We start from the raw sequence: 51,319 nt of genomic DNA, 5'->3' as shown, positions 1-51,319 counted from the left end.
TTCAAGGCCCCTCGGCCACTCCCAACGGGAGCGGACGGCGGACTGGCAATCATTGACTTGCATAAAGTAGTACAGACACGCTCTTGAGTTCTCAAACCACCACCGCACCGGACCCGGAGGAACCAGATCCAAGGGGCGAACCCCCGTGCCGAGCAGCAAGAGAAAAACTTACACCAACCACGCCCCCAACGCAACCCCGCACACCCGAGACAACCCCGGAACCCTTGCGAACACACGCATCCACCGGCGTGTCGAAAACAAGACGAAACACCCGGAACGACACCCCGACGGACACAGAACAAACCGAAAACAGACGAAAACACGACCGAAACAACACCAGACACAACAGCCACGGGCGTGTCGCGAGCGAAGAAAAGCACAACCCTCGCCTGCGCGACCCCGCCGCATCAGCGTCGACCACATCGCACCGCATATGGAAAGAAGAAAAAACGCCCTATCTGACATCCACATATGAAGGAGCCATACGCGGCATCGCCGCATCAGGCTTGCACCCATTGCGCAATATTCCCCACTGCCGGCATCCACGTATGAGGGAGCCATACGTCAACGGCAGGGCAAAGCCTAGAATGGCCTCTAATGGATGTCGCCCCGCCAGCGGCAGGTGGCGTCTCCGTCCGCCGACGCCGGGCAGACATCATCCACACTCGCCACGCAAGGCGCGTGGCCGAGAAGAACGCACATACCGTAGCTTCCATGCCAACCATGGCAGCCATACCAAGCAGATTGCAATGACCAAGTCGACAACACACGAAGTTTCCCTTACTACCGGTTCCCAAACAACCGAACCCACAGCGCAAGGCACACGGCACAACGCCCTTGCCCGCATCGGAGCGACGGCACGATGGGCATTGGCCGTGGCGGCATGCCTGTGGCTCGCCTGGTGCACCGCAGTGGGCCCGCTGTACTGGAACGATTCCTCCATCGCGAACTTCGGCATCGTCAATGCACTGTTCGGCATACTCGCGTTCGCCATCTACTTCTTCATAGTGATGGCGCTGGTGCGCAAGGCACGACGCCAACCGGTATTCGGCTGGACCACCAATCGCACTACCGGCGTACGCACGCCAAGGAACCCGATTCCGCGATCTTGGCGAACCGCATGGGGCAAACGCCTTGCGGAGTTCCGTACATCGAAGACGGGTGCTGCGCTTCGACGATTCGGCACCTGCTGCGGCCGTTGGATCGTACGCTGCACCAATACCCGATGGAAGCTCGCGCTGGTGGTCGCGATCGGTCTGCTATGGGTGCCGACGACACTGTTGGCGGCCTTCGGCGCCGATCTGCGCAGCCAGGCCCGCGAATTCAGTTGGGCGTGGAACCAGTGGACGGGACTGAAGCAGCCATATATAGGATTCTTCTCCTTCGCGCCGATGGATATCTACCCGACCGCGCACTACCTGTGGCCGGACTCCCCCACCTATCTGACCGATCAGCACAATATTCTGCTCACGCTCTGGTATGGCTCCACACTGGCCATTTCCCGCTATCTGACCGGTTCCAACGACTGGGGCATCGTACTGCTTGCGGCGATCCAATGGCTGATCGCAATCGGCTGCATCGCCGCGACGCTGCATCGTTTTCTGAATCTGCCCTGGCTCAAGCGCAACGAATGCATCGACTTTGCCCACCCCGAGCGCGGCGGACGATTCGCCGCGACCCGCTTCAGCCATCCTGAACGCGGCATGCGCGCAATGCTGCCTCCGCAGGCGGCGCATGCAACGGCACGAGTCGTGGTGCTTCTCTTCTTCCTACTCTGCCCGCTGGCCGTGTTCTCCACGATCTCGCTGACCAAATCCCCCCTGTTCGCCTTCGCGTTCACCTGGGCATTCGGCATCTGGTACGAGATGTACGCCACGTCCGGCGATCGACATGCACCGGCACATGGCATGACGCTCCAGTCGAGATTCCGTCGACTGCCGCCACGGACGTTCCTCGCGTTCCTCGCCGCCAACATCATCATGCTTGCCAGCGCGAAATACGCGTGGTACATCCTGCTGTTCGAATTCGTGCTTGCGATGTTCGCCGACCGCAGACATTGGAGGGCGTATGTGTTCGCGCTGCTCGTGCCGACATTGCTCATCCACGGAGGCATTTCGATGGCGATCAACTCGGGACTGATCATCAGTGGCGATCCGATCGAAAGCCATGGCGTGCAGTTGCAGCAAATCGCGCGCATCGCGAAGAAAGCCCCCGAAACCATCCCGCAATCCGCGCGGAAGAAGCTTGCCCCAGTCTTCAATCTCGACCAGATGGCCGAAGCGTATTTCCAGCAGGACGCCGATCCGGTGAAATCGTCCGGAATCCAATCCAAGAAAGTCAGCTATCGTTGGCGTTCCGTCACACCGGAAAGCATGAAGCATTTCAACGAGGCATGGCTGGAAACCATACGCGCGAACCCGGTAGTGGCGATAGACGCGCTGATGGCGAAATGCTTCGGCTACTTCGACATCGCGGATCTGCCGTATGTTGCGATGGACTACTACGTGTACAACGACCATGTGGCGGTCAATACCACATGGATCAAGTACTACAACGCAAATTGGCGCGCGTGGGTGGCGAATACGACCAGACAAATCAACAGGACACCGGTTCTTGGCTGGCCGATGCACGGCAACTTCTACGTGATCCTGACACTGCTCATCGGCGCGGCCGAGGTGATCCTGCGACGCTGGCGCGCATTGGCCTGGCATCTGCCGTTGCTGCTGCTCATGGGCGTCATGATCACCGCACCGGCGAACAACTTCGAACGGCATATGCTGCCCATCGCCTTCTGCTTCATGTTCCTGTGCCTGACGTTCTGGCGTGACAGCCATGCGACCCGGCATACCGGTGGCCTTGCGACGAACACAAGCGCCCATTCCGACAGACCGACGGATTAGACTGACCTGATATGACCCAAGATTTCCTGGACATGCTCTTGGACAAGAGCGCTGCCGATGCCGACGGCAAGGATCCGCAACAGGCGGATGCCTCGACGGCCACCCGTCTGATTCGCGCGGTCGCCTTCGAATGCCTGCTTGACAATGTGGTTGACGAACGCGCGGCATCCGTGCTGCGAATCCTTGGTTTTGATGGGGACTTCACCTGTTGCGCCGTTGCAGGGCGACCTGCGGAATCCGAATATGGTGCCGCCGAGACCATTCGCCGGGCCGTAGCCGATATAGGCGGCATGGAGCCATTGATCGGCATGCAAGGGGAAACGTTGGTGGCATTGTTCCGTTTGCAGGATGCTGCGAGCCCCGATCTGACCTGCACCGCGGTCGCGGGCGCTTTCGTTCAAGGCGAGCCCTTGTGCCTCGGACCGGTGAGACGCGGCATCGCCGGTGCCGCCAGAACCATTCATGCGGCGCTGACCACGCTGCGCGCGGTGCCCGCGTTGCATGCGATCATCGAATCGACCCCCGCATCCCATGTCATCAGTCAGCCGCTGCTGCGAGCCGAGGACGCATTGCCCGAACGAGCGCTGCTTGGGGACGAGGATGCTCGGCGCGAGCTGATCGATGGCGTATATGCCAGCTTGCTGGGTCAAGGTGAGGACGATCCGACCATGCTTACGGTCTCCTCGTTCCTGGAGTCCGGCAGGTCCCTTGAAATCACCGCCCGCATGCTGAATGTGCATCCGAATACCGTGCGCTATCGATTGAAGCGTATGGCGGACACCACCGGATGGGACGCCACCGACCCGCGTGATGCGATGGTGCTGACCACAGCCATCGCCCTGGGCCGGATCGCACATGCCGAACGGCACTGAACGACGCTGAACAGCGCCAAGCTGCGACTGCGATTGAGACGGATTGCTACGACGAAGGCCTCCCGCACCGAAATGCGGGAGGCCTTCGTATTGGCTATTGAATCGTCAGCCATTACATGGCAATGCCATGCATGGGGTTAGATTCACAGAGCAGCCGGATCGACCGGGATGCCGGGGCCCATCGTGGAGGTGATGGTGGCCTTGGTCACGTAACGGCCCTTCACGGTGGACGGCTTGAGACGCTTGATCTCGTCGGCCACAGCGTGGAAGTTCTCGTCCAGTGCCTTCTCGTCGAAGGAGACCTTGCCCACGAGGAAGCTCAGGTTGCCGTTCTTGTCGACACGGAACTCGATCTTGCCGCCCTTGATGTCCTTGACGGCCTTGGCCACGTCCATGGTCACGGTACCGGTCTTCGGGTTCGGCATGAGGCCACGCGGACCGAGCACACGGCCCAGGCGGCCGACCTTGCCCATCATGTCCGGGGTGGCGACGACGGAATCGAAGTCGAGGAAGCCACCCTGCACCTTAGCGATGAGGTCATCGTCACCGACGATGTCGGCGCCGGCTTCCTGAGCGGCGGTGGCCTGCGGGCCACGGGCGAACACCAGAACCTTGACGGTCTTACCGGTGCCGTTCGGCAGGCTCACGGTGCCACGAACGAGCTGATCGGCCTTACGGGGATCAACGTTCAGACGCACCACGGCTTCAACGGCTTCGTCAAAGTTGCGGGTCGGCATGCTCTTGAGCAGCGCGATGGCCTGATCAGGGGTGTACAGGTTGTTGCGATCGACCTTTTCGGCCGCTTCACGATACTTCTTGGAATGCTTAGCCATCTGTCCTTCTCCTTATCAGTCGGTCACCGTGATGCCCATGGAACGGGCGGTGCCTTCGATGATCTTCATGCCGGCTTCGATGTCACGAGCGGACAGGTCAGCCATCTTGGTTTCAGCAATTTCGCGGACCTGGGCCTTGGTGACGGAACCGACCTTGTGGGTCAACGGGTTCTCGGTGCCCTTCTCGATGCCAGCGGCCTTCTTCAGCAGAGCTGCTGCCGGCGGGGTCTTCAGGATGAAGGTGAAGGAACGATCTTCGTAAACGGTGATCTCGACAGGGATGACCTGGCCCATCTTGTCCTGCGTCTGGGCATTGTATGCCTTGCAGAAGTCCATGATGTTCACGCCATGGGAACCCAGAGCCGGACCCAGCGGCGGGGCAGGATTGGCCTTGCCAGCCTGGATCTGCAGCTTGATCAGCGCGGATACTTTCTTTTCTTTAGCCATAGTTATGGTCTACTTTCTATAACGCGGTACATTCGGTCGCCGTTGCGCCGCCTCACCTTGCGGTTCGGCACTGCCACGGTCTCCTCCCGCAACTTATATCGCTGTGCTGTGCTAGCGGGTCTCCCCTCCAGACACAAGCTTTCCTATTATGCGTGTTGCCGAAGACAACGAATCCCGCTGCCTGTTGTGGCAACGGGATCATGGGATAACGGCCAGACAACGCTGAAAACACGAAACGCACGTGATGACAAGGCGCACCGAGGGAAGGCGTACGAAAGTACGTCGACCGAGGAGCAACGCAGCCAGCGCGTGCGTTTCGTGTTTTCAGGAGAGCTTTTCGACTTGGTTGAAGTCAAGCTCCACCGGCGTATCACGCCCGAAGATGGACACGAGCACGGTGAGCTTCTGGGTGGTGGGCTCGACGTCGGAGACGACGGCGGGCATGGTGGTGAAGGGGCCGTCGGTGACGGTGACCTGATCGCCGACAGCGTAGGAAACCTCAAGCTTGCGCTTCTTGGCGGCGGCGGGCTTATCGCCGGCCTTCTTGAGGGCTTCGGAGGCGATCATGGGGGCCATCATGGAGACGACTTCCTTGCGGCTGAGCGGTGCCGGATCCTTGGTGGGGCCGACGAAGCCGGTGACGCCTTCGGTCTCGCGGACGATGCGACGGGCTTCCTCATCGGGCCACATACGAATCAGGACATAGCCGGGGACGCGCACGCGAGTGAGGATCTTCTTGCCCTTTTCGGTGTGCTTTTCGACTTCTTCCATGGGGACTTCGACCTGGAAGATCTTGTCTTCGAGACCGAAGCTCTGGACGCGGGATTCGACGTTGGTCTTGACGCGCTTTTCGTACCCGGAATAGGTGTGGAGAACGTACCACTTGCCTTCAAGGGTGCGCAGGGACTTGGAGAATTCCTCGACTGCGGTCTGGCCGGCGTCAAGGGGTTCTTCCTCGGATTCGTTGGAGTCTTCGGTGCCGTCGGCGGAATCCTGAGATTCGGCCGATTCGGCATTCTCGGTGGCTTCGGTATCGACGGTCTCGTCGGCCTGCTCTGCCGGAGCGTCGGTTTCCTCTGTGGCTTCGACTGGCGCTTCCTGCGGTTCCTCCGCAGCAGCCGCCTCGACGTTGTCGTCAACGTCAGGCAACGCATCAACGTTTTCGAAATCTACTTCATCACTCATGCGTCAGTCACCTTTATGTTCGCGTTCGTAGTAATAACGATCAGCCAAACACAAGCAGAACAAGCTTGCCTAGGCCGTAATCCATGCCTGTAACCAAGGCCATCAGCAGTAGCACGAAAATAGCCACGGCCAGCGACCAGAAGAACAGCTCCTTGGCGGTTGGTGTCACCACCTTGCGAAGTTCGTCGATGATCTGCTTGATGAACAAACCGATGCGCATGAAAATGTTGGGCTTCATGACTTTCTCAGCCTTGTTTGCCTTAGCCATAATCATCCTCTTCGTTCAGGTGCCGTCAGGAAAACTTGGCAGGGAAGGCGGGACTCGAACCCACAACCTACGGTTTTGGAGACCGTTGCGCTACCAATTGCGCCACTTCCCTAGGTGAACCTCCGCCATGAAAACGCTCCCATTCAGAGAACGCTTCGCCTGACGAAAACCGCCAAGTCGATACCTTAGCAGGAGGTTGCGATTTAGACAAATCGAGCGCACATTATGTGGCGCCCGCGCGTGTCACGCCTCGACGTAGGCCTTCATGCGACGCATGCCCTCGGCCAGCTGATCGTCGGCGAGAGCATACGAGAAACGCAGATAGCCAGGGGCTCCGAAGGCCTCACCGGGCACTGCGGCGACATGGGCCTCGTCCAGCAGGGCCGCCGCGAATTCGCTGGAGGTGTTCGACACGGTACCGTTGGGGCCGAGCGGCTTGCCCAGCAGCGCGGTGATGTCGGCGAATGCGTAGAACGCGCCGGTCGGCGTCGGGCAGTTGACGCCCTTGATATCGTTCAGCGCGGAGACGATGGCCTTGCGGCGTGCGTCGAAGGCCTCACGCATCTCGTATACGGCGTCGAGTGAACCGGACACGGCCTGGATCGCGGCACGCTGGGCGATGTTGTTCACGTTGGAGGTCATATGGCCCTGCAGCTTGGAGGCGGCCTTGGCGACCTCCGGCGGGGCGATCATCCAGCCGACGCGCCAGCCGGGCATGGCATAGGTCTTGGCGACGCCGTTGAGCACGAGCAGCTGATCGCGCACTTCGGGAACGGCGGCACCGATATAGGTGGTCTTGGCGCCGTCGTAGTTGAGATGCTCGTAGATCTCGTCGGAAATGACCCAGACGTGATGCTCGATGGCCCATTCGGCAATGGCCTTGACGGTTTCCGGCTTCCACACGGCACCGGTCGGATTGTTCGGCGTGTTCACGATGATGGCCTTCGTGCGCTCGGTGCGAGCGGCCTCGATGGCTTCGATGGACGGCTCGAAACCACGGTCGGCACCGGCGAACACCTCGATGGGCACGCCACCGGCCAGCTTGACGGCTTCGGGGTAGCTGGTCCAGAACGGGCTCGGAATGATGACCTCGTCACCCTCGTCGAGCAGGATCTGGAAAGATTCGTAGACAGCCTGCTTGCCGCCGTTGGTCACGATGACCTGGCTCGGATCCACTTCGTATCCGGAGTCGCGCAGCGTCTTCTTGGCGATGGCCTCGCGCAATTCAGGCAGACCGGGGGTCGGAGTGTAACGGTAGTTCTTCGGGTCGCGCACCGCGGCGGCGGCGGCGTCCACGATCGGGGCGGGGGTTGCGAAATTCGGCTCGCCCGCACCGAAGCCAATCACATCGATTCCGGCGGCTTTCATAGCCTTTGCCTTGGAATCGACGGCGAGGGTGGCGCTTGGCGCCACATGGTTAATACGGTCGGAGAGTCTTTGCCAATCAGCCATAGTCATGATTGTCATGCTAGACCCTGCGGAAGAAAAAGGAAACGCCCGCAAACAACGGAATTCACTATATGAATGCGAACAGCGCGCGGGCGGTACGGCGATCAGACGAGAACGAGATTGTCGCGGTGCACCAGCGGATGGGCATATTCCTCGCCCAGGAACCGCTTGAGCTGCGTGGTGTTACGCCCCAGCATCTGCGGAATCTCCTCGGAATCGAATCCCGCGAGCCCCTTGGCCAGGTGGTTGCCGGCCTCATCATCGATCCATACGGCATCGCCCGCGGAGAACTCGCCACGCACCTCCACGACACCGGCCGCCAACAGACTCGCCTGCCCGCCACGCACCGCCTTCGCGGCACCGGCATCGGCCACCAGCGTGCCGAACGGATGCGCCGCGAAACCGATCCACAGACGGCGCGACGACCCGCGACCGTTGATCGGAGCGAACACCGTGCCGACGGGATCACCCATCATGGCCGGGCCGGCGTTCCGCGCACAGGTCAGCACGGACGGGATGCCGGACACGGCGGCCACACGCGCGGCCTCCATCTTGGTGACCATGCCTCCGGTACCGACGTTCGAGCCGCTGCCGCCAACCTCGACCTTGTTCAACGCGTCCTCGACGTTCGGCACATAGGCGATGCGCTTGGAATCCGGCTGCGACGGGGGCGCGGTATACAGCGCGTCCACGTCGGTGAGCAATACCAGCGCATCGGCGACCACGATGTTCGCGATCAGCGCGGACAGGCGGTCGTTGTCGCCGAAACGAATCTCGTTGGAGGCCAGGGAATCGTTCTCGTTGATGATCGGCACCGCGCCAAGGTCGAGCAGACGGTCCAACGTGCGGCGCACATTGCGGTACTGCTGCGGCTGCATGGTATCGGCCGCGGTAAGCAGGATCTGCCCTACCTTGAGACCGTAACGGGCGAACGCGGTCTCGTACTGGGCCATCAGCAGACCCTGGCCCACGGCCGCGCAGGCCTGCTGGTCGGCCACGTCGGCCGGACGGGCCGTGAACCCCAAGGGCCCGAAGCCGGCGGCGATGGCACCGGAAGACACCAGCACCACGCGACCGCCCATCAGACGCACATGCGCCAATGCGGCGACCAGCGCGTTCAACCGCTCGGGATCAAGATGCCCGGACGATTCGGTCAGCGAACTCGAACCGACCTTGACGACAATGGTCTGCGCCTCGGCGATAGCCCTACGTACTTCAGCCTGCGATGGAGTGGTCATGCGCCTATTCTTCCACGCCTTCGCCGCGCCCGAACAGGCTCGTCTCATCATGACGATCGTCATCCACGCTCGGATCGGCCCAGTGGCCAGCCTTGCGTTCCGCCATCATGGCCTCGCGCACGGCGGCCTTGGCATCCATCATCTCGTGGTATTCGCGACGACGTTCGGCATTGGTGCGACGACGGGCACGACCCTCGTCCTCATCAAGACGCAGATCCTTGCCACGGGCGCCCAGCTGCGTGCCGTCCAGCATCTCCGCGCCCGCGGCGATGGTCGGATCCCAATCGAAGGCGACGGCACGGTCGCCACGCCCGATACGGATCTCGTCACCGGCATGCGCGCCCTTGCGGCGCAGTTCGTCCTCCACGCCAAGCTTGGCGAGACGATCGGCCAGGTAGCCCACGGCCTCGTCATTGTCGAAATTGGTCTGCTGCACCCAGCGTTCCGGCTTACGGCCGGTGACCTCGAACCAGACATCGCCATTGCCGAGCTCCTTGCGCTCGATGGAGAAATCAAGCGCAGTGCCGCGCTCGTCGCTGCTACGACGGCGACGGTTCGCGCTCTCAAGCGGCTTGATCACCACGCGGGCGGCTTCCTCCTCGCTTTCGCGCTTGGCGACCTCGCCACGCATCTCGTCGACCATCTTGGCCAGGGCGAAGTTCAGCTCCTTCAAGCCCTCGTGCGATGCCGTGGAGATAATGAAGGTCTTCATGCCGCGCTTCTCGAACTCGGGACGCACGAATTCCGCGAGCTCCTTCGCCTCCGGCACATCGGCCTTGTTCAGGATGACGATGTGCGGACGCTCCGGAATCGGGATGGCACCCAACGGCAACTCCAGGGAATCCGCATATTCGGCGAGTTCCTTCTCAAGCGCCTCATAGTCGCTGATCGGATCACGGTTCGGTTCCAAGGTCGCGCAATCGATCACATGCGCGATGATCTCGGTGCGCTCGATGTGGCGCAGGAACTCCAGACCGAGTCCCTTGCCCTGCGAGGCGCCGGGAATCAGACCCGGCACATCGGCGATCGTATAGCGCGTATCGCCCGCGACCACCACACCCAGGTTCGGCACCAGCGTGGTGAAGGGATAGTCCGCGATCTTCGGCTTGGCGGAGCTCATCGCCGCGATAAGCGAGGACTTGCCTGCGGAGGGGAAACCCACCAGAGCCACGTCCGCGATGGACTTGAGCTCCAAAATCACGTCGCGTTCCTCGCCAAGCTCACCGAGCAGTGCGAAGCCCGGGGCGCGACGGGTACGGTTGGCCAATGCGATATTGCCCAGACCGCCTGCACCGCCTGCAGCGGCGACGAAACGGTCGCCTTCATGACGCAGGTCGGCAAGCTGTTCGCCCGGATGCTTGGGCTGGCCCTGCGGGCCTCGGGCGGTGAAGATCACCGTGCCGCACGGCACCGGAAGAATCAGGTCGTCGCCCTTGGACCCGTCTTTGTTATCACCCAGGCCCATGGTGCCGCCCGGTGCCACGCGATGCGGCATAAAACGGTAGTCCAGCAGGCTGGTCGCATTACGACTGGCCACGAAGATCACGGAGCCGCCGTCACCGCCATTGCCGCCATTCGGCCCGGCGAGGGGCTTGTACTTCTCGCGACGGATACCGGCGGAACCGTTGCCGCCGTCGCCGCCCTTGACATGGACGGTTACTCGATCCACAAAATCACTCATACGCACCACTGTAGCGGTAGCCGCAGAATCGTTGCCGTGTTTCAGCCGCGCGCACGTTGCCTTCTATACAGCAGTGCGGCCGCCATAGCGATACCAGCCGTCACAAGGACAACGCAGCCCACCGTTCTGCACCACAGGCCGGGGCCGCCGGTGGACGGCAAGGGTGCTCCGTAATTGGCCAGGACCAACCCGGAGGCGGGGCCCTTCGTGGAATCGGACCAATAAGGATCCGAGGCGTCGGCAGACTGCCCGCCCGCACCTTGCTGCATGCCGCCGCCTGCCGTCACCGTCATGAGGTCATGCCGCATGATCTTCGTTCCAGCGGTATCGGCCGTGGGTCTCGGCGCAACGATCTGCCACTGCACGTCCGGCAAGGCGAATCCTTCCGGCGCTTCGACTTCCGCCAAGCGATAGGTGCCCTCGGGCAGTCCGCCGAAGTTCACTTTGCCGTCCTTGCCACTGGTCAGCGTTCCGCCACGCTGCACCCAATCCGCGCCGGGGCGAACAGTATCGATCAGCCCCGATGCCGAAGCAGAACCGACACCTTTCCATTGGAACAACTTGAATTTCGCGCCGGGAAGCGGCTTGCGTTCCGTCGAGGATCCATCCACCTTGGCGAAAGTGAATTGCGCCTCATCGCCGAGAAGGCCGACCTTGGTGTAACCGATGTCCAGGTAGTGCCCACTCACGTCGGATGTATTGATGTTCTCGAAGGTCGCATGTACACCGTTGTAGGCGTGCGCGTCCTTGTCCACGTAGTTTTTGACCGCAGCGGTATCCGAGGGGGCTTTCATGTTCAGCACCACACTGAACGCGCTATCGGCAGGAAGCACGTAATCGCCGCCATCCGTCCTCTTGCCAAGATCGATGGCCACGGCGTGCGCCTTCGCATATTGCGATGAACAGTCGTTCGTCGCGCTTGGCGTGCACTCCGTCCATATGGAGGTATCCGTCAGATCGTGATTGCCGGTCGTGGCACCAGACAATTTCAGATCATCCACCGTGGAGTAATAGACCTTTGCCTGAACGTCCGAGGGGATGCGTGTAAGATCCACGCTTTGCAATGTGCCACGCCAACGCGGCGTACTGCCGTCGACCTGGATGTCCGTGGTGCTTGTGTCCGTCGACAGATAGTTCTCCAGCGAATCGTACAGCACGACATTCTTGGCTCTGGTATCGCTGTCGGTACCGTACCGAAGACGATACTGGTATTCGCCATCCGCTCGGACGGTCACCTGATTGTTCTTGCCGTTCGTCCAGAAGCTATACTGCCCGCCACGCACGGTTTTGGTCAGGCCCGACGAAGAGACCGAATCGACACTGACGTTGACGAAAGCGGCATCGTACAGAAAACGCTCTTGGCTGGAAATGCCGCCGCTGCCGTTCAGTCCCGTCATCCAGGCTTTTTCTTGATCCGAGAAGTCCGAGAACGGCATACCCGCGCTCGTCGAGTTCTGGGCACCATCGGCTATGGACGGGTTGCCGGTCTCATAAGAGACGACGTTATGCAGATCGAGGGTTCCACGGCCCATGTCCCAAATGTCGTCATAGTCGATGGCCGAATCGAATGCCAGGGTCATACCGGAACCGTCGGAATCGTAGTTCTTCGATCCCTCAGCCGTCACCTTGAGCATGTCTCTGCCGGAACCCTTCCAATTGGAAAAGAATTCGGCCGAGGCGACCTTCAGGGGTTTCCCGTTGGTTCCCGTCACCGTGATGCTGTCCATATCCGGATGGAGTCCGGCCGGCAGCAAATCCCAGAACGTGCCGTCGTTCTGAGGTCGGCCGTTGAGGTCGTCGACATACATCGTGAAGAAACGGTTCCTACCCGACGTGCATTGACCGTCCTTGACGGATGTCGCGCATTCGCCGATCTTCACGTTCCAGGAAACCTTCACCTGTCGGTTCGCGATGTCGTTGCTTGTGGTTCCGACGGTCTTCCGAATACCTGAAACAGGCTGGAATGGGGTCAGTTTCTGCTGGGCGGTGGCATGCAGCAACCAGGGAGAGGGAGGACCGTACTGATCCTCTGTGTCCGATTCCTTTTTCTGCGGGCCGAAGGGCAGGACGTTGAAGTGATCCTGCCATCCCGTAAACGACACGGTATCGTTGTCGCTATCCGGACCGAAATCCTGCGAAGACGCGCCAAGATCGCATGAGCCGTCACCTGTCGGAATGCAGAACCCGCGCAGATCATCCGAATAATCCGAACCATCCGCGGTCTCCCGCGCATTGCCGTCATCATCGAGCAGTTCATCCCCACGGTATACCTTCATCGTGTTGAAGTCGGTGAGATAGGCGGCGTCGCGCAGCTCATCCGTATCCTCCCCGGTGTCGTCGTCCACCGTATACAGCAGCTGTTTCACGTGCTCGGTCGGCTTCAATGTGACCTGCACGTGAAGATTCAGCTCGACGGCGCCGATATCCGTGCCGGTGCACACCACTTTCACGGCCGTTCCGCCGACCGTGGTCTCGTAACCGTTCTGCGCGATGTCCGAGGCTTTCCTGGTGTCGATTTTGTGCCAGTCGTTCCCCTTCTTCATCCAGATTTCGATCTGCTCGTCGGAACCTGGATCGCTGATCATATCCCAATCACCACTGGACGCCTTATAGCCGTACTTGTACAGCGTCAACCCGCTGCTGTATTCGTCACCTGCCTCGCTGCACCCTTTGATGAAGCAGCTTCCACGAGGAATGGATACCTTGCTGATGGAGTAGTCGCCCGGCTGCAGTTGGGCGAATCCACGCTTGGGGGCATCGCTTCCGTCGGAAGGATCGTCGCCGTCCTGCTCCATCTCGTTTGCCTTGGCATCGCCGAAGGCGAACATGTCGTCGATGAATTCATGCCGAACTGCGGTCTGGCCGTAATCATCCTGACTATCCGACGAATCGCCATCACTGGTGGTCAGATTGTAGGTGTTGGCGTAGTAATGATTGACGAAATCATCGCTGATGACGGGCTTCCCATTGGCAAGGGCAGTCAGTCCACCATTGATCTGGACATCATTCTCGTCGCTGTCATTGCCGTAGTCGTATCGACTCGACCAGTTGACGCCATCATCCTCATTCTGTGGATCCTCGACGCCTTTCTGCAGCCGATACATGGTCTGTGGAGGCGTGAACGGAGTCTTCGGCGCTTCAGAGTACGTTGCGGAATCGGTTTTGGTCTGAGGCTTATTGGTATCGGCCGGCGTCAATGTGACGGTAGCCTCGTCGGACAGCTTCGCTTCGTCACGATCGATGGTTTTCGGATATTCGGTGACGATGTAGTAGGTTCCCGGTTCAGCGGAATGCTTATCCGCATCCGACGGCAACGGCTGGCCTAGGTGCCCGCCCGAAGGAATCAGCATGCCAGGAGCGCTCGGATTACTGATGAAAACGGTCTGGAGAGGTTTGCCGCCCAACTGATCGGTGATCTTGTCGCTGATCGTCAGCGTCCCCGGCTGGTTGCCGCTTTTCTCCACCGTCACTTTCCATAAGGCATACACATATTGGTCGGCATCCGCGGGCTTGCCGCTGCTGGCGCCTTCCTCATACCAGCAGTCATTTGGGCATGTGCTGGGCCAAGTGTCGTAAATACCGCCCACATTGGCCTTCGTCACATTGTCCAAGGTGACCGACGTGTCCACCTGAGCGGTGATGTCATTGCTCTTCTTGGGGGGTGCCATCCGATGTGGTGACCGTCGAATGCGCCGTTGATGTGCCATTGGACGCATACGACTTGTCCTTCGAGACGTCCTTGTCCACAATATCGTTCGGCGAGGCGATGTACGAGACCGTCACATCCACGCTGCGGGCCTCAGTGATCGGCAGATGGTTGGTGACCACATATTCCGACGTCTTCGCATCAACCGTATAGCACCATGATGCCGTGTCCTTCGCCGTTGTACACTGCGGAAGGTCTATGGCCGACGAGCCTACGTTCTCGTTGCTCCGGCCTTTGAAGAGATACTGAGGAATACGCCATTCCAGCGTACCTGCAGGCATATCGACGCCTGCCGTCTCGGTACCGGTCTGCGCCGATATCTGCAGCGAATACTTCGCCTTTGCGGTGATCTTACTGCTGCTACCACCGGTATCGAAGGAAAGGGCGCGACCGGAATCGTCGACGCCACACTCGGTTGACGGCTCACAACTCACCCAAGAGGCGGATATCAACGGGACGCTGAAACTTCCCGTACCTCCCGTACCCTCGGCGAATACGGTAAGCGGCATCATCAACGACACCGCCGTCACCAACGCCGTCACCACAGCAGACAACCCCCTGCCGCAGTGCCGTTCAGTTCTATAAATACAACTTCCGCTATGCTTTGGCTTCCTCATCGTGTTTCCCCGACCTTACAGCACATCCCAACGTCCGCAACGACGCCGGACACAGTTGCATGTCAAGACAACACAATACTCCACCTCAACATGGCATCAATCGTTTGAACCACATTTTCCAATCACACGCAGCCAATCCCACGATATGAAAAATCCCGTCTCCGCATACAGCGGAAACGGGATTCTACTAAGCGTTATTCGCGTGCTCAGGCGGCGATGACGTCGACGACCTTGCGGTCACGACGGACGCCGAACTTCACGGAGCCGTCGGTGAGAGCGAACAGGGTGTGATCCTTGCCCATGCCGACGTTCTGGCCCGGGTGGAAGTTGGTGCCACGCTGACGGACGATGATGTTGCCGGCGACAACGGCTTCGCCACCGAACTTCTTCACGCCGAGGTACTGAGGCGATGAATCGCGACCGTTACGCGAGCTGGACGCGCCCTTCTTATGTGCCATGATTGGTTCCTTTCGACTCTGATTAAGCTACTGCCAAATCTCAGGCGATCGCCGTGATCTTGACGGCGGTCAGCGGCTGGCGGTGACCCTTGCGACGAGCAACGCCAGTCTTGTTCTTGTACTTCTGGATGTTGATCTTCGGACCCTTGGCCTCATCATCAACAACCTCAGCCTTGACGGAAACCTTGGCCAGATCGGCGGCAGCCAGAGTCACCTTGGCGCCATCGACTACGAGCGCGACCGGGAACTCCACGGTATCGCCCTTCTTGGCGTCGAGACGGTTAACAAGGATAACGTCACCGACCTCGACCTTTTCCTGATGGCCACCGGCCTTCACAATCGCGTACATAATCGTTCCTTTATTTTCTTGGGAAAGCTTCCTTGCCTGGCATCTCGGTAGCACCGAGCTCACGGCCAGACACCAGCAAACTAATCTACACTCCAACGTGGACTAACGCAAGTCGTGTCAAGTGCGACACGCGCAGACGCGCCAATCCCGCCGAACTATCGCTCCTCGTCCTGCTCCGCATTGTTCGCGGCCACCGCAGCTGCGGCGATCTGAGCCAGCTTGGCCTTCACTGCGGGCGAAGAACCCTGCGGCTCGGGCGCCGGGGTGGTGCCGTGACCGTGCTTGTTCGTCTTGACGAACGGATCGCCGCCACGCATGGCGTATGGATCGTCGTATTCGGCGCTGACGGTGGGCTTGTCGTGCAGGATGAAGCCACGGCCCTTGCAGGTCGGGCATTCCTCGGAGAACGCCTCGACCAGACCCTGGCCGATGCGCTTGCGGGTCATCTGCACCAGGCCCAGCGACGTGACCTCGGCGACCTGATGCTTGGTGCGGTCGCGGGCCAGGCACTCCACCAGACGGCGCAGCACCAGATCGCGATTCGCCGGCATCACCATGTCGACGTAATCGATCATCACCATGCCGCCGATATCGCGCAGACGCAGCTGGCGGGCGATCTCCTCGGACGCCTCCAGGTTGCAGCGCGTCACGGTCTCTTCCAGCGACTTGCCACGGCCGATGAAGCGACCGGTGTTCACGTCGATGGTGGTCATGGCCTCGGTACGGTCGATGACGATCGAGCCGCCGGACGGCAGATACACCTGACGTTCCATGCCCTTGCGCAGCTGGGAGTCGATCTGCCACTTGTCGAACACGTCCTTGCCCTCATGCTCGGCGGGATCCCACTTCTCCAGCTTGGACTTCAGGTCGGGGGCCATGGTGTCGAGATATTCCTCGATGCGGTCGTAGACCTTGTCGCCCTCCACGATGAGCTTGGTGAAGTCGTCGTTGAAGATGTCGCGCACCACGCGGATGGCCACATCGGGCTCGCCCTGCAGCAGCTTCGGACGCTTGCCATGCCAGAATTCCTCGCGCTTGGCATTGATGCGCTCCCACTGGCGCACGAGGCTTTCCAGATCCTTGACGATGGCGTCCTCGGAGGCACCCTCGGCGGCGGTGCGGATGATCACGCCCATATCCTTCGGCGCGACCTTCGACACGATGTTCTTCAGACGGCTGCGCTCACGTTCGCTCAGCTTGCGGCTCACACCGGTCATGCCGCCGGACGGCACCAGCACCAAGAAACGGCCGGCAAGCGTGACCTGCGAGGTCAGACGCGCGCCCTTGTGACCGATCGGATCCTTGGTGACCTGCACCAGCACCGGGTCTCCGCTCTTGAACGCCAGCTCGATGCGGCGCGGCTGGCCTTCGAGACGCGCGGCGTCCCAGTTCACCTCGCCGGCATACAGCACGCCGTTGCGCGCCTGACCGATGTCGACGAACGCGGCCTCCATGCTCGGAAGCACGTTCTGCACGCGGCCGAGGTAGATGTTACCGACCGTCTGCACCTCCTGGATGTCGGAGACGTAATGCTCGACGAGCACGTTGTCCTCCACCACGGAGATCTGGGTGTGCTTCTCCTTTTCACGCACCACCATGAAGCGTTCGACCTGCTCGCGGCGTGCGAGGAAGTCCTGTTCCATGATCTGCGACTGGCGGCTGCGTTCGCGGCGGTTGTCACGGCGGCGCTGCTTCTTCGCCTCAAGGCGCGTGGAGCCTTCCACGTCGGTGATCTCGTCGATGTACTGCTGCTTGCGGGAGCGGCGGGTCAGCGGCTGCTCGTCCTCGCCGTTCTGCTCGGACTTGTTGCGGCGACGGCGACGGCGACGGGTGACGGTCTCGCCTTCCTCGGCGTCATGGTCGCGTTCGGAACGGGATTCGTGCTCGTCGCGATCGTCGCGGGATTCGCTGCCCTCGCGTTCGGAACGGGACTCGTCGGAGTTCTGCTCGGACTTGTTGCGACGACGACGGCGACGGCGAGTGGAACGCGGCTCCTCGTCGGAGCCTTCCTCCTCGTCGATCGGACGATAGGTGATGTCGTCGAGCTCAAGGTCCTCCTCAATCTGCTCGACCTCGGCCGCGGCACGGCGCTCCTGCGCGTTCAGCCTGCGGCTGCGGCCGCGGCGGGACGACGATTCATGGTCATCGTCGGCGCTGCCACGGCTGCTACGTGCGCGATCGCTGCGATCATCCTCACGGCTGTCGTCACGATCGTCACGACCGCCACGGGTTTCGCGACGCTCATCGGCATCATGGTCGTTACGGGATTCACCGCGATTACGGCGGCGACGGCGAGTGGAACGCTCCTCGCGCTCGTCACGATCGTCACGATCGTCACGTGCATCGCGATCGCCACGCTCGTCGCCAGACGCGTTGCCGGCGGGAATCACGGGCTCCTGGAACAGGAGCGACGTCATCGGACGGGACGAACGGGTATGAACCGCATGCGGCGTGGACGAGAACAGCTCCTCGGCCACCTTGTTGGCACGTGCGTCCACATCGGCGTCGGATGCGGAGGACGAACGGCGGCGGGACCGCGGGGATTCCTCGTTCGAAGATGCTGCCTTGGAAGCGGCGGACGCTGCGGATTCGGTGTCGAGACGACGGCGACGGCGACGAACCGGCTGTTCCTCGGACGCCTCGGCATGCTCGGGCGCGGCGATCTTGGGCTCCTCGAACAGCGGGGCGGAATGATCCTCCACCTGAAGCTTGAGCGAAGCGCCGGCGGCACCGGTGTCGCGTACCACGCGACGGCCTCCACGGCGGCGACGGGCAGGGGTTACGGGCGATTCCTGGGTGTTCTGAGCATCGGTTTCTCCGAGCTCACCCTTGTTCACAATGGGCACAATGCTCCTTGCAGACGCGCTGCATCGCGTCGGCTCTCAGGCTCCGCAGTCTCTCACACCACGCTCTCACCGTGGCCGCGCATCAATTGCTACTAACGGGGCAATTCCAGTCAAAGTCTGTCTGCCCAGAGGCGGACACCGGCGCTTGCACGGGAATACGATCCAAGTGCAAGGGGATCAACGCCATCTGGCACGTAGGCGGTTTGCAGAACCACCACCCTCCAGTATGCCACAACTGGGGACTGGCCGTGTCGAAAATGGGCATATCAAATTGCATATGCATCGGCTTTACCGATGCATATGCAGATAAACGGGCGGATTGACACCGACTACGCCATACAGCGGCGAGCGCCAGCACCGCGTTCCGACTCAGTCCGACTCAGTCCTGCTTCAGCCAGTCCTCCAGCAGGTCGGCCATCAGCACCAGATCGGATTCCGGCAGCTGCTCGTCATGCTTATGCGCCAGCAGCGGGCTTCCCGCACCGAGATTGACCGCAGGAATCCCCAGAATCGAGAAACGGGCCACGTCGGTCCACCCCAGCTTGGCCAGCGGGTCGCGGCCGGTGCGCTCCTTGACCAGCTTGACCAGCGAGGCGGCCAGCGGCGAATCCAGACCGGGGCGTGCGGACGGCGACTCGTCCTTCATCTCGATGCCGAAGCCCTCGAACACGCCGCCCGTGGCCTTGTGCTCGCCGTTGCCCAGTTCGGCACCAGCATCCGCGCCCATCATCAACGCCTTCGCCTCGGGCAGCGTCTTATCCGGCGCGAAACGATAGTTCACGTGGATGCGGCACCAATCGGGGATCACGTTCGTGCCGTTGCCGCCGGAAATGAGCGTGGCGTTGAGCCCTTCCTGATAGTCCAGGCCGTCCACCGTGATGCACTTGTTCTCATACGCGTTCAGACGGTTCAGCACCTCGGCCGCATCATGGATGGCGTTATGGCCCATCCAGGCGCGGGCGGAATGCGCCGCCACGCCGTGCAGTACCACGTCGAATCGCATGGTGCCGTTGCAGCCGCCCTCGATGCCGCAATCGGTCGGCTCGCCGATGATCGCGAAATCGCCGGTGATCCAATCCGGATGCGCCTCGACCACCTTGCGCAGGCCGTTCTTCTCGGCGGCGACCTCCTCATGGTCGTAGAACACGTATGTCAGATCGACCTTGGGATCGGTGAGGGTTGCGGCCAGGTACAGCATCACCGCGTCGGAGCCCTTCATGTCGGTGGCACCGCGCCCCCAGATCACCCGCTCGCCCGGATGAGCCTTGGCGACATCCTCGCGGATCAGCGGGTCGCCGGGTTCCAGCCACTTCGGCGGGAAATTGTCGATGACCGGCACGGTATCGAGATGACCGGCGAGAATCACGCGATGCTCCCTGCCGAATGCGGTGCTGGCGACCAAGGTGTCGCCGTGGCGACGGACCGTCAGATGCGGCTGGTTGTTCAGGAACGCCTCGACGGCGTCGGCGAGCGCCCCTTCCTCATCGCTGACGGAGTAGATGTTCATGATCTGGTCCATCAGGGCGTTCAGTGCTTCCTGCTTGCCTGCGGCGGCATCGAATCCAATCTCGTATTCACTCATGCGTCCCATTATCCGACAACCGCACCGCACGCACCAAGCATGGACTTCGTTTTGAGATAAAACGACTGGCGGCACCCTCACCGTGCCACACTTGAGGGTTGATCGTCGAAAGATGTCGAAAGATCAAGAGAGGAACGTGATATGCCGGGTCTATTGAGTGCGATGGAAGGTTTCTGCGTCATCGGCATTGTGATCGCCACCGGTTATATCGCCGCGCGTATGCGCATCGGCGGCCCGACCGCGCAGATGGTGCTCAACAGGTTCAGCTTCTTCGTATCCAGCCCGTGCCTGATGTTCGCGATCCTCTCCAAGGAGAAGATCTTCGAGATCTTCCACTCCTCCATCATCGTCGCGTTCTTCTCGGCGGTGCTCGTGGGCGTGGTCTTCCTGATTCTCAACAAGCTGTTCTTCCATCTGAAGGCGGCCGACGCCACCATCGGCGCGCTGAACTCGCTGTACCTGAACTCCAACAACATCGGCCTGCCGATCGCCACGTACATTCTGGGCAATCCCGCACTCGTCGCGCCGATCCTGGTCATGCAGCAGGCGGTGTTCACGCCGATCGGCCTGACCGTGCTCGACGTGACCACCAAGGGCAAGGTGTCCGCCAAGGAGATCCTCAAGCAGCCGCTGCACCAGCCGCTGCTCATCGGCTCGCTGCTGGGCATCGCCGTCTCCGCCATCTCCGCGAAGGCCGGGCATTTCGTCGTGCCGAGCTGCATCTACGATCCGATCGACATGATCGGCGACTCCGCCGTGCCGATGATCCTGATGGCGTTCGGCATGTCGCTGCACGGCACCAAGCCGCTGCAGGACAAGTCGAACATCCCCGCGGTGTTCACCGTGGCCGCGCTGAAGAACATCGTGATGCCGATCATCGCATTCCTGCTGAGCTACTTCGTGATGGGCTTCCGCGGCGCCACGCTATACGCATGCGTGGTGCTCGCCGCGCTGCCGACCGGGCAGAACGTATACAACTACGCCGCCCGGTACAACGTGGGACTCTCGTTCGCGCGTGACGGCATCCTGTTCTCTACGCTATCCTCGCCGATTTTCATCGCGATCATCGCAGCGTTGCTCAGCTGAAAACAGCATCGCACGACGGAAAACGACATGGCCGGGATGGCGTGAACCATCTCGGCCATGTGCTTGGGAACCGTGTTGATGCCGGGTAGGCGTTACCGACGTCACCGATGTCACCGACGTCAGTCGTCGGCGCGGTACCCCACCATGTTCAGCGTGCGGGCCGCACGATTGGCGGTCCACGCGCCCACGGCGATCAGCACGTAGCACAACGCGATACCGGAGAACAGGCTGAACAACGTCACCGGATCGAACAGCGTCATCGCAACGATCGGAAACAACAGCAGCACCGAACCGCCTCCAGAAACCAGCACCACCGTATTGAGCGGCGTGAACACTTCTTTGAATCGCGCCTTGGACAGCGTCCGTTCATCGGTGCCCTCCAGACGCAGCATGCGGTATTCGGCGGCCTGATCATACACACTGCTGGCCTGCATCACACCGGAACTGACCGCGGCGAGCACGGCGGCGAACGTGAGCGTCAACAGGCCACCGGTGCCGATATCGCGCATGTACAGCATCGAAGGGTCAAGCGGATCGCCGCCACGGTCCTGCCCCACCAGTGTCCCGATCGACGTGATGACGGCGATGAACACAGCCAATCCCACACCGGACACGTTGCGCCACGCACGCTTCGGATTGTCAAGGATGCGGCGCATGGCGATCATAGTGGCTGCGTCCTTCGGCCTACGGGCACGCGCTTTGGCCCGTTTGGCAATCACCCACGTACCGACCACGTTCACCATCGTGAATCCGACGAAGAACGCGCCGAACACCAGCACGAACACCGCGTTTTCACCCAAACCGGCGAACATCGAGACGTTGTTCAGCAGCAGGTAAAGGCCCGCCATCACCACTAGGAAGATCAGTACACGCCATGTGGCTGGCAGAGGCTGCGCGGCGCGGCTCATCACACCCAATGGGGTGATGGCAACGCGGCGCAGGGTGATCAGCGACGATACCAGCGCGAGCACGGTGACTCCGGCGAGCACGCCCACGAGCACCGGCAGGCCAACCCACAATTCCTGGAACATGAAATGACGGTTCTGGAATTTCAGCAGCATGATCAACGGCATGACCGCACAATAACCGACAATGCCGATACCAGCGCCGAACAATGCCTGGATCGCAGCGTCGAGCGCGGTCAGTTTGACCACTTGAGCGGTGGTCGCGCCGGCCAGCCTGAGCGCGGACAATCGCGCATCCCTACGGGATGCGGCCAAACGGGCCGCGGAGCCCGCAAGCGAAACGAACGGAACGACGAGCATCAGGCAAGCGAACGCGGCCAATATTACATAGCCGTCCGAATAGGTGTCCATAACCGCCGCGGAACGTTCGGCGGTCCAACGCGTTCCCGGCGCGGCGACGAACATGCCTGCCTCGTTCCTGGCACGTTCCCACGCTTCATGGGTGCCGGGCGCACAGGAAGCGGAATTGATCAGACAACCGAGCGTATGATCGGCGGAGGCACGCCAGATGAAACCGTGCACGCCTCCCAGCACAGTCAGGAAAATCGTGGTGGCCGCCGCAAAGGCAATGACCGCGAGCGCCGATGTGCGTTCGCCTATGCCGCGAGCGCCTCGGCGGTGGAACAGTTTCCATAGGGTGAAGGTGTTCATTGTTCGCCTCCGAGCAGTCGCCCATCGCACATGGTGACCGTCCGGCTACAGAAGGCGGCCACGTTCGGATCGTGGGTGACGACAACCACGGCCGACCCGTTGGCCTGTGCGGCGTCCATGAGTATGCCCATGACTTCGCGCCCGGTGGCTTGGTCGAGTGCTCCGGTGGGTTCGTCGGCGAATACGACCGAAGGGTTCGTGGCGAGCGCACGGGCGATGGCCACACGCTGCATCTGGCCGCCGCTCATCTCGCCGGGGCGGTGCGAGGCGAGATGTTTGAGGCCGAGACGTTCCAGCCAAAGCATGGCGGTATCGGTGGCCTGCGAGTAGTCCGTTCCGCCGAGCATCAACGGCAGCGCGATGTTTTCGACTGCAGGCAGTTCGGGGAGCAGCTGCCCGGATTGGAAGACGAAGCCGAAGGCGTTGCGGCGCAGCATGGTGCGGTCCTGATCACAGATGCCGGTGAGCTCGTAGGCGCAATTGTTGCGCACATGGTAGGTAACCTGGCCGGACGTGGGCAGGTCGATGCCGGCAAGGATGTGCAGCAGCGTGGATTTGCCGGAGCCGGAAGGGCCCATGATGGCGACCGTTTCGCCGACGTTGAGACGAAAACTCACGTTGTTGAGCGCCGGTGCGGTGTTGGCGAGCGCACTCATCGGAGTCGCGCCGACACGGTTCGCGGTTCTGCGTCGCGCCGCATAGTCCATGATGAGGTTGGTTGCGGTGATGACCGGCCTGCCTACGGGAATGAGGGCATGCGCTGCCGTGCGGTCGCTCGCCGCGTAGGCGTTCGTTGTATAGGCATTCGGTGCGGCGACCGATGCGTTGACGTTCTGATTCCGTTTCATATGTCACACGCTATGCCCCCGAAGCCCTCCCCTCCATCGGACGTTGGGAGGATTCGACGCGCCTGACCTCATCCGAAGGAATGACCACAGGCCGTGCCCGCATACGGCGCCGGCGTGGGAACGGTAAGCGACGAGATGCCGCACGCTCAACGGTGATGTCAGCGACGCACGTCAGCGATAGGCTGCGGCGAGCGCGTTGAGACGTGCCGCAAAACGCGGCCAATCGGTACGCATGGCGGTGAGCAGCTTCAATCCGCCGACCTGTTCGATCGGCACCCATGCGATCTCCATGCTTTCATCGTCGTTCGCCTTCGGCTCGACCGTGTGCCCGGGCTTTTCGAACGCGAACACGGTGGTGTACGCCCACGGACCGTGATCCTCGCAATAGGAGCCGACCACGTCGATGTCTTCCGGCGTGATGTTCGCCTCCTCATAGCTTTCACGCAACGCGCCTTCGATCGGGGTCTCCCCCTGGGCGGTCGCGCCTCCTGGAATGCCCCATGTGCCGCCTTCAGCCGACCAGACGGCACGATGCTGCATCACCACATGCGTGACATTGCCGGTCCGCTCGTCGCGGCGGGCCAGCAGCACACCGGAAGCGCCGTTCACACCCCAATGCTTGCGCCCGCAATCACAATCAATCCAGCCATCGCCTGGCTGGTGCACGTTCTCCTTGGGCGGTTCGATGCCCGCATGCCCGGCGCCTTCGGCCTTGCTTTCCGTAGGCGCAAGCTCGGAGCGCACATTCCACAAATCAGGCCATGCGATGCCCAGCCGTTCCGTAAGACGGCGCACCAACGGCAGACTCAAGCCGATAATGCCGCTCGGATCGCCTTCGATACCGTCGATGAAGGCCCCACCGAAGCCTTCCAGCGTGAACGACCCCGCAACTTCCAGCGGCTCGCCGGTGGCGATGTAACGTTCGATGTCATCACCGCTGAATTCCGAGAAATGCACGACAGCATGGCTGGCGTCGCGCACCACGCGGCCGGTGGCGAAGTCGACAAGGCAATGGCCTGTCCACAGTTCGCCAGTAGCGCCGCTCATATGCTTCAGCCGTTCGCGGGCGGCTTCGACGCTATGCGGCTTGCCGTAGCATTCGCCATCCATAAGGAACATGGAATCGCAGCCGAGAATCAGCGGCCCGACACTGCTGTGCACCAGGCCGGGGCGGCTAGCGGTGAACACGTTGATGGGCTGGGTCTCGGTGGGGATGCTCACGCCGGAGAAGTCACGGGTGGTAGCGATATGCGCGGTGGAATAGTCGATCGGCTTGCCGGGCTCCGTTTCATTGCGCGCGGCTTCGGCATCGGCCTGCGACTGGCCGGCAGCCTTCAGCGGGTAGCCGACGACGCACTCGCCGCTCGCCGCATCGGCCGTGGCCGCGACATTGCGGTACGCCTGATATACGGCCTGGGCCTTGGCCTCGGCCAGAATGGCCACGCGTTCGCCGATGGACAGCTCGCCGACGTCGATGCCGTCCTTCGCTGCGGCGGCCGCCAATGCGGCCAGCTCGTCCACATGTGAGACGCGGATCGTGGGGCACACGCCAGCCGCGTTCAGCACGTTGCGGCGCGGCATGGATTTGGATGCCAGAATCAGCGGAATGGCCATGATGTCGAACTCCTCTACCGTCGTATTCACGGAAACCTTGTGAGCCACAGCATAGCGCACCATGGCGCACACGAACCGGCATAACCCACATGCCACGCACCCCTGCGCCTTATGTTGCCACCCCGACGCCTCGGGCTAAGGGGAAACGAAACGGGGTCTTCCGCCGGTGCAGGCGGAAGACCCCGTGAACAGGAAGAGCGAATCGCCAATCAGCCATGGTTATCTATTCAGCATATGTTGCGTAGAGAAGGCTATCTAAAAAATCACTCAGGAATGCTTTCGGAATACATTTTCTCAGCAATGTCATGGTCTATCTGGACGTTATCACCAACGACATCATCCATGATAAGAGGGAAGACCTCGTAAAGATCTTTAAGCGCATTTTCTCGCTTAAAGACCATGTCATACGCTGTAGCTCCGTCACAGCAGCGGATGTGCTCTTTCACAGGCCTACCCGACACCTTCCAAGGCTGGTCATAACGTTCGGATGTCTTAGGAACGATCTGAAAGATGTATGCCACTGCTCCATGAGTTTTCGCAGCGAGATCTAGTGTATCCCATACTTCCTTTTCATCAGAGGCTTTAATCGTATTAAAGCGGTTCTTGACTTCCGCAACCAATGGCTTCCCAAAACGAGGCTCAATAACCCCCGGTTCCATTTTGAGATCGATGCCACCGCCATTTGAACCAAGATCTACCCAGCCAGGGGCAAGACTCAAAACATGCTGATGCCATAAGCCAACACTATTAGACAAAGTCTTGTTTATTTTCCTCTCAACCTCAAAATGAAGCACATTCTCCAAACTACTCCCGGCAATAATTGCCTGAGCCATTAAGGTAAAAGGATCTGGTGGATTCTTTTTCTCACTCTTCCTCTTAAGCGCTGATCCAAAGACATGCTTTGTCTTTTCATACAATGCTTCTTGATCAATCCAATCTAAGCCATAATCATGTTCCATTGTCGTTCCAATCCTTCTGCCCGTTTGAAAGACTGGACAACAGTCTAGCAATATACGACTCCCATCGATAAACGGAAACCACCGAGTTTCATGATATAGGGTAACCCTTGCTTAAGCAAGGGTTACCCTATATCATGAAACTATGGAGCAAGTAACAGTAACAGAAGCAAGTCATCTCTTGGATGTATCAGCCGACACGATTCGACGTTGGTCAAAACTCGGTCTACTGCGTTGCACTCGGGATAAAAACAACAACCGCCTGTTTGACCTTGAAGAAATTCGTCGCGTAAGGCACAGGCATGAAACTCCAGTACCTGAGGGTAAACCTCGATTTAAAGTTCTTACAGCGCAGCCAACAAATTATGTAAGCCTAGAGCTATTTGCTGGAGCTGGAGGAACTGCTCTTGGAATGCATAACGCCGGATTTCAGCACATAATGCTTAACGAGTTTGACAAAAACGCATGTGCAACCTTACGACTTAACATGCCTTCCTGGAATGTCGTAGAAGGCGATGTGCATGAAGTTGATTTCACTGAATACGAGGGAAAAGTAGATTTGCTTCAAGGTGGTGTGCCTTGTCAAGCTTTTTCTTATGCAGGTTTGTCCCGAGGATTTGAAGACACACGCGGAACTCTGTTTTTCGAATTTGCTCGCGCAGCTAAGCAAGTACAGCCAAAAGTGCTCATGATGGAAAATGTTCGTGGATTACTTACCCATGACCATGGCAGAACAATCATGACAATGATTCATACCCTTGATGACATTGGGTACAAAGTAGCCATAAAAGTCCTACACGCCCAATTTCTCGATGTTGCCCAGAAACGCGAGAGACTCGTACTTATAGGAGTGCGCAAAGATCTCGACATGCCAATTCTTTATCCAAAAGAGACAAGTGACATTCTCACGCTCTGGGACGCAATCGGAGATTGCCCTAAATCAGAGGGAATGGAGTACTCTCCGGCCAAAAAGAAGGTACTTAGTTTGGTACCTCCCGGCGGCTATTGGAAAGACCTCCCCCCAGACATACAGAAGTCATATCTGAAGGGGTCGTATAACCTTCCTGGCGGAAAAACAGGAATGGCACGACGTCTCGCTTGGAATGAACCTTCTCTGACCCTGACCTGCGCACCTGCTCAAAAACAAACGGAACGTTGTCATCCCTCAGAAACAAGACCTCTGACTGTTCGAGAATATGCGCGAATTCAGAGTTTCCCCGATACTTGGAAATTTGCAGGCTCGATTGCCTCCCAATACAAGCAAATAGGCAATGCGGTACCATGCAATCTTTCTTTTCATGTCGGAAGAGCCATTATCGCCATGCTAAGCGGCAATGACAGGGGATCATTCAGAGAGGTACCACCTATCAATATCGCCAACATGACAACAGAGACGCTTAAGCACGAGGCTCTGAGCGCGCTCTAAGACACAGCACACGGATTCCTTGTCAAATACCACGGGGTCTTCCGCCGGTGCAGGCGGAAGACCCCGTGAACAGGAAGAGCGAATCGCCGATCAACCATGGCGGATCAGCTGCGCTCCACCTCGACACCCTTGGTGTTGATCGGCAGGTGCAGCACCCTCCAATGGCCGGAGGCGAGCTGTTCGGCGGCCACCGTATCGATGGCCTCGCGAGCGTCGCCATAGTGCAGCACGAGCACGCACGGACCCGCGCCGGACACGGCCGCGGCATACCCGTGCGAGCGGAACAGCGCGATCAGATCGGTGGACGGCTGCATCAGCGGCGCACGGTACTGCTGGTGAAGCTTGTCCTGCGTGGCCACGTACATCAGCGCGTTCGGCTCGACGCCCTCGACCGGATTCATCGCGGCAGGCAGCAGTCCGACTCGCGAGACGTTGTAGACCGCATCGCGGTACGCGACCTCCTTCGGCAGAGCCTCGCGCGCCTTCTCCGTAGACAGCTCGTAATCCGGCACGAACACGGCCGCGGTCACGGCTGGATCGACCGGATAGTTGACCGTATGGAAACCACCATGCAACGGCTCGCCACCGGGAACCGGCACGGAACCGACGCCCTCGGGCATCTCGAAATCCCAGCTCACCGTAAGCCCACCGAACACCGCCGGCGCAACATTATCCGGATGACCTTCGAAATGCGCGGCCATGTCGAAAATGGCGGCACGATTCAACTCGCCATCCTGCGCAAACGCGGCGGCCGCTGCGATGCCCGCGACAATGGCCTCTGCGGAAGAGCCCATGCCACGCGCCTGCGGAATATTGTTCGTGGCTTCAAGCGTGAAACCGAGATTACCCAGCCCAAAGGTGGCACAGGCACGGCGGAACGTGGACACCACCAGATGCGTTTCATCGCGCGGCAGCGTATCCTCGCCTTCGCCATGGATGATGACATGCGCGACACCGTCCGAAGGATCCTCGTTCAGCGTGAAGACGAGCTCGTCGTGATAGTCGAGCGCCAGACCGACGGTGTCGAATCCCGAACCCAGATTCGCGCTGGTCGCCGGCACGCTCACATGGACGCGATTGCAAATCGGCTTCATCAGTCAAGCACTCGCAGAATGGACGGTTCGCCGGCAACGAAATCAAGCCCCTGCACGGCTTCTACGGTCTCACGCAAAGTGACCTCATCGGTCAGGTGCGTGACCAGACGCAGCTGCTGAATCTCACCGTCATAGCCCGGATCGGTGACGGACGGCTTAAGATCCTGGTTCACACCGTTGATGGATACGCCGCGCTTGGCGAATTCGGCGGCGATGGCGGCCAGCACGCCCGGCTTGTCGTGAATGAGGAAGCGCACGGCGAACGCGGCCTTGGACGCCTCGATCGGAGCCTTCTTCAGATCCTTGTACAGCGGGATGGACGGGCCGGTGCAGCCTGCGGCGATATGACGGGCCACGGTGACCACGTCACCCACCACGGCGGAAGCGGTCGGCGCGCCGCCTGCGCCGCGACCGTAGAACATGAGGTCGTCGGCGGCCTCGGCCTTGACGAACACGGCATTGAAGGAACCGTGCACGCTGGCCAGCGGGTGGGTTTCGGGGATGAGTGCCGGGTAGACGCGGGCGGACACGCCCTCGTCGCCGTTCTCGACCACGGCGAGCAGCTTGATGACCTTGTGCTCGGCGGTGGCGGCGGCGATATCGTCGGCGGTGATCTTGGTGATGCCCTCGACGGAGACGTCGTCGATGGTGACGGCGGTGTGGAAGCCGAGCGTGGCCATGATGGCGGCCTTGTTGGCGGCGTCGTAGCCTTCGATGTCACCGGTCGGGTCGGCCTCGGCATAGCCCTTGGCCTGCGCGTCCTTGAGCACATCGTCGAAGTCGAGGCCCTTGGTGGTCATCTCGTCGAGAATGTAGTTGGTGGTGCCGTTGACGATGCCCAGCATGCTGGTCACCTTGTCGCCGACGAGGGATTCGCGCAGCGGGCGCAGGAACGGGATCGCGCCGCCCACGGCTGCCTCGAAGTAGATGTCGACGCCCTTGGCCTCGGCCGCAGCGTACAGTTCCGGGCCGTACTTGGCCAGCAGCGCCTTGTTGGCGGTGACGACGGATGCGCCGGATTCGATGGCGGCGAGCACGAACTTGCGGGCCACACCGGTGCCGCCGATCAGTTCGATCACAATGTCGCTGTTGGTGGCCACGGACATGGTGTCAGTGGTGACGATGGACTTGTCGATCCACGGGAAGGGGTCGGTTTCGGCCGGATCAAGGCAGGCGACGCCGGTGAGTTCGATCGGACGACCGATGCGTGCGGTCAGTTCGTCCTTCTGCTCGACGATCAGACGGGCGGTCTGCGATCCGACGGTGCCGGCGCCCAAAAGCCCGACGCGGATGGGGGTTTCGTTCTCGTTTGCCACTGTGAACCCTTAACCTTTCTATGCTTGCGCATGCGTGACTTGTGTTCATTCTACGAACGCAATATGACGAGCGCCCCGGGCGTCCCACCGGGCAATACCGCCGGCGGCCGGCACGAGCCCCGATATGCATCCCTATAGGCGCCCCGATATGCGAAACGGCGCACGCCGAGCAGTATCGCCCGACGCACGCCGCGTTCCGGCCGCGCACAACCCGTGCGCCATGCCGGTATTCGTCTCTTCGACTCGCCTATTCGCTGACGTCCCAGTCCAGCAGGTCGTCGATGGTCTGACGGCGGATCATCACATGCGCGCCCTCTTCGGACACACCCACCACCGCCGGGATCAGCGCCTGGTTGTAGTTGCTGGCCATCGTGCGGCCGTATGCGCCGGTGACCGGCACCGCGAGCACGTCGCCGCGCTTGATGTCGGCGGGCAGCTGGCATTCGTGCACGATGATATCGCCGGACTCGCAGTGCATGCCGACCACGCGCGAGAGCTTCGTCTCATCGGAGCCCTTGCGGTTCGCCAGCTTCACCGCGTAATCGGCGCCGTACAGCGCCGGACGGATGTTGTCGCTCATGCCGCCGTCGACGGACACGTACACGCGTTCGGTGACGGGGTTGCCGGCCTTGTCCGTGGTGTCGCCGCTGAGTCGGACCGGCTTGACGGTGCCGACACGGTACAGCGTCACCCCGGCCGGGGCCACGATCCAGCGGCCCGGCTCGAAGGAGATGACCGGCGCGGGCATGCCGAGCGCACGGTTGATGGACGACACGGCCTGGGACAGACGCCCAAGCTCCGCATCGATGTCCATCGAATCCTCGCCGTCGGTGTAGGCCACGGAATACCCGCCGCCCAAGTCGACTTCCGGCAGCGTGTAGGCGTCGGTGGCGTAGAAGGTCTTGCGCAGCAGCATCATGCGCTTGGCGGCCTGGATGAACGCGTCGGCGTCGTGGATGTTGGAACCGATGTGCGAATGCACGCCGACCAGTTCGAGCACGTCCTGATGACGGTAGATCTCCTTGAGCACGGCGAGCGCCGGGCCGTCCGCCACCATGGTCATGGCGTCGGCGAGCTTGCGGTCGCCTTCGGAGACCTTCTCGTGGCTCAGGTCGTACGGGTATTTGATGTCGTATTGCAGTTCGCGCTGCGCGGGCTTGCCGTCCGACTTGACTGCGGCGCCCTCGTTCTCGGCGAGACGCGCGTTGGAGCCGGCCGGCGTGACGTCGGTCAGGTCGTCCAGAACGCTGAGCTTGCTTGTATCCGCGCCGGCGGGAAGCAGCGCGACGCCGAATTTCTGGTCCTCGTGCGCGGTGGAGATGAACTCGTGGCCGCCCGCATGGATGCCGGAGGTCACGCGCAGCATGACGCGTGCGCGCTTGCCCATTGTGCGTGCGATCCGTGCGATGCGTTCCGGTTCGCCAGGCTCGTCGACGACGATTTTCGCAAAGCCCTGTTCGATGGCGAGCGCGATTTCCTCGTCGGACTTGTTGTTGCCGTGCAGCACCAGTCTGCGGCCGGGCACGCCGGCTGCGAGCGCGATGCGCATCTCGCCCATGGAGCAGGTGTCGATGAGCATGCCGGCACCGGTGACGATGCGGCAGATTTCCTTGCTCAGGAAGGCCTTGCCGGCGAAGCTCACGTGGGTGACGGTGTTGTCGAAGGCGTTGGCGGCGGCGTGCACGAAGCGTTCGGCGCGGTGGCGCACCTCGTCGGTGTCGATGAGGTAGAGCGGCGAGCCGAATTCGTCGAGCAGGCTTCCCGCGGTGCGCCCGTGGAAGGTGATTTCGCCGTTCTCGTTGACGGCGCTGGCTTCAGGCCAGATCGGGGTGACTGCCATGCCTGATCACATCTTTTCCGGTGCGGTGCAGCCGAGCAGGTCGAGCCCTTCGGCGATGACGGTGCGCACGGCGTCGTTGAGCTTGAGTCGTGCGGCGGCGCGTGCCGGTTCCGGGGCCTTGGCGATGCGCAGGGCTTCCGCCTCTTCGCCGCGGGCTTCCAGGTCGGTGAGTTCCATCGGCACCACGCGTTCCACGTTGTACCACTTGTGGTAGGTGGCGGCGAGGTCTTCCAGGTAGTGCGCCACGCGGTGCGGGGCGCGCAGGTCGCCGGCTTCGCGCAGCAGGGCGGGCCACTGGGCGAGCGCGGCGAGCACTTCGCCGTCGGCGGGGGTGTTGAGCAGGCTCAGGTCGGCGCCCTCGTAGGTGATGCCGGCCGCCGCCGCGTTGCGGTCCACATTGCAGGAACGTGCGTGCGCGTACTGCACGTAGTACACCGGGTTCTCGTTGCTGTGGGATGCGAGCAGGTTCAGGTCGATGTCGACCGGGGAGTTGTAGTCGGTGCGTGCCAGCGAGTAGCGGGAGGCATCCACGCCGATGGCGTCGGTCAGATCGTCGATGGTGACGACGTTGCCGGCGCGCTTCGACATGCGCACGGCCTTGCCGTCCTTCATCACGTTGACCAGCTGGCCGATGAGAATCTGCATGTTCTCGCCCGGCTTGTCGCCGAACGCCTCGCACATGGCCATCATGCGGCCGATGTAGCCGTGATGGTCGGCGCCAAGCATGTAGATGGCCACGTCGGCCGGGTTGACCTCGCGGTGGCGCTTGTTGCGGTAGTAGGCGATGTCGGCGGCGAAGTATGCGTAGTTGCCGTCGGATTTGATGATTACGCGGTCCTTGTCGTCGCCATGCTTGGTGGAGGCGAACCAGGTGGCGCCGTCCTTTTCGAAGATGTCTCCGCGTTCGCGCAGATCGGCGATGGCCTTGTCGACTTCGCCATCGGAGTACAGGCTGTTCTCGTGGAACCACACGTCGAAGTTGACGCGGAAGTTCTTCATGGACTTCTGGATCTCGTCGAACATCATCGGCACGGCGCGCTTGCGGAATTCCTCGCGCTGCTCGGAATCGCCCTCGCCCAGCGGCTCGCCGTCCTTGTCGACGCCGCCGTCCACGCGAGGCAGGTTCAGGATGTCGACGCCGTCCGCCGTGGCCTCGTCGATCACGCGCTTGGCGATCTCGTCGATGTACGCGCCCTTGTAGCCGTCGATCGGCGTGACCTCGCCATGCGCGGCGGCCACGAGGGACTTGGCGAAACGGTTGATCTGCTCGCCGTGATCGTTGAAGTAGTATTCGCGCACCACCTTGGCGCCGTTGGCTTCGAGCACACGGGCCATGGAGTCGCCGACCGCGGCCCAGCGGGTGCCGCCGATGTGGATCGGGCCGGTCGGATTGGCGGAAACGAACTCAAGGTTCAGGGTCTCGCCGCCAAGATGATCGTTCTTGCCGTAGGAGTCGCCGGCTTCGAGCACGGCGTCCACCACGGCAGCCGCGGAGGCGGAATCGAGCACGATGTTGATGAAGCCGGGGCCGGCCACCTCGACGGACTTGATGCCGTCGGCCTTGGTGAGTTCCGCGGCGAACAGCTCGGCGAAATCACGGGGCTTCATGCCGGCCTTCTTGGCCAGCTGCATGGCGGCGTTGGAGGCCCAATCGCCGTGCGCACGGTCCTTCGGACGCATGACGGCGAACTTGGCCTGCGGGGGGATAAGATCTGCGGTTAACGTACCGGCCTTGCCTTCGTTCACAAGGTCGTTGACGATGTTGAAAATCAGTTCACTAAGCGCTTCTGGACTCATTCCTCCAAGTCTACCGAGCGCGCAGACAGAAACGCCCCTTCCATCCCGCCCCGGCTTTCCAAGCCTATGCACGCTTGGAAGCCCGAACGGGGGAAGAGGCATACGGTCGAAAAACCGGCGGAACCAACGAGTCAGCGCCTGGCGTTCCTGCGGCGACGCCACGCCACGGACAGGTAGTAGCCCACGTAGCACAGCACGACGAACGGAATCATGTACAGCAGGGTCGAACGCTGCGACGGATCAAGCACCACCAGCACCAGCGCACCGATGCACATCACGATCGCGGCGATCGGCACGAACGGATAGCCCGGCGCCTTGTATCGCAGCTCGCTCACGGTATGCCCCTCGCTGATCCAACGCCTGCGGAACAGGATATGGCATACGGAAACCGACATCCACACCACCAGCGTGGCCAGACCGGACACGGCCACGAGCGCGAGATACACGGTCGACGCGGCCACCACGGAAGACAGCAGCGCCAGCAGGGAGCCGACCATGCTGAACAGCACGGCGAACACCGGCACGCCATGGAAGTTCGTCTTGGCGAGCGCGGACGGGATCATATGCTCCTTGGCCAGCGACCACACCATGCGCGAGCACACGTACAGGCCGGAGTTCGCGGCGGACAGCACGGCGGTGAGCACCACGAAGTTCATGATGTCGCCGGCGAACGGCATGCCGATGGACTGGAACACGAGCACGAACGGGCTGGTGTCGACGCCGGCCTTTTGCCACGGGATCAGCGCGGACATGACGGCGATGGAGCCGATGAAGAAGATGGCCAGACGCAGCACCGTGGTGTGCACGGCCTTGGGGATGGCCTTCTGCGGATCCTTGGTCTCGCCTGCGGCCACGCCCACGACCTCGGTGCCGGAGAACGCGAACACCACGGTGAGCAGTGTGGAGAAAACCGGGACGATGCCGTTCGGCAGCAGGCCTTCCGACACGAAATTGCCGAACATCGGCGCATGGCTGTAGCCCTTGATCGGAATGATGCCGAAGATCGCCAACAGGCCGATCACGATGAACGCGACGATCGCCACCACCTTGATGGACGCGAACCAGAATTCCGATTCGCCATACAACCGCACGGAAAGAATATTGAGCAGGAACACCACGACGATGAACACCGCCGACCACACCCACGCCGGCGAATGCGGGAACCAGCGCTGCATAAGCAGGCCCGCCGCGGTGAATTCGGAGGCGAGCGCCACGGCCCAGTTCAGCCAATACAGCACGGCGATGGTGAATGCGGTGCCGGGGCCGATGAACTTCTTGGCGTACAGGTGGAAGCTGCCGGCGTACGGCATGGCAACGGACAGCTCGCCGAGGCTCAGCATGATGAAGTACACCAGCAGCGAACCGATGCCGTAGGCGAGAATCGCGCCGAACGGGCCGGCCTGGTGAATGGTGTAGCCGGAGCTCAGAAACAGACCGGTGCCGATCACGCCGCCCAGCGAGATCATGGTCAGGTGGCGGGCGCTCATCTTGCGTTCGAGACCGCCCTGCTCGTCCGTTTTGGCTTTCTCGTCCGCATCACTCGACGGCGAGAGCTTGGATTCGGCTGATTCGGCGGCAACTTGCGATTCGGCCATTGCTTACGGCTCCTTCATATCAGCTTGATATCAGCTTGGGAAGCGGCGTGAATTGGCAGGCCGCCCAAACGCAACACTATACGTGAGGCAGGCGAATCGAAGGCCGGAGCATACAAGTATGTGGCCATGCTCCATGGCTTGCTCTGCGGCCACGCGGGCTTGCCGGGTGCGGCAGCGACATATGCTGATCGCACCGGATTACAAGCCTGCACGGAACGGCCGCGTTCCCAGCAACCGCCGATACAATAAGGGCAGATTACACAGCCGCGAATCCGAAAAGACTGGGCGGCGTGTGAACGGATAGGGGGCATCATGGGCAAACGAAGCGTTCGTATCGCAGTCGTGTCGGCACTGATCGCCGCACTGGTCGCCATCCCCTGCGCCGTCGCCCTGCAGTTCTGCATCCGAGCCTTGGAATACGTGCCGACCTGGCAGATGCCCCTGATCATCGCGCATCGCGGCGACACCACGCATGCGCCGGAGAATTCAACACAATCCATCGCCGCTGCCGGCAGGGCGCACGCCGACTATGCGGAAATCGATGTCCGCCTGACCGCGGACGGCAGACCGGTGGTGTTCCATGATCGCAAGACCGGAAGGCTGGCCACCAGCGGTTTGAACCGCAAGGTCAACAGCCTGACATACCGGCAGCTTGCAGGCATGCGCATGGGCAAGCCGTGGATCAACCATCACGCCGGTTTCTACCATGTGCCCACCTTGGACCAGGCGATCGAAACCGCGCAGCGGACGAACGACCATCTCGGTCTGCTGATGGAAATGAAGACCGACGATCTTCACGCGCCGAAGCTGGCGTACACCATGTCGCACGCCGTGGAAAAGCTGGGGTTTGCGAAACGCACCATGGTCATGTCGACCAGCAGGCAGGCTGTCGACGTGATGCATGCGCTCCACCCGGATTGGCACGTCGGCTGGTGCCTGAGCGGCAACGCCAAGCGGGTGGATTGGCGGCAGCCCATGGATTTCGTGGTGATCCGCTCCCATGAGGTCACGCGAAAGTTCATGTTCGAGGCCAAGGTTCATAACGTCCCCGTATATGTCGGGCAGGCGGACAGCCACCATGCCGTAAACCATGCGCTGGCCTCGGGAGCGCGCGGTCTGCTAAGCAACAACGTGCATCATACGATTCCCGCTGTCCGCTCGTATCTTGTCAAGGTCTCGCTTCGCGACGCGCTGCTGGAGAAGCTTGGCATACGCAAGTGAGCCGGGAATACGTGCGGACGGCGGGAATCATGGGGATCAGCGATCCCGTTTGATACGGGATATGACGATCGTTTCGGTCTGACTGATCGGCTGATCGGTCAATCAGTCAATCGGCCAATCACTGAACGGCGATGGCGTCGATCTCGACGAGGGCGCCCTTCGGGATGTTGTTGCCACCGAAGGCCACGCGGGCGGGCTTGACGGCACCGGTGAAGGTCTTGGCATACACATCGTCGACCTCATGGAAGTCATCGACGTTCTTCATGTAGATGGTGGCGCGAACGACCTTGTCGAAGCCGCTGCCCGCAGCCTCAAGGATGTTGCCGATGTTCTTCAGCGCCTGCGCCGCCTGCTCGCCGGCGGATGCACCGGCCAGTTCGCCGGTGGCGGGGTCGATGCCCAGCTGTCCGGAGACGAACACGAAACCGTTCGCCTTCACGCCCTGGCTGTACGCGCCCAGCGCGGCCGGGGCCTGCGGGGTTGCAACTGCTTCGAGAGAATCGCTCATGATGTGCTCCTTGCGATCGGGGCATGCGCCTGTGCACGCGTGCCTAAGCCATAGCCGGCAACCGACGCCGGCTCTTTCCCAGCAGTCTACTTGCCCGCGCTGAAAGCCCGCCGTTCTCTGCCCGCAATCCGGCCATGACGTATGTTGTGCTGTTGCAAAATAGCGGCGGGCGACGGATGCCATGGCAAAACACGACAATCCGCGCCCCCATTTGTCGCAAAATCACCGCACACGTCGCGATCCATGCGGTTTCACGACAACTTGATCCCCCAGCTGTCGTGAAATACCCGCATACGTGAAATCTCATGGCAAAACGCGACAACATCGGCACGAAATTGTCGTGAAATGGCGGCAGACAGCGGGGTTCATGCGGTTTCGCGACAACAGGCAGGCCTATTTGTCGCGAAATGACGGCGGGTGTCAGACTTCATGGCAAAACATGACAGGTTAGGAGAGCAGAAGGCATCATGACAGGTTGACGGCAAAGGTGCCGCGACATAACAGGACGCGTGCGCACAAGATGCAGTCATCCGCACGCATATGCATACGAACTGCGCGCATGAAAAAAGGGCTTCAGTCGAATGACTGAAACCCTACCGGTGGGCTTGATGGGGGTCGAACCCACGACCTTCTGTTCCGGAGACAGACGCTCTATCCACTGAGCTACAAACCCAAGCAACTCCCCCACTCTACACCATCTGAGAGAAAACCTCAGCCACAGACACGGCATCGCCACAATCAGCCGATACGCCCCGGCACACCTCGAATCGATCCCCAACGCACACCAAATCATGCACGCCCGCAACACCATCGGCCGTAAACCGCGACCATACGGCTTATATCGCCAAATCCCGCGCATTCCGTGCAATAAAACCATCTAGACTTGAGTTATGTCTGAGCCAACGAATGATTTCCAATACGAGCGGCGCTTCTTCTGCCACACGCTGCCCGCAGAATACCGCAGAAACAATCCACCCGAGCTGATCATCCAAAGCTATTACGTGCATTCCGGCAACTATGCGCTGCGTGTACGGCTCACCTCCGACAGCATCAACCTCGGCATGGATTGCGACACCTACCCCATCGACGTGCTGCATGAATACCGCGACGAGTTCTCCCACGCGTATGTGACGGTGAAGGGGCCGGCCTCGCTGGGCACGCGGTATGAGAAGGAGATGGAGATCGATATCCATATCGCCTCGGAACTGGTCAAGCGCGGCGGCGACACGATCATCAAGAACCGCTACCCCGTGTGGATCGCTGAGGACGGTTGGAACGTGGACGTGTTCGGTGCGACGAATGCGCCGCTGATCATTGCGGAGGCCGCACGCCGCACACCGGTGACCAACCTGACGATTCCGACGTTCTGCCTGACCGAAATCACCGACCAGCCACGATTCAACAACGAAAGCCTGGCCGCACAGCCGTTCAGCAGGTGGGCCGGCGAGTTCGAGGCGGAACTGAGCGAGCACGGCCCGAGCTTCCAGCAGATGTTCGGCACGAACAAGCGGGGCGACTGACCGGGTATCTACGGAACGTCCGCTGCACCCGCCGAAAACAACATCTGACGACTCGCACGCCCGAACCCATACGCCCGAACCCACGCTCAGACAGGGCATACGCGCGGCAATGCACGGCAAACGAAGAATCCGGCGGAACCACAACGGCTCCGCCGGATTCTTCGTCTTCAACAGACTGCGATTAATGCCAACGCTTCACCGGCGCATCACCGACGCATCGGCAATCGGCACCCAGCACCTTGGCCAGCAACCAGCAATCAGTACATCAACGTGGCCAGGCGGCGACGTGCCGCGACCAAACGGGGATCGCCGGCCTCGGGAATGGTGAAATATTCAAGCAGACGCTGGCGGACCGGCTCGATATCCGCCTTATGACCTGCGGCCACGAAATCCAGCAGACGGTCGAACGCGTCCTGGATCTGCCCGCCGATCATGTCGATATCGGCCACGGCGAGCTGTGCTTCCACATCGTCCGGGCGATCGGCCGCGGCGGCGCGCACATCGCGCACATCGGCGTTGGCGGAACGTGCCAGCAGCAGCGCCTTGGCACGCTCGCGGGCGGCAAGCGTGTCGTTGGGGTTCGATTCAAGCACCTGCGCGTATGCGGCGGCGGCACCGGCATAGTCGCCGGACTGAGCCAGCTGGTACGCCTCCTGATGCTCCGGCGGCACCACGGATGCCGGGCCCGCGGCACCTTCGCCCTTCGCGTCGGCGGAATCGGGATCGCCGGAATACGGTGCAGTACCGCTCACACCGGCCTGCTGGGCCATGGCCACGATCTTCGGCAGCACCTGGTCGGTGATCTGCTTCATCTCGTCGTCGCTGGGCAGACCCTGCAACAACGGCATCGGACGGCCGCCGATCAACGCGAACAACGCGGGAGCGCCCTGCACCTGCAGCGCCTGGGCGATGGACGGGTTGGAGGCGATATCGATACGGGACAGCTGGATCTGGCCGTTCATCGCGTTGACCGCGTCGGCGAGCGCGCGTGCCATCGGGAACAGGCGATCGTCGGTCGGAATCCACAGGAACAGCAGGATCGGGAAAGTGGTCGAGGTCTGCACCATCGCCTGGAACGTGTTCTCGGTGGTGTCGATCACGTAACCGCCGGCTGCCGGGGCGCCGCCGGCCTGGCCGGGCTCGGCCTTGACCTGGTGCTTCAACGCTTCCAGATCGACCGCCCCCGCCAACGAAACCCCCGGATTGAACTGCTGCTGACCTGCCATGGTACCCTCCAAAAACAAAAATCGTTGCTGGCTTAACTATAAGTACCAGCAACGATTTCATGCTGCGCAAAATCCGCTGTATTGCGGGTGCGACTTGTGCTAGCGGATGCCCGCTACGGCCAGTGCGGCCTATATCGCCTCCACCTTGACGGGCTGACGTTCCGCGCCCACGGCCACGATCTGCTGATTCGAGCCGGCGGCGGGAATCCACAGCGCGATCACGTTCACATAGGTGACCCTCATGGTGCTGGTGGCCTTGCCGTTGCCGAACAATGCCTTTTCCTCGTCGGAGGCCGGCAGCGATTCGCGTCCTTCGCCGGCCTGCCTGGTCCAGGTGGAGTCGATGCGCGCCACGACCAGGTCGCCGCCGTCCGCGGCCGAACGCATGATCTTGATCTGGTCCTTCGGCACGGTGAAGACCTGCTGCTGCGTGCCCTTGTTGGCCTCCATGCCCTGCTGCACCGTGGCGGCGAGCTGCTGTAGGTCGTCGCGGAACATGTCGTCGGCGAAGTCCTTCTTGTAGGCGCTGGCGTCGCCCTTGTTCAGCAGGTCGCAGTATTCGTTCACCGCTTCGGCCGGTGTGGCCACCAGCTTGGCGTCTTTGGCGGTGCCCATCTCGCTGCCCAGTTTGGGCACTTCGAACTTCGGCAGTTTCGCGCCTTGGAACAGTCGCGCGACGCCCCACAGCTTGTAGTTGTCACGGGCGGAATCCTGGGTCAGTACCAGCAGCCTCTTGGACTGCTGGTCGTCGGTTGTGGTCGTGATGGTGAATACGGTGCGCGGCCAGCCGTCGTTGACGGGGATGACGGTCTGGGTGATCTTGCGCGGAATGGTGGCCTTGGCCGGCATCTTGCCGGTGGCCTTGGCGATGGTGAGCTCGCTGGTTCGTATGTCGAGCTGCGGTCCGGTGACGCGTTCGGCCAGTGCGGCGGGGTTCTTGGCGGCGTCGGCCGCGTCGATCACGTCGAGGATCTTATTGCGGATCTTCTTCTCCTGCGCCGTGGTCAGGTCGGGCGATGTCTTTTCGGACGACTGGCTTGACGTCACCTGTGGCACCTGGCCCTCGCATGCCGCGAGGGAGACCAGCATGCCGGCGCTGACCAGCAGGGCCGCGACCTTGGTAAGGGTGTGTTTCTTCATCAGGATTCCTCCTCGGCGGATTCCTCGGCGGCGGTATCGTCTTCGCCGGTTCCGTCTTCGGTCTCATCGTCGGATTGTTCGGACTGCTGTTCGTCGGACTGCTCAGGCTGGTCGTCGGGCTGCTCAGGCTGGTCCGATTCGTCGGCATCTTCGGATTCGTCGTCCGGCTCGGGTTCGGATTCCGGTTCCGTTTCAGGTTCGGGTTCGTCTGATTCGGGTTCGTCCGACTCAGGCTCATCGCTCGACTCGGATTCCTTGTCAGTCTCGGATTCGCCGTTGGTCTCGGATTCGCCGTCCGAATCGGTTTCGGATTCATCATCCGTACCGTCGGCATCGGCATCAACGTCCGCATCGCCCTGTTCGTCGTCGGCGTCATCGTCCGATTCCGCGTTGTCGGTCTCTGCCACGGTTTCATCGGTTTCATCGGTTTCGCCGGTTTCGTCAGATTCGTCAGATTCGTCAGTTTCGTCAGATTCGTCAGATTCACCGGATTCGGCAGAATCATCGGCATCATCGGCACTGTCGGCTTCAGCACCACTAGCTTCAGCAGCATCGGCTTCATCGGTCTCATCGGAGCCGACCGGCTCCTCGGATTCCGCAGGTTCATCCGATTCGTCCGCAGATTCGCCCAACGACTCATCCGCGGCACCAGCATCGGCAACCTCAACATCAGCGGAATCAGCAGCCTCATTATCGCCGGCAGTCTCAGTGCCGAAGGATTCACCGGATTCCTGGGCCAAACGTGCGAAATACGCCTGCAATTCATCGGGGGAAATGACCGAGGTCTCCTCGCCGACGGACTCGTCATCGTACTGCGCGCCATCGGAGGCATCCGCCACCAGATTGCGTGCGGACGGATCGATCACGGTCGGCTGTTCAAACGACTCACCGGCCGCGGAAGAGGAAGCGGCATGACGGCGACCGCCACGCTTGCTCGGCTTGAACGCGGCGATCAGGCTGCTCACGCTGCCGGCCAAGGCTTCGCGAATGGTCACTTCCTCGGCATGTTCCTCGGTCTGCTGCGCACGCTCTTCGAGCTGGCCGGCAGTACCCGTCACCACACGCTTGCGGCGGCGATGCGGCGGCATGGCGAATACGGAAGCGGTCAGCACGGCAGCCACCGCCAGCAGGCCGCCGACAAAGTAGAACGGCGTGGCGAAATCAGGCAGGGTCTTACGCGTCCAGGTAAAGGAGATATCCGCATCCTGCTTTTCACCCAAATCGATGAGCAGCACCGTCGAATCGTCCTTCACATCGCTTTCCGTCTCAACGCTTTTCGCGTCGCAGGTCACGGAATGCCACATGTCGGAATCCTTGAAGTCGACGCCATCCGCGTCGCCCTGCGCCGCATCGGCGCTCTTCGTGCTCGCGGAACCGGCCGAACCGGCCTTCTCCGTACCAAGCGTCTCCCAGGTATCAAGCCCAGTCAGGCGCACATACCGTTCGCCGGACAGCCACCCCGCAGCGTCCTTGGCGGAAGTCTCGGCCACGCAGACCTTCCCCGATCCGCCCGACAGCACCTTCACCGTCACATCGCTGTCCACCAGACCGGCAACGCCGGGATCCGTCACGACATAACGGCTACCGGAAATCTGCGTCTGCGCCGTAATCGTGCGGCTGGGCTTCCATTCGGTGGCGTTCATGATGCCAAGTCCGATGGCCGCGACGGCGAGCAGGCCGAGAATCGGCGTCACTACACCACGCATCAGCACCGCATGACGGCGTGCTTTTCTCTCAGCGTTTGGCTCGTTATCCATGGTTTCGACCTCGGATTCGTTTGTCCGCTTTAAAAAACTCATAACCCCACCATTCTAACAAAGGGCGGTATTGCTGGAAAATCAAGGTTTCCGGCTACAGTGGTTTGTCATGCATTCACAGAAAATCACCGCACTGCTCCGCTCCGCTCTGGCGGCCGGATGCGCGCTGGCCATGTGCGCCACGCTTGCGGGTTGTTCCAATAGCTCATCTTCCTCGTCGGACTCCTCGTCCAAGGATTCCAGCAAGCAGACGGTCAACATGGACCAGATCTCCGGAATCACCGCCACCGGTAAGCTCGGGGAGAAACCGAAGGTCACGTTCAAGACCCCCATGACGGTGCAGAACAACACCTACGCGGTGCTGCAGAAGGGTAACGGCGACACCATCCAGAAGGGTGACCGCGTCTGCGCCCAAGGCATCGCCATGAACGTCAAGGACGGCTCCGAACTCATGAGCTCCTGGGAGAAGAACACCCCCGACTGCTCGATCCTGCTGTCCGACTCGAACCTCAAGCAGATCGAACCATACAAGGCGATGGTCGGCCAGAAGCTCAACACTTCCATCGCATTCGGCATCAACGACAGCAATTCCGCGAACACCTCCTACATTCTCGTCTACACGCTCGTCTCCAAGTCGAAGGACCTCACCCGTGCGGAAGGCGATAAGGTCGCCGATATCCCGGCATTGTTGCCGAAGGTGACGCTGGCGAAGGACGGCAAGCCTTCCATCGATATGAACGGCCAGGGTTCGGTCGATAAGCAGATCACCCAAACGCTCATCAAGGGCAAGGGCACGAAGATCACCAATTCCATGACCGCGGTGGTGAAGTACACCGGTTGGACGACCGACGGCAAGCAGTTCGATTCCTCGTGGGACAAGAACACCACCTTCGATGCCGATGTCTCCTCCTCCGGCCAGATCATCCAAGGTTGGAAGGATGGCCTAATCGGCCAGACCGTCGGCTCCCAGGTGCTGCTGGTGATTCCGCCGGACAAGGGTTATGGCAATAAGGCCACCGGCTCGATTCCGGCGAATTCGACGCTGGTGTTCGTGGTCGATATTCTCGCCGCGTACTGATCGGTTGCCCTAGCCGTTCCGCAGCGGATTCCAATCGGCGGATTTCGGCTAATATAGCGAAGGAGTCTTCCCGGGTATCGGGAAGACTCCTTTTCAGTTTGCGGCTCGGCCTGTTGCCCAAGCGTGGCCCGAGCCGCGGTTCAGTCCTCAGCGCGGAGAACGCCGTCACGCATTGTATAGCAATAATCGGCGATCTGGTTGAGTTCATCGAAGTGATGGGATGCGATGATGACGGTGGCGCCCCGATCCCGTTGACGTCGCATTTCCTCAAGGAACATCGCCACGGATTCCTGATCCAATCCGTTCGTCGGCTCGTCCAGCACGATGAGGTGCTGGTGTTCCATCAGCGCTTGCACGATGGCGAGCTTCTGCCGCATACCCAGCGAATACGATTTCACCTTGGCGTCGGCATGATCCAGCAGATCGAACAGTCGCAGCAGCCGTTCCGTTTCCTCCTGATCGAAATCCTTATTGATGCCCGCCAAATACTTCAGGTTCTGCATGCCGGTTTCCGAAAGCACGAATCCCGGATTCTCAATGATCACACCCACGGAGTCCGGCAGCTTCCGATTGAACACGACAGGCTCGCCGTTCATGGTCACCGTGCCCGCGTCCAACCGGATGAACCCGCAGATCGCACGCAGCAACATGGTCTTGCCCGAACCGTTCGGGCCCACCACGCCGTAGATTCTTCCGCGTTCGAACCCGGCGCTGACATCCCGCAGCACCTGCTTGTTCTTGATGGTCTTCGACGCGTGATCGATGGTGATATACATGATGTTCTCCTTACGAAACGACTATGATTCAGATGATTTCCAGACGCTCGAACAGCGCATAATTCGCCACGATCAGCGCCGCCGTCAGAACGCCCAATGCCACGCTCCAATTCGGTACGCCCAGAGGCGATTCGAGCAGCCAGCGCATCAACGGCATATACGACAACGGCACGATGTACAGCACCATTGCCGCAAGATAACCGTAGGGGCGGTTCCTACCGAGGTAGCCCAGGTTGATGATCAATGCCAGCACCAGCAACGTCCAGCCCGCGCATACCGCACCGATCATCAGCTGTTTGGGGGACGCGTACACCACGTGAAGAGCCACAGCCAGCTGCACGCCGGCATAGACGAGGCAATACGCCCCCACTATCGCGCAATATCCAAGGAATCTCAGTAGACCTCGGGGTCTGCGCACGTACACCATCGTTTCGGGAATACTGAGGTATTCCGAAGGGCGTTCGAGCATCAACGCCACGCCAACCACCATGAATCCGATGGCGTACAAGTTGCTTTCCAATCCGGACGGCATGTATGACTCGGGGGCGCGGAACATGCCGATGAAAATCCTGCAATCCTGGCCGCTCGTGTAAAAACGGTACGTCATTACCGCGTACATGAGCACAAGCATCAGACGAAGACCGTTGCCTTCGCGCAGCACCTGCAGAGTCCTCTTCCACACCATCATGTCAATCTCAATCTGTCGGCGCGATGGAAAGCAGCCATGTTCATCATGGCCATAAGCATGCAGTAACCGATGAAAGGCAACACCTGCCGCACGAACACCGTTACCCAGGAATCGCTGATCGGATACCAGAAGTAGAAGGCGTATCGGGTCAGATCGCCGGCCATGGGCTTCAGACAGAAGTCGGCGATGATGAAGACGACGATGATCGGCGGCAGCACCTGACCCCAATCCATACCCATGTTCATCAACAGCCAGACGGCCAATGTCACCGACATGTTCATCATGAACAGTTGCGCCAGCATAATCGTGCATAGCACCCACTGCCGCGGGTCGTTCAGACTCTCCTTCAGCACATTCGCGATGATGAAAACGCACCAGACGATCAGAGAGACGACGACCGATACGAACACCGACCATAGGGCGTTCAAGCGAAACTCGTCAGTGGGATTACGCCGCACCCGTTCGAAGGCACCGAACCGTGCACACCCCATGCAGAACAGTATGAGGTTCGCGGGCAGAACCACACGTTCCGACACTTCCACCATGCACCCCTGGTACAGATCAAGTAGGGAAAAAGGTTGCTGCAACACCGAAACGAGATACGCCATGCCGCATATTCCGGCCAAGCACATGATGCTCTTCGCGTTGGGGGACAGCCTCCTCAGCGGCGTGAACAGCTCACCGGTCATGGAACCTCCTTTGCAGCCAGCACAGCACGGCGGTTATCGCGGGAAGGGCCACAAGCGTTATCGCAATGCCTATGAGATTGGCGGTTTTCGCTTCCCAAGGACGGGAACTATCGACATCTAGGTAAAGGATCGGATTGGCGTCTTCCGTATATGGAAGGTGCGGAACATAAACCGGGAGCATCCACCACAACAGCATGAAAGCAACCGGAACCATCACCTCAACGTGCCCACGCTTCACAAACGGCGAAATCGCAACTGCTATGCATGTGAACAATCCTGAAATAACGGCCACCAGCAATCCAAGAACAACAATGCACAGTGGTTGGTTCAGACGATATATCGGATATATCCATGACTCCGACGACACCAATATGTATTGGAAACTCCGAATTTCCATATCAGAACTCTCCACACCGTCGATAAACGTCAAGTGGGGATTCCTGACCGCCGAAAACACGAGGCTCATGACATACGGAAGCACTCCTCCCAAAGCCCCGAGCAGGAACCCGGAGCACAACGATGTACGCTCCACAACGCCATAACTAGAACGAGCCTGAAGCAGCAACAACCTTCCGCTGCGTCGTTCCACGGCAAGCACGCTGCCACCTACCAACGCGGCTAAAAAGGGAAACAGAAAAAGATACAATGTCGTGCCGCTACCATCAGGCGCGAACAGCAGCACTTCATCCAAAAACGTCGGCTCATGCCATTGAATCCTGTAGCCCGTATGCCGCATCGTCCACCATTGGAATCCGACCAGGAACAGCGACAACACCACGACAATGGCAAACCGAATGCTAAGCAGGCCTCTTCGCAGTTGCGTAAAGAGCATTTTTTTACTAATCATGCAAATTCCTAAAGCCATGTGTGGTGGATGGGCATATATGCTTATCCACCACACAAACAACACATCAGACGGAATCAGGACTCCAAACTCCCCATGCCTGCGTTGTTGTTCCGTATGCTAAATCATTTTGCAGCCGAAGATGGATTTGCCGAGGCTTATAGCCATTCCATTCATACGCATATTGGCTAATGAAGTATGAATTCTTAGCCTTTATTTTTACTGTGTCAGATCCAACATCACCGTTATTGAATGAGAGCGCCCAAACTCTGACAGTTCGATTTTCGGTAATGGCGTCAGCTTTGATGTACGCATAGGAAGCATCCTGCTTTTGCCTATTCGGCGTATCTGCGGTTTCCCATTTCTTCAGATATGCGCTCCATGCGGTATCAGCATGATTGTTAGCCATAGCCGGTGCCGCGAAACAGAACATGGAGGCAATCGCGACTATAACGGCTGCGCACCATTTCCCCACTTTGTTCATACTCAGAGATTTCATCTTTGGAACTCCTTGTCTCTGTATGGTTTGTAAGACATCTTGTCTTACGGGAACCAATGTATGCGGGCACGGCCGGCCATCCCAGCGTATCTGCAGTAAACTGCAGACGGTCTCCCGAAACGATCGTCCCGCAGCGAGGCAATGCAACACACTGCAAGCATGATGCGCCTAGGGAAAATACGACTCCAGACACAGAGAAGCGATGATCGACAAGCACCGACCATAGGGCGTTCAAGCGAAACTCGTCGGTGAGACTCCGCAGCAACCGTTCGAAGGCAACGAAACGAGATACGCCATGCCGCATATTCCGGCCAAGCACATGATGCTCTTCGCGTTGGGGGACAGCCTCCTCAGCGGCGTGAACAGCTCACCGGTCATGGAACCTCCTTTGCAGCCAGCATAATACGGCTACTATCGCCGGAAAACCGACCAAGGTCATAGCGATGCCAATAAGGTTCGCGATGTTCGCCCCAGGCGTTTCGAAACCATCAAGTTGGAGATAGAGAATTGGATTCAGTTCCTCAACATGGCTTGATATGGAGGAAAGCTGGATTATCCCCGGAAGCATCCACCACAACAGCAGGAAGGCAACCGGCACGAGCACTTCCACGTTCCGATGCCTTACGAACGGCGAAATCGCAACAGCCAAGCATACAAACAATCCTGACAGCGCCGCCATTAGCAGTCCGACGACGACAATGCACAGCACCTGGTTGAACCGATAAATCGGATAAACCCATCCATTCGTGGAAATCAGAATGAATTGGAAGCTCGCAATATCGACATCCGAACTCTCCACGCCATCGATAAACGACAAATGGGGATTTCCCCCAGCAGCAAGGAGAACATCGATGACGTAGGGGAGCACGCCTCCCAGAGCTCCCAGCAGAAAACCCGAGCACAAGGAGGTGCGTTCCACGACGCCATAGCTTGAACGAGCCTGCAGAAACGTCAATCTGCCACTGCGGCGTTCCACGGCCAGTGTGCTTCCTCCAGCTAATGCGGCCAGAAAAGGAAACAGAAACTGATATAGCGTAGTTCCACTGCCATAGCTGGAAAACAACAGCGTCTCGTCCAAGAACGTCGGCTGGTGATATGGCAGTCTATATCCCGCATGTCGTATCGTCCACCATTGGAATCCGACCAGGAACAGCGACAACACCACGACAATGGCAAACCGAATGCTAAACAGGCCTCTTCGCAATTGCGCTTGTAACAGCATGGCATTGATCACCCGTCATCCCTCCTCGTCTCTGTATATCGTCCCTGCATGGTGTCCCTGCATGGTTGGCAAGACAGTTTGTCTTACGGGACCAATGTATGCGGGCACGGCCGATCAGCCCAACGCGCCTGCAGTAAACTGCAGACGGTTTCCCGAAACGGCATCGTTCCACAGCGAGGCAATGCGATACACTGCAAGCATGATGCCTAGGGGGAATATGACTGTTCATAACGTACGCATCGGTGTGCTCGACAACGACGCCTGCGCAATGCAATACATCACATTAATGCTGAACCAGCTGAATCACAGAAACGGGTTGGAGCTGAGCCTCTGGTCGACGACGTTCCCGACGCGAGCCATACAGGAATGCCAGTCCGGTAACAGCCCCACCAACATACTGCTTCTCGACATGGCCTTGAACGGAGTCACGGGACCACAAGTCGCGCGGATCCTTCACCAGGTCTCCCCCGAGACCGCAATCATCGGCATGACTTCATACGAACCGGAGCTTTACCGGGCGGAGGCAACACAGGCCGGCATTCCGACGATTCTGGACAAAACAACGCTTTCCGAACAACTACCTTCGGCGATCATCGACGTATTGCGTACCCCGCACCCCACCTTCACGCCAGCCGCCGTTCCAACCGGCCGCGAACCCACAGCCATGCCAAGACTCACCAGCGCCGAGCAACGCATTCTCACACTCAGCGCCTCCGGTCTGAACGCGAAGCAGATCGCGACACGACTTGGCATCTCCGCCGACACGGTTTTCTCCCATCGCCGCAACATCAAAGCGAAATTCCACGCCTCCGAATGGCATGACGTCATTACGGCATGCCGCGACGCACATATCATCTGATCAGCAGATGCAATCCGATTTCCGCCCATGAGCCTAGGAACCATGAAACGTCTCACTGCTGTCCGTCACGGAACCACCGTGGCCATGCCCCACGGCGCACTTGCCGTGACCACCATCCTGCTCGGTTGCATCGCGATCGCCAACATCGGTTTCATCTGGGCGAACGACGGCTCATACTGGCCCAAATACCTGTGCTGCGCCATCATCACCATCCTCGCCGTAGGCTGGTTCACGTTTGTTCCGGGTCGCGGCTGCTATGCCATCATCGCCTTATCCGTGGCCGATTTCCTGTTCGGCGGCATCGCGTTCGTGCCAATGCTGCTTCTAGCACTGCTCGCGGTGGGATTCATCGGTTATTCGAATCTCGTCGAAGCGGCTTTGGCCGGCATCGCATTGCTTGGCGCCATCGTGTTCTCCCCCGATACCGTCGCGTTCCCGACAATCGACAACAATCTGCTTTCCTTCCCGTGCCTCGTTGCGTTGACGCTGTGCGTCAGCACGCTTATACGCAGGAACGGCGAACGGCAACGGCAGATGCAACGGGAGCAGACGCTGCTCGCCAATGCGGGCATCGCGCAGAATCTCCACGACTATACGACGAATGATCTGAGCGACATCATCATGATGGCCGAATACCAGTTGACGCTATGCGCGGAAGACCAGCGCGAGGCGTGGTCGAATGTCCGCAACATGGCGGTCGATGCCTTGACCCACACCAGAAAAGCCATCCTTACGCTCGAAGACGACGGCGATGCGATACGACAACGCGACATGCGTGAACCGCGCGAACCGCATAAATCGCACGAATCGCACGAACCGTTTCGGCAGTATGCCGAAAACGGTCTGGGTGAACTTGATGACATCATCCACACGTGCCGAAGCAGCCTTGCCGCAAGCGGCTTCACCGGTGAGGTCATGCGTCTCGGCACGGAACCGACAACCATCGACGCGGATATGGCATCACTGGTCGTCGGTCTGATGCGTGAACTGTTCGGCAACATCGCCAGACACGCCGACGTATCCGGCGGATATACCATGCTGATCGCGTGGGGAGACGATTCCTGCAGCATCGACCTTTCCGACAAGCCGAAACCGAATAACGCTATTGGATTGCGCTCGGGTTTGGAACGCTACCGGCGTACCGTCGAAGCATGCCACGGGCAATGGAACATCGAACAGTCGGAGAACCGTTGGGATTTCCATGCCACGATCCCCTACCGCACTGCGGGCCGCGGTTCAGAAAAGCCTTAACGAATCGTCCTCCGTGCCCTTCATCTCCTCGTAGTCGAGGATCAGGCAACGGAAGCCTCGGTCCTCGGCCAGCACGCGTGCCTGCGGGGTGATGGTCTGTGCGGCGAAGATGCCGTGCACCGGCGCGAGCAGAGGGTCGCGGTTAAGCAGTTCGCAGTAGCGCGTGAGCTGTTCCACGCCGTCGATGCCGCCATGGCGTTTGATTTCGATGACCACGTGCTCGCCGTTCGCGTCGATGGCCATGATGTCCACCGGGCCGATGGCGGTGGGGTATTCGCGGCGCACCAGCTTCGCGCCCTTGCCGATGCGTTCGATCTGTTCGGCCAGGTACTGCTGCAGGTGGTCCTCCACACCGTCCTTGATCAGTCCGGGGTCCTCGCCCAGATCGTAGGTCTCGTCGGAATAGACGTGCTGCAGGGTGA

Annotated in this window: 42 protein-coding genes and 2 tRNA genes (1 of these 44 running past the window's edge); 9 read left to right on the top strand and 35 right to left on the bottom strand. The window is 60.3% G+C overall.

Annotation, left to right across the window (positions count from 1 at the left end; genetic code table 11):
• Nucleotides 1–749: 749 nt before the first annotated feature.
• Both G1C98_RS00695 and G1C98_RS00690 read left to right on the top strand, forming a co-directional pair.
• Nucleotides 750–2,900 carry a DUF6020 family protein gene (locus G1C98_RS00695; protein ID WP_240944862.1) on the top strand — a complete coding sequence of 717 codons (2,151 nt, stop codon included), beginning with the start codon at nucleotides 750–752 and terminating at the stop codon, nucleotides 2,898–2,900.
• An 11-nt stretch (nucleotides 2,901–2,911) separates the two neighbouring features.
• Nucleotides 2,912–3,772, top strand: a complete 861-nt coding sequence (locus G1C98_RS00690) for a PucR family transcriptional regulator (protein WP_169078283.1) — start codon at nucleotides 2,912–2,914, stop codon at nucleotides 3,770–3,772.
• Between the two features lie 143 nt (nucleotides 3,773–3,915).
• On the opposite strand, the gene rplA is transcribed toward G1C98_RS00690, so the two are convergent.
• From rplA to dapE, 14 genes are all read right to left on the bottom strand, one after another.
• Nucleotides 3,916–4,605, bottom strand: coding sequence for a 50S ribosomal protein L1 (gene rplA, locus G1C98_RS00685; RefSeq protein ID WP_003825552.1), 690 nt, complete (start codon nucleotides 4,603–4,605; stop codon nucleotides 3,916–3,918).
• Nucleotides 4,606–4,620: 15 nt separating this feature from the next.
• Nucleotides 4,621–5,052 (bottom strand): 50S ribosomal protein L11, encoded by a 432-nt coding sequence (gene rplK, locus G1C98_RS00680; protein WP_033523471.1) that lies wholly within the window; start codon nucleotides 5,050–5,052, stop codon nucleotides 4,621–4,623.
• A 324-nt stretch (nucleotides 5,053–5,376) separates the two neighbouring features.
• On the bottom strand, nucleotides 5,377–6,237 hold the full coding sequence (gene nusG / locus G1C98_RS00675; protein WP_169078282.1) for a transcription termination/antitermination protein NusG: 861 nt from the start codon (nucleotides 6,235–6,237) through the stop codon (nucleotides 5,377–5,379).
• A gap of 40 nt (nucleotides 6,238–6,277) precedes the next feature.
• Nucleotides 6,278–6,505: a preprotein translocase subunit SecE gene (gene secE / locus G1C98_RS00670; protein WP_033509128.1), complete on the bottom strand. Its 228-nt coding sequence runs from the start codon at nucleotides 6,503–6,505 to the stop codon at nucleotides 6,278–6,280.
• 36 nt (nucleotides 6,506–6,541) lie between these two features.
• Nucleotides 6,542–6,617: transfer RNA gene (locus tag G1C98_RS00665), tRNA-Trp, on the bottom strand.
• A gap of 131 nt (nucleotides 6,618–6,748) precedes the next feature.
• Nucleotides 6,749–7,972: a pyridoxal phosphate-dependent aminotransferase gene (locus tag G1C98_RS00660; protein WP_169078280.1), complete on the bottom strand. Its 1,224-nt coding sequence runs from the start codon at nucleotides 7,970–7,972 to the stop codon at nucleotides 6,749–6,751.
• An 86-nt stretch (nucleotides 7,973–8,058) separates the two neighbouring features.
• Nucleotides 8,059–9,192: a glutamate 5-kinase gene (proB, locus tag G1C98_RS00655; protein WP_169078278.1), complete on the bottom strand. Its 1,134-nt coding sequence runs from the start codon at nucleotides 9,190–9,192 to the stop codon at nucleotides 8,059–8,061.
• Between the two features lie 4 nt (nucleotides 9,193–9,196).
• On the bottom strand, nucleotides 9,197–10,873 hold the full coding sequence (gene obgE / locus G1C98_RS00650; protein WP_169078276.1) for a GTPase ObgE: 1,677 nt from the start codon (nucleotides 10,871–10,873) through the stop codon (nucleotides 9,197–9,199).
• 41 nt (nucleotides 10,874–10,914) lie between these two features.
• On the bottom strand, nucleotides 10,915–14,541 hold the full coding sequence (locus G1C98_RS00645) for a prealbumin-like fold domain-containing protein (protein WP_169078274.1): 3,627 nt from the start codon (nucleotides 14,539–14,541) through the stop codon (nucleotides 10,915–10,917).
• Nucleotides 14,516–15,121, bottom strand: a complete 606-nt coding sequence (locus G1C98_RS00640; RefSeq protein WP_169078272.1) for a hypothetical protein — start codon at nucleotides 15,119–15,121, stop codon at nucleotides 14,516–14,518. The genes G1C98_RS00645 and G1C98_RS00640 overlap by 26 nt, the downstream gene beginning before the upstream one ends.
• A gap of 281 nt (nucleotides 15,122–15,402) precedes the next feature.
• Complete coding sequence (gene rpmA / locus G1C98_RS00635) at nucleotides 15,403–15,654, bottom strand: 50S ribosomal protein L27 (RefSeq protein WP_033523466.1); 252 nt, start codon at nucleotides 15,652–15,654, stop codon at nucleotides 15,403–15,405.
• 40 nt (nucleotides 15,655–15,694) lie between these two features.
• The gene (gene rplU / locus G1C98_RS00630) at nucleotides 15,695–16,003 is read right to left on the bottom strand and encodes a 50S ribosomal protein L21 (RefSeq protein WP_003825540.1); all 309 of its coding nucleotides are present in this window, start codon (nucleotides 16,001–16,003) and stop codon (nucleotides 15,695–15,697) included.
• 155 nt (nucleotides 16,004–16,158) lie between these two features.
• Nucleotides 16,159–18,840, bottom strand: coding sequence for an Rne/Rng family ribonuclease (locus G1C98_RS00625; protein ID WP_335341271.1), 2,682 nt, complete (start codon nucleotides 18,838–18,840; stop codon nucleotides 16,159–16,161).
• Nucleotides 18,841–19,228: 388 nt separating this feature from the next.
• Nucleotides 19,229–20,431 carry a succinyl-diaminopimelate desuccinylase gene (gene dapE, locus G1C98_RS00620; protein WP_169078270.1) on the bottom strand — a complete coding sequence of 401 codons (1,203 nt, stop codon included), beginning with the start codon at nucleotides 20,429–20,431 and terminating at the stop codon, nucleotides 19,229–19,231.
• Between the two features lie 141 nt (nucleotides 20,432–20,572).
• Between dapE and G1C98_RS00615 the strand changes: the two genes are divergently transcribed.
• The gene (locus tag G1C98_RS00615) at nucleotides 20,573–21,517 is read left to right on the top strand and encodes an AEC family transporter (protein WP_169078268.1); all 945 of its coding nucleotides are present in this window, start codon (nucleotides 20,573–20,575) and stop codon (nucleotides 21,515–21,517) included.
• 119 nt (nucleotides 21,518–21,636) lie between these two features.
• On the opposite strand, the gene G1C98_RS00610 is transcribed toward G1C98_RS00615, so the two are convergent.
• From G1C98_RS00610 to G1C98_RS00595, 4 genes are all read right to left on the bottom strand, one after another.
• Complete coding sequence (locus tag G1C98_RS00610; RefSeq protein ID WP_169078266.1) at nucleotides 21,637–23,133, bottom strand: FtsX-like permease family protein; 1,497 nt, start codon at nucleotides 23,131–23,133, stop codon at nucleotides 21,637–21,639.
• Nucleotides 23,130–23,981, bottom strand: a complete 852-nt coding sequence (locus tag G1C98_RS00605; RefSeq protein WP_169078264.1) for an ABC transporter ATP-binding protein — start codon at nucleotides 23,979–23,981, stop codon at nucleotides 23,130–23,132. Before G1C98_RS00605 ends, G1C98_RS00610 begins: the two co-directional genes overlap by 4 nt.
• Before the next feature lie 171 nt (nucleotides 23,982–24,152).
• Nucleotides 24,153–25,595 (bottom strand): Maf family protein, encoded by a 1,443-nt coding sequence (locus G1C98_RS00600; RefSeq protein WP_169078299.1) that lies wholly within the window; start codon nucleotides 25,593–25,595, stop codon nucleotides 24,153–24,155.
• Between the two features lie 263 nt (nucleotides 25,596–25,858).
• Entirely contained in the window at nucleotides 25,859–26,554 is a 696-nt protein-coding gene (locus G1C98_RS00595; RefSeq protein WP_169078262.1) for an Eco47II family restriction endonuclease, read from the bottom strand.
• 142 nt (nucleotides 26,555–26,696) lie between these two features.
• Here G1C98_RS00595 and dcm point away from each other — a divergent pair, with 142 nt between their 5' ends.
• The gene (gene dcm / locus G1C98_RS00590; protein ID WP_169078260.1) at nucleotides 26,697–27,977 is read left to right on the top strand and encodes a DNA cytosine methyltransferase; all 1,281 of its coding nucleotides are present in this window, start codon (nucleotides 26,697–26,699) and stop codon (nucleotides 27,975–27,977) included.
• A gap of 104 nt (nucleotides 27,978–28,081) precedes the next feature.
• On the opposite strand, the gene thrB is transcribed toward dcm, so the two are convergent.
• The 5 genes from thrB to G1C98_RS00565 form a co-directional block, all read right to left on the bottom strand.
• Nucleotides 28,082–29,071 carry a homoserine kinase gene (gene thrB / locus G1C98_RS00585; RefSeq protein WP_169078258.1) on the bottom strand — a complete coding sequence of 330 codons (990 nt, stop codon included), beginning with the start codon at nucleotides 29,069–29,071 and terminating at the stop codon, nucleotides 28,082–28,084.
• Nucleotides 29,071–30,387 carry a homoserine dehydrogenase gene (locus tag G1C98_RS00580; protein WP_169078256.1) on the bottom strand — a complete coding sequence of 439 codons (1,317 nt, stop codon included), beginning with the start codon at nucleotides 30,385–30,387 and terminating at the stop codon, nucleotides 29,071–29,073. The genes thrB and G1C98_RS00580 overlap by 1 nt, the downstream gene beginning before the upstream one ends.
• Nucleotides 30,388–30,634: 247 nt before the next feature.
• Nucleotides 30,635–32,227, bottom strand: a complete 1,593-nt coding sequence (locus G1C98_RS00575) for a diaminopimelate decarboxylase family protein (protein WP_169078254.1) — start codon at nucleotides 32,225–32,227, stop codon at nucleotides 30,635–30,637.
• A gap of 6 nt (nucleotides 32,228–32,233) precedes the next feature.
• On the bottom strand, nucleotides 32,234–34,024 hold the full coding sequence (gene argS, locus G1C98_RS00570) for an arginine--tRNA ligase (RefSeq protein WP_169078252.1): 1,791 nt from the start codon (nucleotides 34,022–34,024) through the stop codon (nucleotides 32,234–32,236).
• A gap of 131 nt (nucleotides 34,025–34,155) precedes the next feature.
• The gene (locus G1C98_RS00565; RefSeq protein ID WP_169078297.1) at nucleotides 34,156–35,511 is read right to left on the bottom strand and encodes an amino acid permease; all 1,356 of its coding nucleotides are present in this window, start codon (nucleotides 35,509–35,511) and stop codon (nucleotides 34,156–34,158) included.
• A gap of 420 nt (nucleotides 35,512–35,931) precedes the next feature.
• On the opposite strand from G1C98_RS00565, the gene G1C98_RS00560 reads away from it, so the two are divergent.
• Nucleotides 35,932–36,840 carry a glycerophosphodiester phosphodiesterase family protein gene (locus tag G1C98_RS00560; protein ID WP_169078250.1) on the top strand — a complete coding sequence of 303 codons (909 nt, stop codon included), beginning with the start codon at nucleotides 35,932–35,934 and terminating at the stop codon, nucleotides 36,838–36,840.
• A gap of 118 nt (nucleotides 36,841–36,958) precedes the next feature.
• Here G1C98_RS00560 and G1C98_RS00555 read toward each other — a convergent pair whose 3' ends face one another.
• On the bottom strand, nucleotides 36,959–37,348 hold the full coding sequence (locus G1C98_RS00555) for a Rid family detoxifying hydrolase (protein WP_169078248.1): 390 nt from the start codon (nucleotides 37,346–37,348) through the stop codon (nucleotides 36,959–36,961).
• A gap of 600 nt (nucleotides 37,349–37,948) precedes the next feature.
• A tRNA-Arg gene (locus G1C98_RS00550) sits at nucleotides 37,949–38,021 on the bottom strand.
• A 217-nt stretch (nucleotides 38,022–38,238) separates the two neighbouring features.
• Between G1C98_RS00550 and G1C98_RS00545 the strand changes: the two genes are divergently transcribed.
• Complete coding sequence (locus G1C98_RS00545; RefSeq protein WP_169078246.1) at nucleotides 38,239–38,868, top strand: CYTH domain-containing protein; 630 nt, start codon at nucleotides 38,239–38,241, stop codon at nucleotides 38,866–38,868.
• Between the two features lie 257 nt (nucleotides 38,869–39,125).
• Here the strand turns inward: G1C98_RS00545 and G1C98_RS00540 are convergent, their stop codons facing one another.
• From G1C98_RS00540 to G1C98_RS09300, 3 genes are all read right to left on the bottom strand, one after another.
• Nucleotides 39,126–40,094 carry a co-chaperone YbbN gene (locus tag G1C98_RS00540; RefSeq protein ID WP_169078244.1) on the bottom strand — a complete coding sequence of 323 codons (969 nt, stop codon included), beginning with the start codon at nucleotides 40,092–40,094 and terminating at the stop codon, nucleotides 39,126–39,128.
• A gap of 129 nt (nucleotides 40,095–40,223) precedes the next feature.
• Nucleotides 40,224–41,234, bottom strand: a complete 1,011-nt coding sequence (locus tag G1C98_RS00535; RefSeq protein WP_169078242.1) for a DUF8094 domain-containing protein — start codon at nucleotides 41,232–41,234, stop codon at nucleotides 40,224–40,226.
• Entirely contained in the window at nucleotides 41,234–42,991 is a 1,758-nt protein-coding gene (locus G1C98_RS09300; RefSeq protein WP_240944861.1) for a hypothetical protein, read from the bottom strand. The genes G1C98_RS00535 and G1C98_RS09300 overlap by 1 nt, the downstream gene beginning before the upstream one ends.
• Nucleotides 42,992–43,100: 109 nt before the next feature.
• Between G1C98_RS09300 and G1C98_RS00525 the strand changes: the two genes are divergently transcribed.
• Nucleotides 43,101–44,069 carry an FKBP-type peptidyl-prolyl cis-trans isomerase gene (locus G1C98_RS00525; protein WP_169078240.1) on the top strand — a complete coding sequence of 323 codons (969 nt, stop codon included), beginning with the start codon at nucleotides 43,101–43,103 and terminating at the stop codon, nucleotides 44,067–44,069.
• A gap of 140 nt (nucleotides 44,070–44,209) precedes the next feature.
• Here the strand turns inward: G1C98_RS00525 and G1C98_RS00520 are convergent, their stop codons facing one another.
• From G1C98_RS00520 to G1C98_RS00495, 6 genes are all read right to left on the bottom strand, one after another.
• Nucleotides 44,210–44,845: an ABC transporter ATP-binding protein gene (locus tag G1C98_RS00520; protein WP_169078238.1), complete on the bottom strand. Its 636-nt coding sequence runs from the start codon at nucleotides 44,843–44,845 to the stop codon at nucleotides 44,210–44,212.
• 28 nt (nucleotides 44,846–44,873) lie between these two features.
• Nucleotides 44,874–45,533, bottom strand: coding sequence for a hypothetical protein (locus G1C98_RS00515; protein ID WP_169078236.1), 660 nt, complete (start codon nucleotides 45,531–45,533; stop codon nucleotides 44,874–44,876).
• On the bottom strand, nucleotides 45,530–46,222 hold the full coding sequence (locus tag G1C98_RS00510) for a beta-carotene 15,15'-monooxygenase (RefSeq protein WP_169078234.1): 693 nt from the start codon (nucleotides 46,220–46,222) through the stop codon (nucleotides 45,530–45,532). Before G1C98_RS00510 ends, G1C98_RS00515 begins: the two co-directional genes overlap by 4 nt.
• Nucleotides 46,212–47,069, bottom strand: coding sequence for an ABC transporter permease (locus tag G1C98_RS00505; RefSeq protein ID WP_169078232.1), 858 nt, complete (start codon nucleotides 47,067–47,069; stop codon nucleotides 46,212–46,214). The genes G1C98_RS00510 and G1C98_RS00505 overlap by 11 nt, the downstream gene beginning before the upstream one ends.
• Nucleotides 47,070–47,133: 64 nt before the next feature.
• Entirely contained in the window at nucleotides 47,134–47,565 is a 432-nt protein-coding gene (locus G1C98_RS00500) for a hypothetical protein (RefSeq protein ID WP_240944860.1), read from the bottom strand.
• Between the two features lie 367 nt (nucleotides 47,566–47,932).
• Nucleotides 47,933–48,799 carry an ABC transporter permease gene (locus G1C98_RS00495; RefSeq protein ID WP_169078230.1) on the bottom strand — a complete coding sequence of 289 codons (867 nt, stop codon included), beginning with the start codon at nucleotides 48,797–48,799 and terminating at the stop codon, nucleotides 47,933–47,935.
• 232 nt (nucleotides 48,800–49,031) lie between these two features.
• Here G1C98_RS00495 and G1C98_RS00490 point away from each other — a divergent pair, with 232 nt between their 5' ends.
• Together G1C98_RS00490 and G1C98_RS00485 are read left to right on the top strand one after the other, a co-directional pair.
• On the top strand, nucleotides 49,032–49,646 hold the full coding sequence (locus tag G1C98_RS00490) for a LuxR C-terminal-related transcriptional regulator (RefSeq protein ID WP_335341270.1): 615 nt from the start codon (nucleotides 49,032–49,034) through the stop codon (nucleotides 49,644–49,646).
• A gap of 42 nt (nucleotides 49,647–49,688) precedes the next feature.
• A complete protein-coding gene (locus G1C98_RS00485) occupies nucleotides 49,689–50,897 on the top strand; it encodes a sensor histidine kinase (RefSeq protein ID WP_240944859.1) in 1,209 nt (402 codons plus the stop codon).
• Here the strand turns inward: G1C98_RS00485 and nucS are convergent.
• Nucleotides 50,883–51,319 carry the 3' portion of an endonuclease NucS gene (nucS, locus tag G1C98_RS00480; protein WP_169078228.1) on the bottom strand. Its footprint extends 268 nt past the window's final position, so 437 of the gene's 705 nt are visible here — the last part of the coding sequence; the start codon falls outside the window, past its right edge; it ends in the stop codon at nucleotides 50,883–50,885. The genes G1C98_RS00485 and nucS overlap by 15 nt on opposite strands.

Source organism: Bifidobacterium erythrocebi, assembly GCF_012932675.1.
Classification (GTDB): domain Bacteria; phylum Actinomycetota; class Actinomycetes; order Actinomycetales; family Bifidobacteriaceae; genus Bifidobacterium; species Bifidobacterium erythrocebi.
This window is presented reverse-complemented; position numbering and strand designations above follow the sequence as displayed.

Bases quoted from the DNA above. Each gene is read 5' to 3' on its own strand.
- G1C98_RS00615 (WP_169078268.1), top strand. From the start codon at position 20,573: ATGCCGGGTCTATTGAGTGCGATGGAAGGTTTCTGCGTCATCGGCATT.
- G1C98_RS00540 (WP_169078244.1), bottom strand. From the start codon at position 40,094: ATGGCAGGTCAGCAGCAGTTCAATCCGGGGGTTTCGTTGGCGGGGGCG.
- G1C98_RS00515 (WP_169078236.1), bottom strand. From the start codon at position 45,533: ATGATGGTGTGGAAGAGGACTCTGCAGGTGCTGCGCGAAGGCAACGGT.
- dapE (WP_169078270.1), bottom strand. From the start codon at position 20,431: ATGAGTGAATACGAGATTGGATTCGATGCCGCCGCAGGCAAGCAGGAA.
- G1C98_RS00555 (WP_169078248.1), bottom strand. From the start codon at position 37,348: ATGAGCGATTCTCTCGAAGCAGTTGCAACCCCGCAGGCCCCGGCCGCG.
- G1C98_RS00660 (WP_169078280.1), bottom strand. From the start codon at position 7,972: ATGACAATCATGACTATGGCTGATTGGCAAAGACTCTCCGACCGTATT.
- rplA (WP_003825552.1), bottom strand. From the start codon at position 4,605: ATGGCTAAGCATTCCAAGAAGTATCGTGAAGCGGCCGAAAAGGTCGAT.
- G1C98_RS00695 (WP_240944862.1), top strand. From the start codon at position 750: ATGACCAAGTCGACAACACACGAAGTTTCCCTTACTACCGGTTCCCAA.
- argS (WP_169078252.1), bottom strand. From the start codon at position 34,024: ATGAGTCCAGAAGCGCTTAGTGAACTGATTTTCAACATCGTCAACGAC.
- G1C98_RS00600 (WP_169078299.1), bottom strand. From the start codon at position 25,595: ATGGCCATTCCGCTGATTCTGGCATCCAAATCCATGCCGCGCCGCAAC.
- obgE (WP_169078276.1), bottom strand. From the start codon at position 10,873: ATGAGTGATTTTGTGGATCGAGTAACCGTCCATGTCAAGGGCGGCGAC.
- G1C98_RS00545 (WP_169078246.1), top strand. From the start codon at position 38,239: ATGTCTGAGCCAACGAATGATTTCCAATACGAGCGGCGCTTCTTCTGC.
- G1C98_RS00610 (WP_169078266.1), bottom strand. From the start codon at position 23,133: ATGAACACCTTCACCCTATGGAAACTGTTCCACCGCCGAGGCGCTCGC.
- G1C98_RS00535 (WP_169078242.1), bottom strand. From the start codon at position 41,234: ATGAAGAAACACACCCTTACCAAGGTCGCGGCCCTGCTGGTCAGCGCC.
- G1C98_RS00645 (WP_169078274.1), bottom strand. From the start codon at position 14,541: ATGGCACCCCCCAAGAAGAGCAATGACATCACCGCTCAGGTGGACACG.
- G1C98_RS00510 (WP_169078234.1), bottom strand. From the start codon at position 46,222: ATGACCGGTGAGCTGTTCACGCCGCTGAGGAGGCTGTCCCCCAACGCG.
- rplK (WP_033523471.1), bottom strand. From the start codon at position 5,052: ATGGCTAAAGAAAAGAAAGTATCCGCGCTGATCAAGCTGCAGATCCAG.
- nusG (WP_169078282.1), bottom strand. From the start codon at position 6,237: ATGAGTGATGAAGTAGATTTCGAAAACGTTGATGCGTTGCCTGACGTT.
- thrB (WP_169078258.1), bottom strand. From the start codon at position 29,071: ATGAAGCCGATTTGCAATCGCGTCCATGTGAGCGTGCCGGCGACCAGC.
- G1C98_RS09300 (WP_240944861.1), bottom strand. From the start codon at position 42,991: ATGGATAACGAGCCAAACGCTGAGAGAAAAGCACGCCGTCATGCGGTG.
- secE (WP_033509128.1), bottom strand. From the start codon at position 6,505: ATGGCTAAGGCAAACAAGGCTGAGAAAGTCATGAAGCCCAACATTTTC.
- G1C98_RS00500 (WP_240944860.1), bottom strand. From the start codon at position 47,565: ATGAAATCTCTGAGTATGAACAAAGTGGGGAAATGGTGCGCAGCCGTT.
- G1C98_RS00505 (WP_169078232.1), bottom strand. From the start codon at position 47,069: ATGATTAGTAAAAAAATGCTCTTTACGCAACTGCGAAGAGGCCTGCTT.
- G1C98_RS00690 (WP_169078283.1), top strand. From the start codon at position 2,912: ATGACCCAAGATTTCCTGGACATGCTCTTGGACAAGAGCGCTGCCGAT.
- G1C98_RS00575 (WP_169078254.1), bottom strand. From the start codon at position 32,227: ATGGCAGTCACCCCGATCTGGCCTGAAGCCAGCGCCGTCAACGAGAAC.
- G1C98_RS00560 (WP_169078250.1), top strand. From the start codon at position 35,932: ATGGGCAAACGAAGCGTTCGTATCGCAGTCGTGTCGGCACTGATCGCC.
- proB (WP_169078278.1), bottom strand. From the start codon at position 9,192: ATGACCACTCCATCGCAGGCTGAAGTACGTAGGGCTATCGCCGAGGCG.
- G1C98_RS00605 (WP_169078264.1), bottom strand. From the start codon at position 23,981: ATGAAACGGAATCAGAACGTCAACGCATCGGTCGCCGCACCGAATGCC.
- G1C98_RS00485 (WP_240944859.1), top strand. From the start codon at position 49,689: ATGAAACGTCTCACTGCTGTCCGTCACGGAACCACCGTGGCCATGCCC.
- rpmA (WP_033523466.1), bottom strand. From the start codon at position 15,654: ATGGCACATAAGAAGGGCGCGTCCAGCTCGCGTAACGGTCGCGATTCA.
- G1C98_RS00565 (WP_169078297.1), bottom strand. From the start codon at position 35,511: ATGAGCGCCCGCCACCTGACCATGATCTCGCTGGGCGGCGTGATCGGC.
- G1C98_RS00525 (WP_169078240.1), top strand. From the start codon at position 43,101: ATGCATTCACAGAAAATCACCGCACTGCTCCGCTCCGCTCTGGCGGCC.
- rplU (WP_003825540.1), bottom strand. From the start codon at position 16,003: ATGTACGCGATTGTGAAGGCCGGTGGCCATCAGGAAAAGGTCGAGGTC.
- G1C98_RS00520 (WP_169078238.1), bottom strand. From the start codon at position 44,845: ATGTATATCACCATCGATCACGCGTCGAAGACCATCAAGAACAAGCAG.
- dcm (WP_169078260.1), top strand. From the start codon at position 26,697: ATGGAGCAAGTAACAGTAACAGAAGCAAGTCATCTCTTGGATGTATCA.
- G1C98_RS00595 (WP_169078262.1), bottom strand. From the start codon at position 26,554: ATGGAACATGATTATGGCTTAGATTGGATTGATCAAGAAGCATTGTAT.